The 57671-nt window shown below is 46.9% G+C and carries 48 protein-coding genes and 1 riboswitch (1 of these 49 only partly in view); of the genes, 41 read left to right on the plus strand and 7 right to left on the minus strand.

Annotated features, from left to right (window positions below; all coding sequences use genetic code 11):
- The 26 genes from MKY01_RS02485 to MKY01_RS02610 form a co-directional block, all read left to right on the plus strand.
- Window positions 1-802 carry the 3' portion of a DUF2785 domain-containing protein gene (locus MKY01_RS02485; RefSeq protein ID WP_315372435.1) on the plus strand. It extends 32 nt beyond the left edge of the window, so 802 of the gene's 834 nt are visible here — the last part of the coding sequence; its start codon lies beyond the left edge, outside the window; it ends in the stop codon at window positions 800-802.
- 37 nt (window positions 803-839) lie between these two features.
- The gene (pxpB, locus tag MKY01_RS02490; RefSeq protein ID WP_315372434.1) at window positions 840-1556 is read left to right on the plus strand and encodes a 5-oxoprolinase subunit PxpB; all 717 of its coding nucleotides are present in this window, start codon (window positions 840-842) and stop codon (window positions 1554-1556) included.
- On the plus strand, window positions 1553-2584 hold the full coding sequence (locus MKY01_RS02495; RefSeq protein ID WP_339285237.1) for a biotin-dependent carboxyltransferase family protein: 1032 nt from the start codon (window positions 1553-1555) through the stop codon (window positions 2582-2584). The genes pxpB and MKY01_RS02495 overlap by 4 nt, the downstream gene beginning before the upstream one ends.
- Window positions 2584-3357 carry a 5-oxoprolinase subunit PxpA gene (locus MKY01_RS02500; protein ID WP_315371933.1) on the plus strand — a complete coding sequence of 258 codons (774 nt, stop codon included), beginning with the start codon at window positions 2584-2586 and terminating at the stop codon, window positions 3355-3357. The genes MKY01_RS02495 and MKY01_RS02500 overlap by 1 nt, the downstream gene beginning before the upstream one ends.
- An 86-nt stretch (window positions 3358-3443) precedes the next feature.
- The gene (locus tag MKY01_RS02505; protein ID WP_339285239.1) at window positions 3444-3902 is read left to right on the plus strand and encodes an NUDIX domain-containing protein; all 459 of its coding nucleotides are present in this window, start codon (window positions 3444-3446) and stop codon (window positions 3900-3902) included.
- Between the two features lie 454 nt (window positions 3903-4356).
- Window positions 4357-4773 (plus strand): pyridoxamine 5'-phosphate oxidase family protein, encoded by a 417-nt coding sequence (locus MKY01_RS02510; protein WP_074093246.1) that lies wholly within the window; start codon window positions 4357-4359, stop codon window positions 4771-4773.
- Window positions 4774-5256: 483 nt separating this feature from the next.
- Window positions 5257-7524, plus strand: a complete 2268-nt coding sequence (locus tag MKY01_RS02515) for a bifunctional 2',3'-cyclic-nucleotide 2'-phosphodiesterase/3'-nucleotidase (protein WP_339287071.1) — start codon at window positions 5257-5259, stop codon at window positions 7522-7524.
- Between the two features lie 212 nt (window positions 7525-7736).
- The gene (locus MKY01_RS02520; RefSeq protein WP_076253863.1) at window positions 7737-8795 is read left to right on the plus strand and encodes an EAL domain-containing protein; all 1059 of its coding nucleotides are present in this window, start codon (window positions 7737-7739) and stop codon (window positions 8793-8795) included.
- Between the two features lie 173 nt (window positions 8796-8968).
- A complete protein-coding gene (locus tag MKY01_RS02525; RefSeq protein ID WP_339285241.1) occupies window positions 8969-11056 on the plus strand; it encodes a methyl-accepting chemotaxis protein in 2088 nt (695 codons plus the stop codon).
- Window positions 11057-11208: 152 nt separating this feature from the next.
- Window positions 11209-12501, plus strand: coding sequence for an arsenic transporter (locus tag MKY01_RS02530; protein ID WP_076253862.1), 1293 nt, complete (start codon window positions 11209-11211; stop codon window positions 12499-12501).
- Between the two features lie 308 nt (window positions 12502-12809).
- Entirely contained in the window at window positions 12810-14675 is a 1866-nt protein-coding gene (locus MKY01_RS02535) for a PRD domain-containing protein (protein WP_339285243.1), read from the plus strand.
- 17 nt (window positions 14676-14692) lie between these two features.
- Entirely contained in the window at window positions 14693-15571 is an 879-nt protein-coding gene (locus tag MKY01_RS02540) for a ketose-bisphosphate aldolase (protein WP_036673204.1), read from the plus strand.
- 15 nt (window positions 15572-15586) lie between these two features.
- Window positions 15587-17512 (plus strand): PTS fructose transporter subunit IIABC, encoded by a 1926-nt coding sequence (locus tag MKY01_RS02545; RefSeq protein ID WP_127547830.1) that lies wholly within the window; start codon window positions 15587-15589, stop codon window positions 17510-17512.
- Window positions 17513-17995: 483 nt separating this feature from the next.
- Window positions 17996-18922, plus strand: a complete 927-nt coding sequence (locus MKY01_RS02550; protein ID WP_036673206.1) for a phosphate ABC transporter substrate-binding protein PstS family protein — start codon at window positions 17996-17998, stop codon at window positions 18920-18922.
- A gap of 142 nt (window positions 18923-19064) precedes the next feature.
- Complete coding sequence (gene pstC, locus MKY01_RS02555; RefSeq protein ID WP_100528178.1) at window positions 19065-19973, plus strand: phosphate ABC transporter permease subunit PstC; 909 nt, start codon at window positions 19065-19067, stop codon at window positions 19971-19973.
- A 2-nt stretch (window positions 19974-19975) separates the two neighbouring features.
- Window positions 19976-20863 carry a phosphate ABC transporter permease PstA gene (pstA, locus tag MKY01_RS02560; protein WP_036616846.1) on the plus strand — a complete coding sequence of 296 codons (888 nt, stop codon included), beginning with the start codon at window positions 19976-19978 and terminating at the stop codon, window positions 20861-20863.
- A 12-nt stretch (window positions 20864-20875) separates the two neighbouring features.
- Window positions 20876-21631: a phosphate ABC transporter ATP-binding protein PstB gene (pstB, locus tag MKY01_RS02565; protein ID WP_036616781.1), complete on the plus strand. Its 756-nt coding sequence runs from the start codon at window positions 20876-20878 to the stop codon at window positions 21629-21631.
- A 184-nt stretch (window positions 21632-21815) separates the two neighbouring features.
- The gene (locus MKY01_RS02570) at window positions 21816-22847 is read left to right on the plus strand and encodes a phosphotransferase (RefSeq protein WP_083677593.1); all 1032 of its coding nucleotides are present in this window, start codon (window positions 21816-21818) and stop codon (window positions 22845-22847) included.
- 192 nt (window positions 22848-23039) lie between these two features.
- A complete protein-coding gene (locus tag MKY01_RS02575) occupies window positions 23040-23750 on the plus strand; it encodes a response regulator transcription factor (RefSeq protein WP_047840351.1) in 711 nt (236 codons plus the stop codon).
- Window positions 23747-25237 carry a HAMP domain-containing sensor histidine kinase gene (locus tag MKY01_RS02580; protein ID WP_339285245.1) on the plus strand — a complete coding sequence of 497 codons (1491 nt, stop codon included), beginning with the start codon at window positions 23747-23749 and terminating at the stop codon, window positions 25235-25237. Before MKY01_RS02575 ends, MKY01_RS02580 begins: the two co-directional genes overlap by 4 nt.
- A gap of 1 nt (window position 25238) precedes the next feature.
- Window positions 25239-26333, plus strand: coding sequence for a hypothetical protein (locus MKY01_RS02585; protein ID WP_339285247.1), 1095 nt, complete (start codon window positions 25239-25241; stop codon window positions 26331-26333).
- A 205-nt stretch (window positions 26334-26538) separates the two neighbouring features.
- Entirely contained in the window at window positions 26539-28908 is a 2370-nt protein-coding gene (locus MKY01_RS02590; RefSeq protein ID WP_339285249.1) for a collagen-like triple helix repeat-containing protein, read from the plus strand.
- Window positions 28909-29042: 134 nt separating this feature from the next.
- Window positions 29043-29167, plus strand: a riboswitch (glycine riboswitch).
- 278 nt (window positions 29168-29445) lie between these two features.
- On the plus strand, window positions 29446-30135 hold the full coding sequence (sdaAB, locus tag MKY01_RS02595; protein ID WP_339285250.1) for an L-serine ammonia-lyase, iron-sulfur-dependent subunit beta: 690 nt from the start codon (window positions 29446-29448) through the stop codon (window positions 30133-30135).
- Window positions 30125-31063 (plus strand): L-serine ammonia-lyase, iron-sulfur-dependent, subunit alpha, encoded by a 939-nt coding sequence (sdaAA, locus tag MKY01_RS02600; protein ID WP_339285252.1) that lies wholly within the window; start codon window positions 30125-30127, stop codon window positions 31061-31063. Before sdaAB ends, sdaAA begins: the two co-directional genes overlap by 11 nt.
- Before the next feature lie 185 nt (window positions 31064-31248).
- Window positions 31249-32463 (plus strand): ABC transporter permease, encoded by a 1215-nt coding sequence (locus MKY01_RS02605; RefSeq protein WP_315372319.1) that lies wholly within the window; start codon window positions 31249-31251, stop codon window positions 32461-32463.
- A gap of 54 nt (window positions 32464-32517) precedes the next feature.
- A complete protein-coding gene (locus MKY01_RS02610) occupies window positions 32518-33030 on the plus strand; it encodes a helix-turn-helix transcriptional regulator (protein ID WP_051449824.1) in 513 nt (170 codons plus the stop codon).
- 140 nt (window positions 33031-33170) lie between these two features.
- Here the strand turns inward: MKY01_RS02610 and MKY01_RS02615 are convergent, their stop codons facing one another.
- On the minus strand, window positions 33171-34925 hold the full coding sequence (locus MKY01_RS02615; protein WP_339285254.1) for an alpha-glycosidase: 1755 nt from the start codon (window positions 34923-34925) through the stop codon (window positions 33171-33173).
- A gap of 227 nt (window positions 34926-35152) precedes the next feature.
- Here MKY01_RS02615 and MKY01_RS02620 point away from each other — a divergent pair, with 227 nt between their 5' ends.
- The 5 genes from MKY01_RS02620 (at window position 35153) to MKY01_RS02640 (ending at window position 39841) form a co-directional block, all read left to right on the plus strand.
- Window positions 35153-35836 (plus strand): response regulator transcription factor, encoded by a 684-nt coding sequence (locus MKY01_RS02620; RefSeq protein ID WP_339285256.1) that lies wholly within the window; start codon window positions 35153-35155, stop codon window positions 35834-35836.
- A 26-nt stretch (window positions 35837-35862) separates the two neighbouring features.
- Window positions 35863-37392 (plus strand): HAMP domain-containing sensor histidine kinase, encoded by a 1530-nt coding sequence (locus MKY01_RS02625; RefSeq protein WP_339285258.1) that lies wholly within the window; start codon window positions 35863-35865, stop codon window positions 37390-37392.
- An 85-nt stretch (window positions 37393-37477) separates the two neighbouring features.
- On the plus strand, window positions 37478-38392 hold the full coding sequence (locus MKY01_RS02630; RefSeq protein ID WP_047840345.1) for an ABC transporter ATP-binding protein: 915 nt from the start codon (window positions 37478-37480) through the stop codon (window positions 38390-38392).
- Window positions 38389-39105: an ABC transporter permease gene (locus tag MKY01_RS02635; protein WP_339285259.1), complete on the plus strand. Its 717-nt coding sequence runs from the start codon at window positions 38389-38391 to the stop codon at window positions 39103-39105. The genes MKY01_RS02630 and MKY01_RS02635 overlap by 4 nt, the downstream gene beginning before the upstream one ends.
- Window position 39106: 1 nt before the next feature.
- Window positions 39107-39841 carry an ABC transporter permease gene (locus MKY01_RS02640; protein ID WP_339285260.1) on the plus strand — a complete coding sequence of 245 codons (735 nt, stop codon included), beginning with the start codon at window positions 39107-39109 and terminating at the stop codon, window positions 39839-39841.
- 93 nt (window positions 39842-39934) lie between these two features.
- Here the strand turns inward: MKY01_RS02640 and MKY01_RS02645 are convergent, their stop codons facing one another.
- The gene (locus MKY01_RS02645) at window positions 39935-40495 is read right to left on the minus strand and encodes a DapH/DapD/GlmU-related protein (RefSeq protein WP_253505329.1); all 561 of its coding nucleotides are present in this window, start codon (window positions 40493-40495) and stop codon (window positions 39935-39937) included.
- 678 nt (window positions 40496-41173) lie between these two features.
- Between MKY01_RS02645 and MKY01_RS02650 the strand changes: the two genes are divergently transcribed.
- Window positions 41174-43882, plus strand: coding sequence for a PAS domain S-box protein (locus MKY01_RS02650; protein ID WP_339285264.1), 2709 nt, complete (start codon window positions 41174-41176; stop codon window positions 43880-43882).
- A gap of 163 nt (window positions 43883-44045) precedes the next feature.
- Here MKY01_RS02650 and MKY01_RS02655 read toward each other — a convergent pair whose 3' ends face one another.
- Window positions 44046-44999 carry an L-lactate dehydrogenase gene (locus MKY01_RS02655; protein ID WP_036607494.1) on the minus strand — a complete coding sequence of 318 codons (954 nt, stop codon included), beginning with the start codon at window positions 44997-44999 and terminating at the stop codon, window positions 44046-44048.
- A 545-nt stretch (window positions 45000-45544) separates the two neighbouring features.
- Between MKY01_RS02655 and MKY01_RS02660 the strand changes: the two genes are divergently transcribed.
- The 4 genes from MKY01_RS02660 (at window position 45545) to MKY01_RS02675 (ending at window position 47875) form a co-directional block, all read left to right on the plus strand.
- Window positions 45545-46231: a hypothetical protein gene (locus tag MKY01_RS02660; protein ID WP_339285266.1), complete on the plus strand. Its 687-nt coding sequence runs from the start codon at window positions 45545-45547 to the stop codon at window positions 46229-46231.
- A gap of 135 nt (window positions 46232-46366) precedes the next feature.
- Window positions 46367-47188 carry a protein kinase gene (locus tag MKY01_RS02665; protein ID WP_339285268.1) on the plus strand — a complete coding sequence of 274 codons (822 nt, stop codon included), beginning with the start codon at window positions 46367-46369 and terminating at the stop codon, window positions 47186-47188.
- Between the two features lie 162 nt (window positions 47189-47350).
- Window positions 47351-47599: a hypothetical protein gene (locus MKY01_RS02670; RefSeq protein WP_036672183.1), complete on the plus strand. Its 249-nt coding sequence runs from the start codon at window positions 47351-47353 to the stop codon at window positions 47597-47599.
- Window positions 47600-47875, plus strand: coding sequence for a hypothetical protein (locus tag MKY01_RS02675; protein ID WP_100528613.1), 276 nt, complete (start codon window positions 47600-47602; stop codon window positions 47873-47875).
- Window positions 47876-48019: 144 nt separating this feature from the next.
- On the opposite strand, the gene MKY01_RS02680 is transcribed toward MKY01_RS02675, so the two are convergent.
- On the minus strand, window positions 48020-48229 hold the full coding sequence (locus MKY01_RS02680; protein WP_074093270.1) for a hypothetical protein: 210 nt from the start codon (window positions 48227-48229) through the stop codon (window positions 48020-48022).
- Between the two features lie 207 nt (window positions 48230-48436).
- On the opposite strand from MKY01_RS02680, the gene map reads away from it, so the two are divergent.
- The gene (gene map, locus MKY01_RS02685; RefSeq protein ID WP_036607489.1) at window positions 48437-49183 is read left to right on the plus strand and encodes a type I methionyl aminopeptidase; all 747 of its coding nucleotides are present in this window, start codon (window positions 48437-48439) and stop codon (window positions 49181-49183) included.
- Window positions 49184-49357: 174 nt separating this feature from the next.
- Window positions 49358-50371 carry an NADP-dependent oxidoreductase gene (locus MKY01_RS02690; protein ID WP_036607487.1) on the plus strand — a complete coding sequence of 338 codons (1014 nt, stop codon included), beginning with the start codon at window positions 49358-49360 and terminating at the stop codon, window positions 50369-50371.
- A 120-nt stretch (window positions 50372-50491) separates the two neighbouring features.
- Here MKY01_RS02690 and MKY01_RS02695 read toward each other — a convergent pair whose 3' ends face one another.
- Window positions 50492-50977, minus strand: a complete 486-nt coding sequence (locus MKY01_RS02695; RefSeq protein WP_036607484.1) for a cytochrome c biogenesis protein CcdC — start codon at window positions 50975-50977, stop codon at window positions 50492-50494.
- Between the two features lie 217 nt (window positions 50978-51194).
- Between MKY01_RS02695 and MKY01_RS02700 the strand changes: the two genes are divergently transcribed.
- From MKY01_RS02700 to MKY01_RS02710, 3 genes are read left to right on the plus strand one after another with little or no spacing between them, the layout of a single operon-like run.
- The gene (locus MKY01_RS02700; RefSeq protein ID WP_127547802.1) at window positions 51195-52349 is read left to right on the plus strand and encodes a HEAT repeat domain-containing protein; all 1155 of its coding nucleotides are present in this window, start codon (window positions 51195-51197) and stop codon (window positions 52347-52349) included.
- Window positions 52330-53772 carry a glycosyltransferase family 2 protein gene (locus MKY01_RS02705; RefSeq protein ID WP_127547799.1) on the plus strand — a complete coding sequence of 481 codons (1443 nt, stop codon included), beginning with the start codon at window positions 52330-52332 and terminating at the stop codon, window positions 53770-53772. Before MKY01_RS02700 ends, MKY01_RS02705 begins: the two co-directional genes overlap by 20 nt.
- A gap of 54 nt (window positions 53773-53826) precedes the next feature.
- Window positions 53827-54957 (plus strand): hypothetical protein, encoded by a 1131-nt coding sequence (locus MKY01_RS02710; protein ID WP_339285271.1) that lies wholly within the window; start codon window positions 53827-53829, stop codon window positions 54955-54957.
- A 1066-nt stretch (window positions 54958-56023) separates the two neighbouring features.
- On the opposite strand, the gene MKY01_RS02715 is transcribed toward MKY01_RS02710, so the two are convergent.
- A complete protein-coding gene (locus tag MKY01_RS02715) occupies window positions 56024-56596 on the minus strand; it encodes a TetR-like C-terminal domain-containing protein (RefSeq protein ID WP_036607476.1) in 573 nt (190 codons plus the stop codon).
- Window positions 56593-57324 carry an MBL fold metallo-hydrolase gene (locus MKY01_RS02720; protein ID WP_339285273.1) on the minus strand — a complete coding sequence of 244 codons (732 nt, stop codon included), beginning with the start codon at window positions 57322-57324 and terminating at the stop codon, window positions 56593-56595. The genes MKY01_RS02715 and MKY01_RS02720 overlap by 4 nt, the downstream gene beginning before the upstream one ends.
- Window positions 57325-57671: the final 347 nt, after the last annotated feature.

A 57671-nucleotide genomic window follows, 5' to 3' on the forward strand; every position in this document is an offset into this window, starting at 1 on the left:
GCATATTCAGTCGTCTAATCATTCCATTGATCACGAGGAACAGCCTTACGAATTGGCACTGCATATGATGAAGCATATTGGTAGTACTGACCCTGTCCTGCGGGATGAATTGATCTATGTTACGTTTGCAACCTGGATTGGACAGGGTGTATTTTCGGAAGATCAGCTAAGGCATATGTTGCAGTTGGCGCTGGACGATCAGCACTTGTTCTATGGGATCGGAGAGCAGGGAACGGATAGTGTGTTTACGCGGACGTTCTCCGTATTGTTACTGCCTCCCATTCTGAATGTGGATCGTCAGCAACCCTTCTTGAACAAAGAGGATATCGCAGGGATTCATCATCGGTTGACTACATATCTGGAGCTTGAAAAAGATGTTCGCGGCTACGCCGATAACAAGGGCTGGGCACATGCCCCCGCACATGCGGCGGATGCGGTTGAAGACTTGGCACAATCACCATATCTGGAGCGAACGGATCTGCTGGAACTTCTGCATGCACTCGCTGTAAAAATAACGGAATCAAGTGTGGTTTACATCCATGATGAAGATCAGCGAATAGCGCATGCTGTGATTACCATTCTGCGTCGCAATCTGTTGGAGCCAAAGGATATTACGACGTGGATCGATTCCCTTCATCAAGGAGACCAGGCGGTGAACAGATCACTTCTGGAAACCAGTCATAGGAACCTGAATGTGCGTCTGTTTTTGCAGACACTGTATCTTGCGATACGTACAGAAGAAGATGAGCCGTTTCCGGCAGTTTGTTCACTGGTATTGCAGGCATTGGAGAGAGATAAATAACGATACGCTAAACGTTTGGAAAAAGGGGAGATGGCGCATGACCAAACAGCCGTATTCATGGACGGAAGAGATCTTATCTCCGCTGGGTGAGACAGCGGTTATCATCCAGTGTGGAGATCAATTGTCTGACCCTGTGCAGCGCAGAGTGATGTCTGTATGTGCTTTGCTGGAAAAAAGCACTCTGCCGGCCATGATCGAATGGGTGCCTTCATATACGTCCGTTACAGTATTTTATGATCCGTTCATCTCCTCTTACCCTCAGTTAAGCAAGATTCTGCTTCAGCAGTTGAATCAAATGAAGGAATCCGTACAATACAAACCCAGAACGGTCACGATTCCCGTATGTTATGGTGGTGAGTGGGGCCCTGATCTGGACTATGTTGCCAGTGAACATGGACTGACCGCAGAGGACGTTATTGCGATTCATACATCCGGGGAGTATCTCGTACATATGATTGGATTTGCACCGGGTTTTCCGTATCTCGGCGGGTTGTCTGAACAGATTGCTACGCCCAGACGGGCAACGCCAAGGCTTCGGGTTGAGGCGGGCACAGTAGGTATCGGTGGCAAACAGACGGGAATCTATCCGGTGGACACACCCGGAGGATGGCAATGTATTGGACAAACGCCACTCCGGTTGTTTCGGCCGGAAGAGAACGTGCCGAGTTTGCTGGCAGCAGGTGATCGGGTTCGATTTGAACAGATTACGATGCAGGAGTATCTGGCGTTGAAGCAGAAGGAGGGCGAACGATGAGTATTGAAGTGATTCGCCCTGGCCTGTTATCTACCGTTCAGGATGAAGGCAGAACCGGTTATCGCCGGTATGGTATTCATCCTGGGGGAGTCATGGACACCTTTGCAGCCAGAGCAGCCAATATGCTTGTGGGCAACTCCCGACATGCGGCAGTGCTGGAGATGACGATGACGGGGCCAGAGCTTCGATTTCGGGAGAGCCAGCTAGTCTCATTATGTGGAGCTGATTTGACGGCAACGGTGGATCATCTGCCTGTACCCTTGTGGCGTCCGGTGCTGGTGCGGGCTGGAAGTGTACTGAAGTTTGGCCACTGTCGTCATGGCTTGCGTGGATATCTGGCGATTGCGGGTGGAATAGCTGTGCCTGAAGTGATGGGCAGTCGAAGTACAGACCTCAAGACAGGTCTTGGTGGTGTGGAGGGCCGAGCCTTGCGCGTGGGGGAGCTGTTATCCATAGGTGAACCTTCTGGTGAAGCGCAAGGTTGGATGCAGCGTATGGAGCAGCAGGTAAAGCAGAGTGAGCGGGACCACCGAATATTGGCGCCTGCGTGGCTTTTATCTGAACGTGAAAGACCTGACTATTATGGGCAACCTGTTATTCGTGTGATGGAGAGCAAGGATAGTTCGCTGTTCAGCCAAGAAAGTCTGGGACAATTCTATGCCGAAAAATACGTGATCTCTTCACAATCCGATCGGATGGGCTATCGCTTGCAAGGCTCCAGACTGGAGCTGGATCAGCCCCTGGATCGGCTGTCTGAAGCCGTTACCTATGGCACGGTGCAGGTGCCACCGGATGGACAGCCCATCATCTTGATGGCAGACCATCAGACGATCGGAGGTTATCCTGTCATTGCACAGGTAGCTCGGGTGGATATGCCAATCCTGGCTCAGACTAGGCCAGGAACCCGAATTTCTTTTAAGAAGATTATGGATGATCAAGCCCGTCAGTTGTACATGGAACAGGAACGCAACATGCAGCTCATCGATAAACTGATACGCAGGAGAATGGCAGAAATGGAGGGCGCTTAATGAATACCTCGAAAACTCTGGATATCAATTGTGATCTGGGCGAAAGTTATGGTATATATCGCACGCTATCGGACGAGGCCATTCTACCCTTGATTACATCAGCCAATATTGCCTGTGGATTTCATGCAGGGGACCCGGCTACAATGCGGCTGACGGTGGAGAGGGCATTGGAGCATCAGGTGGCAATTGGAGCCCACCCCGGGTTGCCGGATTTGCAAGGGTTTGGCAGAAGACGTATGGACATTACGCCACGGGAAGCATATGACATGGTGGTGTATCAGATCGGTGCGCTGGATGCATTTGTCCGGGCAAGCGGAGGGCGAATGCATCACGTAAAACCACATGGCGCCTTATACAATATGGCCGCAGAAGATGGAAAGCTTGCTGAAGCCATCGCCGAGGCAATCTATCGAGTACAGCCTGATCTGTATTTGTATGGTCTGGCGGGCAGTGAGCTGATTCACGCTGCGGATCGCATCGGTCTGCGTAGTGTGAGCGAAGTGTTTGCGGATCGAACCTATGGGACGGACGGAAAGTTAACTCCTCGCAGCCAAGCTGGAGCCCTCATTGAAGAATCGGGACAAGCGATTGCTCAAGTGCTTCGGATGGTGAAAGACGAAGTCGTTGTATCCACGGATGGTACGTTGGTTCCCATTAAGGCAGAGACTGTCTGTATCCACGGTGACGGTTCGAACGCTCTCGCATTTGCTCAAGAGATTCGTCGTGTGCTGGAATCGGAAGGCATTAAATTATCTTCACATACCACGGGATGATAACCATGTTCAGCAGAACAACAGTAGTATCAGGTTGTTCGGATTGAGCTTTGAAATTTTGGAATAACAAGGAGTGAATGAACAGAATGAAACCCATACGCAACTCGGCAAAGGCTGTCATTGTGCAGGATGGACGATTGCTGGTCATCCGGCTGGAAGACCAATATGGTACCGCTTATGTGTTCCCAGGTGGAGGACAGGAGAAAGGTGAAGAACTCAAGGATGCGGTCGCACGCGAATGTTTGGAGGAGATTGGTCAGGCTGTGAATGTTGGAGAGCTGTTACATATCCGGGAGTATATCGGAAAAAATCATGAATTCGCCGAGTGGGATGCAGATATCCATCAGGTTGAATTTTATTTTGCGTGCAGCCTGATCGATCCGGAGGCAACCGTTTTTGAAGGCTCCAATCCAGATGACCACCAAGTCGCCGTGGAATGGATTGCACTTGAAGACCTGTCCAACATTCGTTTATATCCAAAAACAATTGGCGAATTGCTTCTTAAATCAGGCTCTTCTTCAATCTATCTTGGAGATCTGAATTAAATTAGCCATGAAGAAATATCGTGCTAACCCCTTTATGTAAACATTTTTATAAAGAACTTTTCCAATTTTGTCACGTTAGCGTATCGGTTCATGGATTCACCATAGGTAAGGTGGGTACACTATAAGTACAGGCTTATTACAAAAGCATTTGCATTAAGCTGTCTATAGTAATACGAGAATAATGAGCTGTCATTAAACACAAAGAGGTAGTAACAACTACACTTCTCTTGTACTTTTTATTATTCACCCTTAATTGGAAGAACGGTAGACGTAGTGGAGGGGACGGAATCGATTCTGAGGAAGCAAAGCGTTCGCCTTTATCACCGGATTTTCCCTTTGAGAAAAGGGAATCAAAAAAATCCGGGGATAACAGCGATCCAAAGAACGATCCGTACCCGCAACGGCCGCCTACAACGTTCTTCAAATACCCCCAAAACCGAAAGGAGCACTTCCCATGAACCAGACTGAATTGGAACAAAACATTGTAAAAGCATTGGAAAACAACCCTTTTTGCAGCTTCTCCACTGTGGAGAATGGTAAACCGAAATCCCGCTATATGGCGCTTTTCAACGATGGACTGAACATTCATCTGGCAACGAACCGCCGTACACACAAAGTAGAGGAACTGGAGAATAATCCGAATGTTAGCCTGCTACTAGGTTATGAGGCTGGTGGTTCCAAGGAAGTAGTTGAGATTGAAGGAACCTGTGAAGTGACGAAGAACGAAGGCTTGCGTGAGCAAGTGTGGAACGACGAACTGAAGGCGTGGTTCGATGGACCTAATGATCCTAACTATGTCATTCTGGACATTACCCCGACTCGTATTGAATACACGGGGAAAGATCATGAACATCATGTGTGGGAACAATAATCCGAATATGAACATAACCTCTGCAAAGTAGCGTCCTTATGCGAAAATACGCGCAGAGTTTAATCCAACCGTGAAAGCCATTAAGGTTTCACGGTTTTTGGTATGGATGAATAACGCTGAATTGGATATACATGTAAGGCACGTGTAATATACGTATTTCAAAGATAATAAGCACTAAATACCTACTAAAATGTTGAAAAAAATGTCGAAATCACGCATGATAATGTAAACTCGCCTAGGTATGTGCGGGTAATGTAAAAAATAATGCTTTTCAATGACTGAACATTGCGTTATGATTTGGAATGTAAACGACAAGCACAGACATAAATAGATGTTCATGTGAGATAAACTTACCTGAAATTCCGATGCATGTCATCAGAGCGTCAGTACGCACAACCCATGAAATCTATCTTTTTTCTGCGCTCTTCGTTTGCCCATTAATGCATGATTCAATGTACATAACCGGGAGGGGTTATTTTGAAAATGAGAAAAAAAGTATTATCAAGCCTGACTGCCGCTTTGGTTGCATTAAACGTGCTTGCGGTATTTCCGGTACCTGTGTCGGCTGCGGATGCTGCCAAAGTTAAACTGCGGATCATGGAGACCACAGACATTCATACCAATCTGGTTAACTATGATTATTATTCCGACAAAGAGACAGACCAATATGGACTCGCTAAAACAGCAACACTGATTAAGAAAGCCCGTGACGAAGCGAAGAACAGCCTGCTGTTTGATAACGGGGATCTAATTCAGGGGAATCCGCTGGGAGACTACACTGCCAAAATTGATCCATTGAAAAAGGGTGAGACTCACCCTGTATATAAAGCGATGAATCTGCTCGATTATGATGCAGGTAACATCGGTAACCATGAGTTCAACTATGGTCTGGACTTCCTGGACATGACGCTGGAGGGAGCAAACTTCCCTTACATTAATGCCAATGTTTATGTAGACGATGGTGATGATGATGAGACAAATGACAAGAACTATTTCACACCGTATGAGATTTTGGATAAAAAAGTAACGGATGAGACTGGCAAAGAACATACGATCAAAGTAGGTGTGATCGGATTTGTACCGCCACAAATCATGCAATGGGACAGCGCTAATCTTGAAGGTAAGGTCATCGCCAAAGACATTATTGCTACTGCGAAAAAATTCATTCCTGAAATGAAAGCCAAAGGTGCCGACATTATTGTAGCTATTCCTCACTCCGGATTTGAGGAAATTCCTCAAACGGATCTGATGGAGAACTCTGTTCTGTATCTGAGCCAAGTTGAAGGCATTAATGCTATTCTGTTTGGACATGCCCACAAAGTGTTCCCAAGTGCTGATTTTTCCGGCAAAAAAGGGGTAGACCTGGAGAAGGGCACCATTAACGGCGTTCCTGCTGTAGAGCCAGGATTCTGGGGGGATCACCTGGGGATTATTGATCTGGATCTAGAACAAGTGGATGGCAAATGGAAAGTGGTCGATTCCAAAACGGAAGCACGCCCAATCTATGACACAGCCAACAAAAAACCACTGGTAGAGGCTGATCAGGATATCATTGATGCGGTTCATGAAGAGCATGAAGGTACATTGGAGTATGTTCGTGGTCCGGTGGGCGAAACGACTGCACCCATCAACAGCTTCTTCGCTCTGGTTCAGGATGATCCATCCATTCAGATCGTAACGAATGCACAGAAATGGTATGTCGAAAAACATATGCAAGGTACGGAATATGAGAAAATCCCTGTATTGTCCGCAGGTGCACCGTTCAAAGCCGGTGGACGTTCAGGCGCTTCGTATTACACGAATATTCCTAAAGGCACCATTGCCATCAAAAACGTTGCTGACCTGTACGTGTATCCAAATACGGTACATGCTGTAATGGTTAACGGCGCAGAACTGAAAGAATGGCTGGAATGGTCTGCAGGCCAGTTCAACCAGATCGACCCGGCTAAAGGTGGACAACAACAACTGATCAACAATGACTTCCCAACGTACAACTTCGATGTTATCGATGGTGTAACGTATCAGATTGATGTGACACAACCAGCCAAGTATGACGGCAAAGCAACCGTTGTAAATGCATCGGCAAGCCGGATCAAGGATCTGAGTTTTAACGGTAAACCGATTGACCCAGCGCAAAAATTCATCGTAGCGACGAATAACTACCGTGCTTCTTCGTCCAAGCTGGCTAACCCGGACGGTAAACGTATCGTTCTGGCTGCACCGGATGAGAACCGTCAAGTGATCATCGACTACATCCGTGAGAATAAAACGATTAATCCGGCAGCGGACGGAAACTGGTCCCTGGCACCAATTAAGCCATCTGCTGGGTTAACCGCAGCAGCGCTGAACGATCTTGAAGTTGTGTTTGCTTCTTCCCCGGATGCAAAAGATCTGGTTGAAGCAAACCCGGCGATGTCTTTCATTGGTACAAATGATGATGGTTTTGCTGAATACGGCATGAAATTGACTGGAGAAGCAACAACAACTCCGAAACCAGGTACGGAGCCTGCTCCTACGCCTACAAAGCCAACTAAACCTACGGAGCCGACTACTCCAACCAAACCAACGACCAAGCCACAGCCTGAGAAACCAGCGAGCGGCAAAGTGGTATATGTGGTGAAAAAAGGCGATAACTTGTACCGCATAGGTTTGAAATATGGTGTAGACTGGCGCAAGCTTGCGACAGCTAACCAAATCTCAAATGTGCATAACCTGAAAGTTGGACAGAAAATCGTGATTCCCGCTTCTTAAAGTTTAATAAGTTGAGGGAGACCGACAGTCATCAGACTGTCGGTCTTTTTTTCTGCAAATTTGAATATATTTGTTCCAAGAACCGTCATACAGGAAGTCATCAAAACAGTAGAGATTAATTTTAAGACCCATGATATAATATTTACAAACTTTGGGTATATACAAGTGAACATTAATGGACATGGAATCTAAATTGGCAAGGGGGGTCCTACATGAATTGCAGTGGCTGCAGTCCAATCTATCCTATAGAGGGCCAAGGTACCTTGTACTTGCGTCCCATTTCCCCCGCTTTGCTGGAAGCGCTACAAACGCCGGGAAGACTTATCGAGACGTCGGATGACATGATGTGGATGGATTTTTCGAATCTTGAGACGGTTCAGAATTTAATAAAAGAGATCGGCGAAATTGATCCGACATTACGTGATTCCCTAACCGTTCAGATTATGCCTATTTACGAACAGGCTAATGAAGAAAGCTGGATTAGTCTAACCATGCAGGAGTCCCGTTTCAAACATGCGGAGCTTGTTTCCATTATTCTGGAGCATCAATTCAGCAGTCATATGCAACCCATCGTTGATGCATCGGAGCAGATTATCGGATATGAGTTTTTGCTTCGTCCTGCTGAGAATGGAAAATCCTTCAGTTCCTATGAATTATTTGAAGTTGCGCGTGAGACCGGACTACATTCTTTTCTGGATCGATTGGCGCGTATTACTGCTATTGAGACCAGTGCCCTTTTTCTGCCGCATGGTGTCAAACGCTTCGTAAATTTCCTGCCTTCCTCCATATACAATCCCGAATATTGTCTGACACATACGTTTGAAGCGATTGAACGCCTTTCGCTGGACCCTAAAGATTTTGTGTTTGAAGTCGTGGAAACAGAGCAGATTCAGCATATGCCCATCTTGCAGCAAATATTTGAGGTATATCGTTCCCGTGGAATGTCGGTTGCACTGGATGATGTGGGTGCCGGATATTCGACAATAGAGTTGATGAATCGGTTAGAACCGGATTTTGTCAAAATAGATCGAAGTCTTATTGACCGTTGTGATCAGGATTCGACCAAACAAGAGAAAATTCTTCATATTGTTGAGATGTCGAGTCGATTTGGAGGGCAAGTCCTTGCCGAGGGGATCGAACGAATGGAAGAGTTTGAATTCTGTCGTTCCATAGGTATTGAGCTTGCACAGGGCTACTATTTTGGTAAACCCTCGGCGCAACCCCCAGGCGGTCCTTACTCTAATACTTCATCTAATTCATGGAATAATTAGTAACCTGTACCTTGTACAAGTCGCTTCTGATCAGAGGTGGCTTGTTTGGCGTGCCTGCACATTTTTCTCTCAAATAAATACCCTCATTTAGCCGATATATAAGATAAGCCTTTTAGATTGATCCATACATACAAAGAAAGAGGGCATTTTTACATTTTGAGGGGGAGAAAGACATGAGTGAAACTCAGGATAATAAACCAATGAAAGCAGCGAAACCTGCCAAACCAAAACATAGTCAAAATAAAAAGAAGAAAAAGAAAGGTTTCGTCTGGAATATAAGGAACAAACTATTGGTCTCCTTCCTGGCCGTTCTACTCCTGCCAAGCTTGGCAGTCGGCTTAATCACACTAACGATGGCTGAAGATGGCGTACAAGGACAATTAGTGGATAGTGCCATGCAAAGTGTGAGCACTGCCAATACCATTGTAGAAAGCCAAGTGAATTACAAGATTCATGACATTAACTATTTCGCGGATGCTCTTGATCCGAGCCTGATCAAAGGGGAGAACGATAGTCCCGAGCTTCAGTTGAAGCTGGAGCAATATCTGGGCTTGCATCCCGATGCCATGAACATTTTTGTAGGAACAACAGACGGAGTTATGGTTCGAGGTAAACCAACAGCGAGCAGCACACGGGGAGATGCTTATGATCCTAGGGAGCGGGAATGGTACAAACTAGCGATGGACAAGCCAGGTACAGCTGTTGTATCAGCGGTGTCTGTTAATACCGATGGTGTTGCAGTTGTGTTTATCTCCAAAACATTAAAGGATCAATCCGGTGTCATCGGGTTATCTCTGGACCTGACAGACCTGCAAGAGCAGGGATCCATTAAGGTGGGCAAAGAAGGCTACGTCATTATTATGGATGCAAACAAAAACTATGTCGTATCCCCTGTAGCAGATGCAGGTACGCCGGAAACGAGTGGCTTGCTGGATGAGATGTATGAAGGTTCAGAAGGTCAATTCGATTACGTGTTCAACGATGAGCCGAAGATGATGATTTTTTCAACAAATGAAGCAACAGGCTGGAAAATTGCCGGCACGATGCTCAAGAGTGAAGTAACTAATGCAAGTAAGGATATTCGCATGGCCACATTTATTGTTATTCTGGCGGCCACGTTCCTTACGCTCCTCTTTATTATCTGGTTTACACGCTCCATGCTGCGTCCAATTAAACGACTGCAGGAATCTGCCAGAGCCGTGAGTAAAGGTGACTTGACCGTGAAAATGGAAACAGGGCGTAAAGATGAAGTCGGAGAACTGGCGAAGTATTTTGAACGTATGGTCGATAACCTGCGGATGATGATTCTGGGCGTACAGGAAACGACAGAGCAGGTATCTGCTTCTTCTCAAGAGTTGTCTGCCAGTGCAGAACAAACTACCAAAGCGATTGAACATTCAACACTGGCCATTCAGGAACTGGCTGAAGGTGCAGAGCAGCAGGTAAACAGCGTGAAAGACGGATCGGGACAGATGAGCCGAATGGCAGAAGATGTTCGAATGATGTCGGAGCGTGTACAATCGATTACGGCAAATATGCGGCATACGTCCGGAGCGGCTTCATCTGGGAATGAGGCAGCAGGACAGGCTGTGGAGCAGATGAACAGTATCCAGGAAACGGTGGAGCAGCTGGGAACGGTGGTTCAATCTCTGAATGCCCGTTCCGTTGAGATTGGTAGCATGGTTGATGTTATTGCATCCATCTCCAAACAAACAAACTTGCTCGCATTAAATGCTTCTATTGAAGCAGCAAGAGCGGGGGATGCGGGGCGTGGGTTTGCAGTTGTAGCTGGTGAGGTACGCAAACTGGCAGAAGAATCCGGAAGTTCGGCAGCGCAGATTGGTGAGGTGGTTCATAATATCCGTCAGGACATGGATGCCGCTCTAATCGCTATGAATGCAGCTCAGACTCGGGTAGGAGAAGGAATTCAGGCCGTGAATACGTCAGGACAATCCTTTGCTCAGATTCGGGAGGCGGTGGAAGATGCTGTTCATACATTGGATGACTTGTCCGCAACAACGAAGCAACTGGAGAGCGGTGCATCGCACGTTGCCAAGGCGATGAGTGATATTTCGAATGTGACCCAGGAATCGGCTGCGAATACAGAATCCGTGTCTGCATCTTCGCAAGAACAACTGGCATCGGTAGAAGAGATTGCATCATCCTCGGCACATCTGAATAGCATGGCAGAACAATTACAAGGACTGCTTGGCATGTTCAAGATGGTGGAGGATACACCGAAGGATAAGGGTATAGAATAAATTCTAAAATTAGGAACACCATAACTTACCACACATTTTATATTAAAAGAAAATAAAGATAGACAATATTCCTGTTGCCCTGTATAAATATATCGTCTGGTCATTCCGCGCATATAAATAATATATTGATACAGGGTACAGCAGGAGGCTCTATGGTATACGTAGCAATACTGATTTTTGTAGTAACGATCACCTTGGTGATCTGGCAACCTCGTGGATTGGGTATCGGTTGGACTGCCTCTGGTGGGGCATTGCTTGCTCTGCTGTGTGGAGTTGTCAGCTTAAACGATGCCTCGGATGTAGCATCCATTGTATGGAATGCAACGCTGGCCTTTGTCGGCATTATTATGATTTCTCTCATTCTCGACGAGACGGGTTTCTTCGAATGGGCTGCCCTTCATATGGCTAGGCTGGCTGGAGGAGACGGTCGCAGACTGTTCTTCTACTCCATTCTTCTGGGAGCCGCGGTGTCTGCCTTGTTCGCGAATGACGGTGCCGCGCTCATTCTGACGCCAATTGTGCTGGCAATGGTGCGTGCATTGAAGTTTGATGAGCGCATGGTGTTGGCTTTTGTGATGGCGAGTGGGTTTATTGCCGATACCACGTCGTTACCGCTGGTCGTCAGCAATCTGGTTAACATTGTTTCGGCCGATTTCTTTGGCATTACATTTGTGGAGTATGCGGTACGCATGGTTGTGCCCAATCTGTTCTCAATCGTAGCGAGTACGGGGATGTTGTTTTTGTTTTATCGCAAAAGCATACCCCTTCGCTACGACATCTCCGCGGCACGTGACCCGAAGGAAGCAATACGTGATCCACGGATGTTCCGAATCGCCTGGTTCATGCTTGGGCTGTTACTCGTGGCTTATGCATCCAGTGAGTTTCTGCCGATTCCCGTGTCGGTTATCGTTGGCTCCGTTGCGTTGCTGTTCGCTTTGTTGGCACGCAAGAGCGAGGCTGTTGATCTGAAACGGGTAATTAAGGAAGCGCCATGGTCGATTGTGGTGTTCTCGGTGGGCATGTATATCGTCGTATATGGACTGCGGAATGCAGGGTTAACGGATCATCTGAGCCGCTGGCTGGATGCCATAGCAGAGCATGGTCTGCTGGCTGCTTCACTCGGGATGGGCATTATCGCTGCTGTATTATCATCGGTGATGAACAACCTGCCGACCGTGTTGATTAACCTGCTAGCCATCCAGGGTGCACATACTGAAGGTATCATTCAAGAAGCATTGATCTATGCCAATGTCATTGGTTCCGACCTGGGTCCCAAAATGACCCCAATTGGATCACTTGCCACATTGCTGTGGCTGCACGTGTTGTCACGCAAGGGTGTAAAGATTACATGGGGTTATTATTTCAAAGCAGGTATCATCCTGACGATCCCGACACTGTTGATCACGTTGGCCGGATTGGCGCTATGGCTATGGATTATAGGTTAGTACAATCGTAATTACATTTGGAACCAGAACAAACCGTTAAGGGCCTAGTGTAGGTAGTGTTTGTAGGGATCGCGTTTATTGTCATGGATGTAGTGGTACTATACAAAAAAACCAACCTTTTTAGAAGGTTGGTTTTTTTGTGTTCTGTTTTCCTTCCCAAACGATTCTTAAATAGAATACTAACTTAGAATTTAAAAAAAGTGGGTATCATAAACGAATACACGATCACTTCCTAACTATTAGGAAAGAGTATAGGCTTGGTGGATATAAAGCGCTTGCATTAGTATGTGTGTAAGGAGGAAAGCCAAATGAGAAAACGTTACATTAAGCTATTAGAGCATTTAAAACAATCTGAGCATGATTTTGTGAGTGGAAGCGAATTAGCTAATCTATTTGATGTAACGACTAGAACGATTCGCAATGACATCAAAGAAATGAATGAAAGTTATTTAGATAAAGCAATGATTATTGGAAATACTCGCAAAGGATACAAATTAGTCGGGGATTTATCCAGCCTGTATAAAAATGAAGATGATGACGAAGAAAGAGCATTTCATATTATCAAAGCACTGTTATCGCAGACTGATTTTATTACGTATGAGGATCTGGCTAGAACGCTTTATTTTTCGACTCAAACGATCCGTAAGGACGTGCAAAAATTAGTGCAAACGATTCAAGCAGAAAAGCAGAACATCGAAATTGAAGCGATTATTTTCCAAGGTATCCGGCTTAAAGGAAGCGAAGTTGAGAAACGGATTTTGCTCAAAAAACTAGTCACTACCGATTGTCTCAAACACATGCCGATAGACGAAGCACTGCAATACTATTTTGGCGATTGGTTCAACGAATCTTCTATTCATTTTATCTACGCTTGTATTGAAGAAGAGGTTGCCAAGTATAATTTATTGCTAAGTTTTCAAGAATTATTCTCGATCTGTGTGAATGTTTTGATCAGTCTTAAACGAGTAAGTCTTGCACAAAAAATAACTGAACAGGATATGAGGTTGGATCATACAAGCTTTGAAGAATTAAAAATAGCCCAATCTATTCTGATCCGTCTGGCTCAAGAAATGGATATCCCTTTTGATGAATATGAGTATCAGTATTTAGGTTACCTGCTGATCGCATTGCAGATCTTACCTAAAAAGAATGAAGAAATCGGGCATGAACACGTGAATGAAATGGAACAAAAAATCAAATCAGTGATCCAAAAAGTTGGAGAGCAATATGGATTCATCAGCTACAAAAACCAAGAGTTACTTGATCGATTATTAGCTCATATTACCAAATCATTATACCCATTAAAGTATTATTTCCCTGTCGAAAATCCTTTTATTGCTCAAATAAAATCAGAATATACCAATGCTTATAATGTCGCAGTTGTGTTGGCAAAAGAATTGCAATTTTGCTTAAATATCAAAATACCCGAAAATGAAATCGGTTACTTGACGTTACACATTATGGGCATTATTGAGAACTCTCAAGATAACAGAAAACGGATTGCAATTATTTATGGCAAAAATCTATTAGTCGGCAAGCTATTGGAGCGTAAGATTAATCTCTATTTTCCGAATATTAGAATCGATAGTCTATTAGCTAATCATGAAATACATCTTCTTCCCGAAGGAATTGAAACGATTATCACAACGAGCGAGATTGCGGAACAAAAGCAGTTAAATGTACAAAATATCATTCTGGTAAGTGAAATGATTACAAGTGATGATATGAAGAATATTTCGATTCAGTTAAATCGTGGACTACTCAAATATTATTTATCACCAGATGATGTTTTTTTCCTAAATGAAGACAATCCAATTGATTTGTTAAAAAAACTTACAGAACTAGGCGATATTCAGCATTTATATACCAGTATTGTGGAAAGAGAAAAAATGTCGAGTACCAATATTGGGAATTTGGTCGCGATGCCCCATCCATTTGATTGTGGAGATAACAAAAAACTACGTGTACTGGTAGCGATTAATAAGCAGAAAATGCTATGGGGTGATCAGATGGCGCAGATCATTTTTCTGTTTATTCCGCCGAAAAATCAGAAGGTGAATAACACCAAATTTTTCGAAGAAATTTACGATGTGTTTAAACAGACCAATATGACAGAAAAACTACTCCATATCACCAATTACGATGAATTTTTGGAAGTCTGGTCTTCCAAATAAATCTAGGAGGAATTCAAATGTTAATTAATATGAAAGATTTACTTAAAGTAGCGTATGAAAATAAATTTGCAGTCGGATCATTTAATGTAGCCAATAGCGAGTTCGTCAAAGTGGTCATTACAGCCGCAGAGGAGCAGAATTCGCCTGCAATTATGCAGATTCACCCGAATGAAATTGATTTAGTCACTGATGGGTTTATAGCTTATGTGCGAGAAGCGGCATCCAAGTCCAAAGTACCGTTTGTTATTCATCTGGATCATGGAGCCACGATCAAAGATATTACGCGTTCGATTCGCAATGGGTATACATCAGTCATGATGGATGCATCTCATTTACCTTTTGAGGAAAATATTGCGGCAACCAAGGAAGCGGTTGAACTGGCTCATCTGGTCGATGTATCTGTAGAAGGTGAACTAGGTACGATTGGGAGTAATGAAGGCAGCTCGGAAGGTGGGGCTGACGAGATTTTGTATACGAATCCAGAAGAAGCGGCGATTTTTGTAGAACAAACAGGTATCGATACACTTGCTGTCGCTGTAGGTACTTCACATGGTATTTATCCTCAATCCAAAGATCATTCGATCAAAATCGATCGTTTGAAACAAATTCATGAAAAAGTGAAAATTCCGTTAGTGCTGCATGGTGGATCAGATAATCCTGATGAAGAGATTAGAGAAGCAGTGAAGCATGGGATAGCGAAGATCAATTTATCAACCGATATGAAGCGAGCATTCTACAACCAATTAAGAGCGACACTCGATGCGAATCCGAATGCATATGAACCGGATCAACTGATGCCTGAGGCGACCAAAGCGGCAACAGAACTGGTGAAGAAAAAAATGGATCTGTTCGGTTCTACAGGTAAAGCATCCCTTTATAAACTGGGAGAAATTTAAGAGGAGAGATCCATCATGAAGATTTCTAATGTCTTAAAACCAGAAAATATCATATTAGATGTCACCGCTACGACCAAAGCCGAATTAATAGATGAATTGTCGCAAAAGTTAAACGATAACGGCTATTTAAGCGATATTGAGCAATTTAAAAAAGATATCTGGGCACGTGAAGAACAGGTTCCTACAGAAGTGGGATTTGGAATAGCCATTCCACATGCCAAGTCTACTGGAGTACAGTCCCCTGCCATTATTATGGGCAGATCATTAAGCGGTATTGAATATAGTACCGAATCATGTAATTTATTTTTTATGATCGCAGTCGATCAAAGCTCTTCATCAGAGCATTTGCAAACATTATCCAAAATTTCGACCTTTTTGATGGATGAACTATTTAGAGCGAAACTTATCCTTGCTCGAGATCAAGAAGAGATTGTCCGTTTATTTGAACAGGCAGAAGAGCAAGATGCGCAGGCCCTTCATAGTCCTAAAAAGTATGCTGGCAAAAAAGTGGTTGGAGTTACAGGCTGTCCTACAGGAATTGCCCATACGTTTATGGCCGCGGAAGCATTGAAAAATGCGGCCAAGGAACTCGGTGTACACATTAAAGTGCAAACCAATGGATCAACAGGTGTTGGAAATCAATTGACTCCTGAAGATATTGCTGAAGCTGATGGTATTATTGTGGCGGCAGATGTCAAAGTCGATATGGATGTTTTTGGCGATCGTCCAGTGATCAAAACCTCTGTCAAAAATGGAGTCCATCATGCACAAGAGTTAATTGAAGATGCGATTGCTGGAAAAGGTGTCGTTTTGAATCAAGGCAACAGTAATCTTAAAGAAGCAAAAGAAAAAACACGTTTAAAGCAGCCTAAAATATACAGCCATATTATGAATGGTGTATCCTTTATGATTCCTTTTGTAGTGGCAGGCGGTATATTGATTGCGCTTTCGTTTATGTTTGGTATTCATGCGGCTGACCCAAATAGCCCGGACTATAATGCTTTCGCCGCTTTTTTAAGTACAGCAGGGGGTAGTGCTGCTTTTGCATTGATGGTTCCTGTATTAGCAGGGTATATTGCGTATAGTATTGCTGACCGTCCAGGATTGGCACCTGGTATGATTGGAGGTATGCTGGCGACTATTGGAGGTTCCGGCTTTTTGGGAGGTATGCTGGCTGGATTTATCGCCGGTTATACGATCATAGCTCTGAAAAAATTAGTCAAAGGCATTCCTGACTCACTGCAAAGCCTGTCACCTGTGCTGATCTTGCCATTAGTAGGTTCATTTATAACCGCCTTGATTATGTATTTTGTCATCAACAGTCCGATGGCTTGGATCAATGAGTCGTTACAAGGTTGGCTAAATGGTTTAACAGGTTCTAATGCTATTTTATTAGGAGCACTTCTGGCAGGAATGATGGCATCTGATATGGGAGGGCCGATTAACAAAACAGCATCTGCATTTGGACTGGCGATGTTCGCCAATCAAATCTTTGAACCTTCTGCTGCTCTGATGGTTGGAGGTATGGTTCCGCCACTGGGTATTGCATTAGCTACAACATTATTTAAGAATAAATTTTCAATCGAAGAACGTAATGCAGGCAAAGCCGCTTATATTATGGGTGCATCGTTTATTACAGAAGCCGCGATTCCGTTTGCCGCAAATGATCCCTTGCGAGTTATTCCATCCAATATTGTAGGTGCAGCGATTGGTGGAGGAATGTGCATGGCTCTAGGCATTTCGTTACAAGCTCCTCACGGTGGAATCTTTGTTATTCCCATTGCGGCAAGTAATCCATTATTGTATATTGTCTGTATTTTAGTTGGTTCCATCATTACAGCTTGTATGATTGGATTGTTAAAGAAACCTGTATATCAACCAAAAAGTAATTCAAGCGACCCGTCAGATAAAAAAGCCTTAACAACTATGAAATCTGCATAAATTCTCTAACCACCTGGTGCCATGCACTGGCTGTGAGGCAGTTGATTGTTCTATATAACGGATTAATTCAATATCTACATTAAGTATTTACAGAAGGCCAGCCTTTTATAGGGCTGGCCTTTTTGCCTACTTCCCAGGCAGGAGATTGAAATGCCTGAGATCCAACGAGCGCTGACAGAGCGCAGGGAACGGAACGATTGTGGAAAAGCGAAGCGTTCGCCTTTATCCCCGGATGTATTCCATAGAAAAAGTAAATCATATAAATCCGGGGATAACAGCGATTGTAACAACGTCCGTTCCCGAAGTGGCACTTCAGCGCAATTTGTCTCGGATGATTTTCAATATACAGCCGATATTTTTAACATTGCGTTTACAAAACACTGATTTTAAGATGACATACCGAAACTACAATGAGTAAAGAGTTGATGGTGAACAAACAAATTCACAAAACGCCATCACTACATTGGGGGAGGAAAACAAAACATGTTTAAAAAGTTGCCGTTTATTTTGATGACCTTAACGTTCGTACTGGTTCTCGCAGCATGCGGATCGAAAAATGACGCTGGTACAGAGGGTGCCGCAAGCAATGGATCAGGAGAAGCTGCTACTGAGCTTAGCGGTAACATTCTGGCAGTCGGATCGACAGCATTGCTACCTCTGGTAGAACAAGCTGGACAGAAATTTATGGCAGTTGATGAATATAAGAACGTAACGGTTCAAGTTCAAGGTGGCGGTAGTGGTACTGGTTTGACACAAGTATCTGACGGACAAGCTACAATCGGTAACTCTGATGTATTTGCAGAAGAGAAACTGGAGGACGAAGCCAAAGTAAAAGAACTGGTTGATCATCAAGTAGCAGTAGTAGCTATGGCACCAGTTAGCAACAAAGATGCAGGTGTAGAAGATTTGACGAAGCAACAACTGATCGACATCTTCTCCGGTAAAGTAACAAACTGGAAAGACGTTGGCGGCGCGGATAAAGCAATTGTTATTGTAAACCGTCCGAGCAGTTCCGGTACTCGTGCAACTTTTGAGAAGTATGCATTGGGTGCAAAAATGGGTGATATCCAAGGTTCGATTCAAGAAGATTCTTCTGGTAACGTAAAAAAATTGGTATCTGAAACGCCAGGTGCTATTGGTTACCTCGCCTTGTCTTACTTGGATGACAGCTTGCAAGTGTTGAAATACGAAGGTGTAGAAGCAACAGTTGAGAACGTAGAAGCAGGAACTTATCCAGTATGGGCTTACGAGCACATGTACACAAAAGGTAAGCCAGATGCAGCAACACAAGCATTCCTGGACTACATCTTGAGTGACGAAATTCAACAAAACGACGTGACAGAACTGGGATACATTCCAATGTCAGGTATGAAAGTAAAACGCGATGCAGCAGGTAATGTGGTTGAGTAATCTTTGAACTTGCGCATACAGCGAAAGAGGCGGACTTAGGTCCCGCCTCTTTACGCGGTTTGCTCTAAAATAATCCCATATTTTGCATTAATTCTACTATAGAAGGATGGTTGTTATGGAACAGACCGAAGGGGGAACGGTAATGAATAACAAGTTGAAACCGCGCCGGCCCTTAAAAGAGAAACATTATTGGGAAGAGTGGACGGGACGGATCTATACGTCGATTTGTGTCGTTTTCCTGATCGTTGTCATGTTTTCCATTGTTTATTTTGTAGCGTCCAAGGGACTGTCCACATTTTTCCAGAATGGAATAAGCATCAGCGAATTCCTTGGTGGAAAAACGTGGAATCCGACCGGAGAACCTGCGTTCTACGGGGCATTACCGTTCATCACAGGTTCTTTCATTACAACCTTGCTTGCAGCATTGATCGCAAGTCCGCTTGGCCTGTGTGCAGCGCTCTTCATGACAGAGATTGTTCCGGGTAAAGGCAAAAAGATCTTGCAGCCTGCGATTGAACTCTTGTCCGGAATTCCATCCGTTGTATACGGATTTATCGGTCTGAGCGTCATCGTACCTTTGTTGCGCAGTATCTTTGGTGGAACAGGCGTCGGGATTGCAGCCGGATGTCTTGTTCTCGCGGTAATGATTCTTCCTACGGTGACAAGTATTATGGCAGATGCATTGTCCGCGTTGCCAAAAGGATTGCGTGAATCCTCCTATGCACTGGGTGCCACTCGCTGGCAAACCATCTACCGTGTCATTATTCCAACAACTTTGCCAGCTTTGTTGACAGGTGTCGTTTTGGGTATGGCCCGTGCCTTTGGTGAGGCTCTTGCTGTACAGATGGTTATCGGTAATGCACCGCATGTTCCAACATCCTTGCTCGAATCAGCTTCAACATTAACAAGTGTAATTACACTCAGCATGGGTAACACCACGATGGGTTCTGTTCATAACAATGCACTGTGGAGTATGGCGCTTGTCCTGTTGGTGATGACATTTGTCTTCGTCATTCTGGTTCGCCTGCTTGAAAGGAGAAACCGGGTATGAAAATGAAGGCAAAGACGGTAGATAAAATTGCAACATCCGTTATCGTTGTACTAGCCCTGTTCATTGTTATTCTATTGCTCGGTCTGCTTGGCTTCATCATGTATAGAGGCATTGGACATATTAGCTGGAACTTCCTTACAAGTGCACCACAGTTGCTTAAGGGTGGCGGCGGGATTGGTCCACAGCTCTTCAACTCCGTATTCTTGCTTGTTCTGACCTTGCTTGTTACCATTCCACTCGGATGGGGCGGCGGGATTTACATGGCGGAATACGCCAAACCAGGCAAGATTACCAGCTTCATTCGTCTGGTTGTTGAAGTATTGTCATCATTCCCATCCATCGTTATCGGTTTGTTTGGTCTCTTGCTGCTAGTAAATCAATTTGGTCTTGGTTTCTCCCTGATCTCGGGTGCCTTGGCTCTGGCGATCTTTAACTTGCCACTGATGGTGCGGACTACGGAGCAGGCCTTCCGTGCCGTTCCGAAGGAGCAGAAGGAAGCAGGTCTGGCGCTTGGGCTGTCCAAGTGGAAAATCATTACTTCCATTCTGTTGCCTGTAGCATTACCGAGCTTGATTACGGGTACGATCCTGGCATCGGGCCGGATCTTCGGTGAAGCAGCCGCGCTGATGTTCACCGCAGGTATGAGTAGTCCACCATTGGACTTTACAGATTGGAATCCGACGAGTCCAAGATCACCGCTTAATCCTTTCCGTCCGGCAGAGACACTTGCTGTCCATATCTGGAAAGTAAATAGTGAAGGTATTGGGCCAGATTCCAAAGAAGTGGCAGCAGGGGCATCCGCCGTGCTTGTCATTCTCGTGCTGGCGTTCAATCTAAGTGCACGCTGGATCGGTCGGGTTGTATTCCGCCGCATGACAGCTTCGAAATAAGGAGGAACCAACATGGCCATACCTTTTGGTACGGAACAGTTAAGCATATATTATGGACATTTCCAGGCGGTCAAGCAGATTAGCCTGACGTTTCCTGAAGCAAGCGTAACGGCTCTTATTGGACCGTCTGGTTGCGGTAAATCCACGTTCCTCCGGTCGCTGAACCGAATGAACGACGAGATTGCCGGTTCCCGTACAGAGGGACATATCTGGATGGACGGTAACGACCTGAATGAGCCTGGAACCGATGTAATCAAGCTTCGCCAGAAGATTGGCATGGTGTGGCAGAAGCCAAATCCTTTTCATAAGTCCATCTACAACAATATCGCGTTTGGCCCCCGCTACCGCGGTACGAAGAGTAAGAAGGCACTGGATGAAATTGTGGAAAAAAGCTTGCGCCGTGCTGCGCTCTGGGACGAAGTAAAAGACAGACTGCATGAGTCAGCTCTGTCTCTCTCTGGGGGACAACAGCAGCGCCTGTGTATCGCTCGCGCTTTGTCTGTTGAACCACAGATTCTGCTGCTCGATGAGCCGGCATCTGCACTTGACCCGGTATCTACGGGTAAAGTTGAAGAGTTGATTACCGAGCTCAAGAAGGAGCTACGGATTGTTATTGTTACCCATAACATGCAGCAGGCGGCACGAATCTCGGATTACACAGCTTATTTCTATCTGGGAAGCATGATTGAGCACGGGGATACAGAGCATATTTTCACGAACCCGGACAATCGTCTGACGCAAGAATACATTATGGGTCGTTTTGGTTAATTGGATCATGGAGTGTAACATAGAGCAATAGACAGAGAGATAGAGAAATAATAGAGACAAAAGAAAGCACAGTGCCTGGACGGTTGTTCGGGGGTTGTGCTTTTTTAATTTATAATTTTAGTGGGATTTTCTGTATGCGGGATAAACATTATGCTACGATATTTAGTGTGAAGAGAACGTTTACATGACTTCGAAGGAGATGTTGATAATCACTACGGATCAGATGTCTTACGACCATATGGCAGCTCAGATTATACAGAACTACACTATTGAGAAACCTGTCGTTTCATATATTCGTCATAATGAGAATCTGACATATCATGTCGTTGATGAAGCAAGCGGGCAGAAGTATCTGCTACGGATACACCAAGCCGCATATGCAAGTATGACAGGCATTCAGCATACGCTTTCTGCGCTGGAGGCAGAGATGAATCTGCTTCATGAGTTAAATGCAACGACAGCATTGCGCGTGCAACATCCGGTACGCAATGCATCGGGTGAATGGGTCACGCTATGGACAAGTGAGGCAGGGAAAGAGATTTGTTGTACGGTACTGGAGTGGATTGAGGGAAGGGACATCCAGCAGGGAGAACGCCTGACAACAGAGCAGATCTATGATCTTGGGGCACAACTGCAGATGCTTCATCAATATGGGCGTGAGCAGAATCAGACAGATCGAACAAAGGTGCGTCCGGCATATGGCAATAGCCATGAGAACTTGGTCATGCTCGGGCAGCTAGAAGAAGGCGTCCGACTGGGGATTTTTACAACGGAAGACTTCGATCTGCTTCGTGAGACGTTTGAGAACATTAATGAGCAGTTAGAAACATACCCGCAGCACGCAGGGACATGGGGGATCATTCATGGGGATATTACTCGCAACAATCTGCTGATAACGGAGCAGGGGATTTCCATGATTGATTTTTGTCTACACGGTTATGGTTATTATCTTTTTGATGCCGGAGGGGCAGCACTTATGTTCAATCGGGAGGAACGTGACATATTTTTATCCGGTTATACCCAACAGATCGCACCACTGACGGATCGTGATATCCGGTTAATGGAAGGGTTTATGTTGATCTTTACACTGGGTTATTATGCCTTTCAGATGGCGAATGAGTCGAGGCACGAATGGATGAAAGATCGCATGCCGAAGCTATGCAGCAAGTATTGTAGACCCTATGTACAGAACGAGAGCATCTTCTATGAGTTATGAGGTGTTTCCTTTTCTAGGAGCTATAACTTAGGATTAAGATTGTGAATATTACCTGGGCGTCCTGAACAATCGGGGTGCTCTTTTTGCATGCATTAGATAACGATCGTAATGGACATTTATGAAGAAAGTATAAACTCTGAGGAGAGTCAACTTTTCTTAGCTACAATATAGTCATGGGAGGATGAAGCAGCGATGAGAGACAGCGAGAATATATTGCTGGTGGAGGATGATCCGGAGATTGCCCGTATTTTGAGAGACCATCTACGTCATGAGGGTTATGGTGTAACTTGGGCATCAAGCGGTTTGGAGAGCTGGGAAGACTTTAGGGAGGGAACCTATCAATTAGTCTTGTTGGATCTGATGCTACCGGAAATGGATGGGTTCACGGTATGCAAAAACATTAGACTGATCAGCGATGTTCCGCTGCTCATGATGAGTGCTCGAATCGAGGAAGAGAGCAAAGTCAGGGGGCTTGGGCTGGGAGCTGACGATTATATTACGAAGCCCTTCAGTCTAACGGAACTTACAGCTCGCATTAAATCTCATCTGAATAGGTACCGCAGATATCAGGGCGTAGAGCCGGATTCGACAGATAGACAGTATAACGATGGGTTATCGATTGATTATTTGAATCAGCGCGCACAGGTTCATGGAGAACATGTGGCACTAACCAACAAGGAATGGGCTTTGCTCATACTGCTTGCTTCTCATCCGGGCCGGGTGTTTACCAAGGCGGAACTGTATGAACATGTCTGGAGTCAGCCAGAGGCGGGGAACTCGAGTACCGTCACAGTTCATGTGAAGAGCCTTCGGGCCAAGCTTGGTGACGAGCCTCATCATCCACGCTGGATTCAGACGGTGTGGGGCAGTGGTTACCGGTTCGTGGGGGAGCCTGAGGAATGAAGTTGAAGTACTGGTTAATGCTTGCCTTCCTCATTGTAATGCTGCTGCCTGTCGCTGCTGGGTGGGCGCTGTACTCCCTGTATAACTATTACAATGATCAGCGTGCCGTAACGGAATATGTAGAGTTGTCCGGACAATTGGCTCCTATTGAACTGGCTTTATCTGACCCGGGACTGTACCAGCTGCAATCGCCTGATGCTTTCGCTGCACTCTCTGAATTGGAGAATGGTCGGGTGAACTTTGCTCTGTATTTACCAACAGGGATTCGGGTGTACACATCAGAGGGGAGTACATGGTCTGCTGGAGCTTACACCGTTGGGGGGGCGGAGCTGTATCGTAATTTGTACAACTTACAGATTCGTCATCGTACATTCTCGTTGAAGAAACCCGTATGGGAAAAAGGTGAGTTGGTAGGCATTTACGAAATCGTCATGCTGCGTGGAGATTGGCTGGAAGGCATATCCTTGCGGACTACCTGGGTCATGGGTCTCGCTGCTACTTTCTTTATCCTGTTATACGGAACAGTGCTGTGGTTGCTATCCCGAAAGCTCTTTCGGCCGATGAAATATCTCATAGAACGAATGGATGCTTTTGCACGGGGAGAGGCTGCTACGGATGTGGTACCTGTTCGTCATGATGAAATGGGCATTTTGCTCCAACAGTTTGATGCAATGCAAGACAAGATCAGACATACTCAGGCCGATGTGGAGAGGGAGCAAAAAGAAAAAGAGCTCATGATCGCCTCGTTATCCCATGATCTGAAAACACCGTTGATGTCCATTAGTGCCTATACGGAAGTACTTAACGGTGATCGTCAACTGAACCGCCTTGAAAGGCAGGAATATCAGGATGTGCTGCTCGGAAATGTGGAGCGGATGAAACAGATGATTAGTGAACTTGAGATGTATACGGCGCTGGGTTCCAATGAATCGGAGATGGCCATGGTTAAGGTGGAAGGTGGAGAGTTTTTTGATATGCTGCTTGGGAGCTATGAGGGACTTGCCGAGCGTGGCCAGATTGACGTGAAGATGGATGTCCGCACAGATCAACTGTACCGAGTTCATCCGGAACAACTGATGCGCCTGACAGATAATCTGATAAATAATGCACTACGCCACACAAGGACGAACGGTGTAATGGGACTAGGGGTTATTGCTTCAGATTGGGAGCTTCCTGAATGGATTATTCCTTCGCTTAGAGCTGAATTGGATAACTACAGGGCGGGAGCAACATTGATCATAGTACAAAACGAAGGTCCTGCTATTCCTGAAGAACAGCTCATTCGTATCTTCGAACCCTATGTTCAACACCAGAATCAGGAGGAGAAGACATATGCAGGTGGTTCGGGATTGGGATTGAGTATAGCCAAACGGGTTGCAATAAAGCACGGAGGGGATATGCGCATGTGGTCATACGAAGGATATGGAACGCTGGCAGTATGCCGATTGCCTGAACATGGAGAATGTAAACGCAGAGAGGGTGGATAAGATGATGAAAAAAGGATGGATGATGCTGGGTACTGCTGTGTTGGCAGGCGCCCTGCTTGGAGGTTGCGCGGAGAAGGATATGCTGTCTATGTCAGGAGATGAGATGATTGAGAAGGTTGTCTCAGCAGAAACAGAACCCGCCTCGTATTATGCGGAAGGTGTGATGAAGATATGGGCGGATGACAAGCTGACTAACACGATGCAAATTAAGGAATGGGTAGATGGTGAAACCGGACGAAAGCGCACGGAAACATCAGAGAATGGCAATGTCAGTTACGCAGTTAATGATGGAAAGAAGATCATCATATATGAAAAAGAAACAGGGGTAGCATATTCCATGGATGCATCATCCGTGTCACAACAACCTAATCAAACCCAGAAGCAAATATTGCTCGATCAACTAGAGCGGTTACGTACTACGCATGATGTGAATATGATGGGACAGGAGAAACTTCATGGACAGGACGTCATTCATATTGAATTGACACCAAAAGAAGAAGGCGCATTCTCCATATCTTCAGAGTATTGGGTAGATCCCAAAACGTGGATGATTGTCAAAGTAAACAGCGCGTATGGGGATGGAAAATCAGAAATGGTCTATGATCCGATTCAGTATGACCCTGAATTCACAAAGGATACTTTCGTAATTGACATCCCTAAGGAGGTCGATGTGAAGGACTTGACCGATATGATGCAGAATTCCGAAGTGACCCTAGAGGAAGCGGAAAAAGCGTTGGAACAGCCGTTCCTACAGGACATGAGTGGAGAATTCGAACTATCACGGATCGAAATGTCTACATCGCGCGGTGAGCTGAGCAGAGATGAAGTAACCTTGTATTATGTAAGTAACGACAAGGTAGAAGTCAGCCTGACGGTATTCAAGATGCCGGAAGAAAATGTGGACGATACACTAATACCGGATGAAGCCGAGATTAAGGTTCGTAACACCGAGGGTTCATATATGAAGAGCATTCGGAACATATCATGGAGTGAGAATGGCTTACGGTACTCCATCATGGGTGAAAACGAAGGATGGACAAAGGCAAAGTTGCAAGCTTGGGCGGAAGCACTGACCCTTCCCAATCCGTCTAGATGAGCTAAAGAATAATAAGGTTGCCGCAGAAACGAAGCGGCAGCTTTTTTTGTATATTCTCCTTTTGGTGTGGTGGATATCTATTCAATCTCCTTTCAGTCCACTCCAAAAAGGCAAGAGGGCAACTTCACGTTTACAGTTCAATATGCATATTTATAGAAGACAATCTTGATTTGGTGATGCAGGCAGGAGAAGGGGGCATCGCAGGATGGCTGTTTTATCAACAGGGCCAATAGAAAATAATATAGTGGTGGGAAGCGGCGAGCGTCCTACACAGAGAATTACAGTGAAATTAGACAATTGGAGTCTCACTAGTTTCTCTACCGTTCTGGTTCAAGGCTATTATTTGAATGGTGTTCGCACACTATACGTTCAGGAATTGTTTAATGTTTTGCCTAACCAGGTTATAACAAAAGACTATTATGCAGATTTGGATGCATTTGAGTTTATATTTATCACAGGTGATGATACGGAGGATGAAGTACAGATTTCCGTATGGGGGAAAAACCAGAACGGTCAACTGGTAACGGCACATCGTTTGGTGTCTGAGGAATTGTTAGGAGCGAACCCCGGTCTAGTCGGGGTAACGGGTGCGACTGGAGCTACAGGGACAGCAGGGGTTGCGGGAACAACTGGTCCTACAGGGGCTACAGGTGTTACAGGACTGACAGGAGTTACTGGTCCTCCTGGAGGAACTACGGGATCGACGGGAGAGACCGGTGTCACTGGGACCACAGGGGAGACAGGATCTACCGGAGTGACAGGAGTCACGGGCGCTACTGGAAGTACGGGGACCACAGGAGAGACAGGGCTTACGGGAGTGACGGGTATTACTGGGAGTACAGGAATAACAGGAACGACTGGAGTCACCGGGAGCACAGGGGAGACAGGGTCTACTGGAGCCACAGGTGTCACCGGTAGTACGGGAATAACAGGAACGACTGGGGTCACTGGGGCTACAGGTGCGACAGGCGTAACGGGGGCGACCGGAGTTACTGGAGATACGGGAGCGACAGGACTGACGGGGACGACCGGAGTCACTGGTGTTACAGGCGCAACAGGCGTAACGGGGACGACCGGAGTTACTGGAGATACGGGAGCGACAGGCGTAACAGGGGCGACTGGAGATACTGGAGATACTGGTGTTACAGGTGCAACCGGATTGACGGGAGCAACAGGAGTCACTGGAGATACAGGCGCAACGGGAGCAACGGGAACGACCGGAGCCACAGGGGTTACAGGTGCGACCGGAGTTACTGGAGATACGGGATTGACAGGACTGACGGGAATAACCGGAGTCACTGGTGTTACAGGCGCAACAGGCGTAACGGGGACGACCGGAGTTACTGGAGATACGGGAGCGACAGGCGTAACAGGGGCGACTGGAGATACTGGAGATACTGGTGTTACAGGTGCAACCGGATTGACGGGAGCAACAGGAGTCACTGGAGATACAGGCGCAACGGGAGCAACGGGAATGACCGGAGCCACAGGGGTTACAGGTGCGACAGGCGTAACCGGAACAACCGGGACGTCCGGAGTAACGGGAGCAACGGGAGCGACCGGAGTCACAGGGGCTACAGGTGCGACAGGCGTAACCGGAACAACCGGGACGTCCGGAGTAACGGGAGCAACGGGAGCGACCGGAGTCACAGGGATTACAGGTGCGACAGGTGCGACGGGAACAAACGGGACGGCTGGTGTAACGGGAGCAACAGGAGCGACCGGAGTCACAGGGGTTACAGGTGCTACAGGTGCGACGGGAACAACCGGGACAGCCGGAGTAACGGGAGCAACGGGAACGACCGGAGCCACAGGGGTTACAGGTGCGACAGGCGTAACCGGAACAACCGGGACGTCCGGAGTAACGGGAGCAACGGGAACGACCGGAGCCACAGGGGTTACAGGTGCAACAGGCGTAACCGGAACAACCGGGACGTCCGGAGTAACGGGAGCAACGGGAGCGACCGGAGTCACAGGGGTTACAGGTGCAACAGGCGTAACCGGAACAACCGGGACGTCCGGAGTAACGGGAGCAACGGGAACGACCGGAGTCACTGGGGCTACAGGTGCGACAGGTGCGACGGGAACAACCGGGACGTCCGGAGTAACGGGAGCAACGGGAGCGACCGGAGCCACTGGCGCAACAGGAGCTACTGGATCGACAGCAGCTTCTGCCCCTGCGGATTCTTCCTTGTTTGCTGATAGCCAGACCACGGCGTTGGGTCTTTCATTAGTAGCTGAAACGACGATTCAGACACTTAATGTACCTGTAGTGGCAGGTCAACGCGTGAAAATCGATAATAGTACACAAATAGCAATAGTTGTAGGGGCTAACTGGAGTATTGCGTATAACATTAATCTGAGACGTAATGGAGTTTTAATTAATCAATTGCAGCTCTCACGAAGCGGTAATGCTTCGGGAACGTTGAGGTTTCTTTCTTCCAACACTTACGTGGATACATCCCCGGCTACAACGACTAATGCATACACGATAAGTATCCAATTTACGACAACTAGCAACGTCACGAGTGCCTCAGCGGAAGTGAGAAATATTAATGCTATTCGTTTCAGTTAAAATAGACATCGAACTTATGATAATTACACGTTACTTTTGTTGACATATATGATGTTGTACATTACTCTATGGGTATACTTGATCAAAAACTTAGAAATGTACCAATTCGAATCGAATTAAAAGAATACAGCGGATGATAACGAGCGGGAGAGACCTGGGTTAGCCGAGCAATATGGCTAGTGTTCAGGCACCGAAGGAGCAAGCTGCTGCGCACCCGGCGCAGTGGTTAATCTCTCAGGTAAATGTACCATCGTTGGACGCAACTCTGGAGAGTGCGCGAACTGCGCCACCCAAGGGGTATATGATCAGTCAGCCCGGTGAACTTGTCTGTAATCGCAGGCAGTGCACCCTTGTCGTGAGACACTGCTGATCGTGAAACTCTCAGGTATCGAGGACAGAGAGAGGGCCTAAGGCCTTCTTCTGTCCTTTTTGATGTCATCATATCTAAATAAGGGACATTGTGGATGAAACTCCTGGATCGAAATGACGAATACATTTTACAAATATGAATCATGATTAATAATGGAGGGTTACAAGGTGCGATTTAAAGATGTTTTCTCAATTATTGGTCCGTCGATGACGGGGCCTTCAAGTTCACATACAGCTGGAGCGGCAAGGTTAGGGAGAATTGCTCGACAGTGGCTAGGATGTACGCCAGATCGTGCCCGGCTGACGCTGTACGGTTCATTTGCAGATACGTATCAGGGGCACGGAACAGATCTGGCACTGATCGGCGGTCTGCTGGATTATGTCACAGACGATCCGCGTATCCCGGATGCAGAGCAATACGCAGAGGAAGCGGGCATGGAGGTTGAGTTTTATACAAGTGGCCTACCTGCTCCTCATCCTAATACGGTCAAAATTGAGTTGTGGCAGGGAGAACGTGCCTGCTCCTTAATCGGTGCATCCATTGGTGGTGGAAGCGTATCGGTGCATTCGATGAATGATTTTCGTGTTCAGATTAGTGGTGAGTTTCCAACACTCGTTCTGCGGCATGCGGATAAAGCGGGCGTACTCGCGTCAGTGACGTCCACGATCAGTTCATCCGGGGTTAACATCGGGTATATGCAGGTGGACCGGAAAGCCCGTGATGGCGAAGCACTTACCGCGATGGAAATGGATGGTGTGCCTAATCCTGATATGCTCAAGCGTCTAAGGGAGCTGGACCATGTGCTAGACATTCGTGTTATTGATTTGAAGAGAGGAGTTGATTCGGATGCGATTTAAACATTTGCACGAACTGAATACGATCTGTACAGCGGAATCCAAAACCATTGCTCAGCTAATGATTGAGGAGCAAGTTCAGGAGACCAATACACCGGAAGCGGATGTTGTGAAGCAGATGTCTGAATATTATCAGGTGATGAAGGAAGCGGTACGCAAAGGGTTAACGGAAGATACGACATCACGCAGTGGATTAACAGGTGGAGACGGCAAAAAAATGGCTGAGTACATTCGCAAGGGTGAGACTTGCTCGGGAGATGCTTCCGCACTTGCCATGGCGTATGCCCTGTGTGTATCTGAAGTGAATGCCTCCATGGGCCGGATCGTGGCAACACCAACAGCCGGTTCCTGCGGCATTATCCCGGGTGTGTTTATTAGCTCACAGGAGCGGTTTGGCTGGACGGACGAACATTTGGTGAACGGGTTGTTCTGTGCGGGGGCGATTGGTTATGTTATTGCCAACAATTCATTTATCTCCGGTGCCGAAGGTGGCTGTCAGGCGGAAGTGGGTTCCGCTATTGGCATGGCTGCGGGTGCCATGGTTGAACTGCGTGGAGGTACACCAGAACAGGTTGTTCATGCCGTTGGTTTGGCGTTAAAGAATACACTGGGCCTTATCTGCGATCCGGTCGCAGGCCTTGTTGAAATCCCGTGCATCGTCCGTAATGGACTGGGTGCAGTTACGGCGCTGGCTGCGGCTGACATGGCCCTGGCCGGAGTGCGTAGTGCCATTCCGTCAGACGAAGTCATCGATGTCATGCTGGAAGTAGGCAGTGCAATGCCGAGCCGCCATCGGGAGACAGCCCAAGGTGGACTGGCCCAGACGCCAACCGGCCGCAAAATGATGCAAAAGCTGGCTAAACCGAAGGCAAAGCGTGCAGAGCCTGAGATGGAGTCGTCTACTGAAAATGATGCAGAACCTAAGGCGTAATAGGATTGATATGAAAAGCCGGTACAAATCTTCCTGGTGAAGAGATGTATCGGCTTTTTTTTGTCTTTTACCAACAAGAAAAATAAAAACATTGACGATTTATATATCGTATTGATATATTAACAATTGTCATATATCAATACGATATATAAAAGAGCGAAACAAAACTAAAGGAGATGGATAGAATGAAAGGTATTTTCCAGACGAGTCTACTGTTTTTGAAAAACGGAGCCACCATTGTAGGTTTAATTACGGCTGTGCTGTTTCAGGTTTTTTTTAACATCATCTGGCTTAGCGGATACGACCAGGTTAACGAAAGAATGACTCAATTGGCTGTCACCATCGTGAATGAAGATGGGGTAGCGGCTGAACCAGTGGCTAAGTCTTTGGCGGCAGGTCTGAATTTCGAGATCAAACCATCTGAATCGATGCAAGAAGCACGACAGATGTTAACGGATCGGAATGTGTACATGATTATTGAGATTCCATCAGGTTTCATGCAACAGGCAGAAGACTTGTCAAAACCGATGACAGTGAAGTATGTGATGAACGAATCAAACGTGGCTACCGTGAAAAGTGTGATGCAGAACGTAGCCGCACAAGTTACAGCGACGTTGAACCGTGAAGTACAAGAGAATGGCATTCGCGGAGTGCTGAATCAGTCCGGTATGACTGCTGATCAATCCGATGCGCTTGCGGTAGGGTTATCTTCACGCGTGGAGGCAGAGGTGGAGCGACTGAATCCTGTTGATAATTTTGCTTTCTCCATGGTACCGATGTTGATTGTAACCGCTACGTTTACCGGAGCAATGTTGCTTGGCATGAATCTGCAAAAAGTGTCTGGAGAACTGAGTGGCAGGGCAGGGAAATGGGAGCGCTTCTGGGCCCGCAACATCGTTAATGTTGGTGCGGCATTTATCGTCTCGCTCGTTGGATCAGGGATGATGCACATTATGGGGGTATCGTCAGCAGCCGGTTGGTTCATGTTATGGCTGTTCCAGTTGCTGGTCACCATATCTTTTATACTCATGGCTCAGTTGAGCTTGTTGTTGCTTGGCAATGCTGGGGCTTGGTTAAACAGTGCGCTGTTGCCTTTGCTGATGCTGTCCTCGGGATCAACGATTCCGCGAGATGTAATGCCTGACTTCTACCAAGTGATCGGTCATTATCTGCCAGCGACTTATGCCGTAGAAGGGATGATGAACCTTGTGCTCGGAGGAAACGGAATTGGCCGGGATGCGATGTTGCTCGCCGTAATCGGTGGTGTAACACTGACTCTGGGTGCGCTTTGCATCTGGATCAGACGCTCCGGCCCGGTACGTTCTGAAGCTCGTAGGGAGGACCAGCCTGCTGCTGTGCCTGTTGCTCTGAAAGCAACCGTTTCGTCATCTGATCATTGAACAAGGGGTACTGATTGTGATACGTTAAGGGGAATGGAAAGGAGCGGTACACCGATGAACACGCAGCATGTCATCCTCGGAATACTGCACAATCAGCCAAGTTCCGGATACGAGATCAAGCAGTACTTTGAACAATATTTTTCATTTTTCTTTGATGCCAGTTTCGGAACCATATATCCTACACTTGCGAAGATGGAAAAGTCAGGATTGCTGACTAAGGAATCGGTGAAGCAGGAAGGGAAACCTGATAAGAACGTGTATTCATTGACCCCTGAAGGAGCAGCGCAATTTCACGCCTATTTAATGAGTCCTTTGGAAGCTGAGGTATTTCGTTCTGATTTTCTGATGCGGTTGTATTTCGGAGAGTTGGCGGATGAAGATACCGTAACGGGTTGGATATCCAGCCAGTTGAAGCGAAAGGAAATGTTATACGCTGAACTTCAGCGCCAGATGGAGGAATTCGGCGAACGTATTTCGCCTGCACAGCGTCTGTGTCTGCAAGTGGGGCTTGTACAATATGAGGCCACCATCCAGTTGCTCAAGGAACAGCTGGTTCGGCCAGAGTAATCCATGGCCATAATGAATAACGTCAAAATCAAATAGGTGCTCCACAGATCAGGAACAGATCTGTGAGCGCCTATTTCGTTTGATATGCCGATGAATTGAACAGACTCCAGTCTTGCATATGAGCAAGTATAGCTTGGTGTTTATATGAGACTAGTACTCAGTACGGCATATCCATACGCGGGCAATTCAATGGCGAGTACGCCATCTTCCTTGGCGGTACGATGGTTTCCGCCGAATAACTCGGTCCATTCCTCATCACCGGCCTCCAGCTCCACAATAGCCGTCTCTTCTGATCGATTGAACAGAACCAGAATGCGTTCCTCCTCATTTTGCCGTTCAAATACCAGTTGGCTGCCATCGGGACGAGCCTGCAAGAAACGAACGGTGCCTTCTGCACGCAGGGCAGGATGAGCATGACGCAGGGAGATCAGTTTCTGATAAAAGTTAAACAGCTCTCGGTCCTGCTTTGCTTCATCCCATTCCATGCATTTACGGCAGCCCGGATCATGTTCGCCGTCCATGCCAATCTCGTCTCCGTAATAGATGCACGGAGCACCCATATAACTGAACTGGAATAACGCAGCCAGCTTCATCTTGCGCTGGTCACCTTCACACAGCGTGAGCAGCCGCGGGGTATCGTGGCTGTCCAGCAAGTTAAACGCCACTTCGCTGGCCTGAAGCGGATAACGGGATAACTGTCGCCCGATGGAGTTTGCGAACTGTTCGGCGTGCATCGTATTTTTCACAAAGAAAGCATTCACGGCATCGGTAAACGGATAGTTCATGGACGCATCGAACTGGTCGCCTTGCAGCCAGGAGGAAGACTCGTTCCATACTTCGCCCAGAATATAGGCATCCGGATTAGCCGCTTTGACTACACGGCGGAAATCACGCCAGAATGCATCGTCCACTTCGTCTGCCACATCCAGCCGCCATCCGTCTGCACCCACTTCCTTGATCCAGTACTCGGCAACCTCCAGCAGATAGGCCTTAACCTCGGCATTCTCCGTATTCAGCTTTGGCATATGCGCTTCGAACCCGAAGGTCTCATACGTAGGAATGCCGTCCTTCACGTCCAGCGGGTATTCATGTACATGGAACCAGTCCTTATATTTGGATTGTTCTCCGTTCTTCTGTACATCTACAAACGGCGCAAATGTCTTCCCGGAATGGTTGAACACAGCATCCAGAAGTACGCGAATTCCGCGTGCATGGCACAGCTCGACCAGTCGTTTCACGGTATCTGCGTCACCAAAGTGCCGGTCTACCCGCAGGTAGTCTTCGGTATCGTATTTGTGATTGGTGGTGGCTTCAAAGATGGGGGTGAAGTAGATCGCATTAATGCCAAGATCGCTGATGTAATCCAGATGGTCGATTACGCCCTGAAGGTCACCGCCGAAGAAATTGAAAGGTGTCGGCTCACCACCCCACGGCTCTACCTTTTCCGGACTAATATCCGGGTTGCCGTTGGCGAATCGTTCAGGGAAAATCTGATAGAACACTGCATCCTTAACCCATGCAGGGGGTGTGAATACAGCTCCAGCATGAATATAAGGGAACTGGAACATACGACCCGGATCGTCCGGTTCTTTTTCCTGGAAGTCCGTCTCGGTCATCCAGATCTGTTCGTCTCCGTTTTTGAGCAGAAAAGAGTATTTCAGTCGGTGGTAGGGAGGTTTCACCTCACCCTCGAAGTAATCGAACATGGAGTCAGAGGTGAACTTTGTTAAGGGAACCAGCGCTTTGGTTGCATCCCACGCATATTTATCCCCGGTCAGGGCATGTACCTCGGTCAGATCATTCTTTTTGGCACGCAGGCGCAGATGGATTGTATCTTGGTCATAGGCATAGGCCCAGTTTCGTTTCGGTTGATGATAAATAGCTTCCAGCAACATAATGATTTCCTCCCGTCAGGTGTAGCACTGATATGTACTTGGTAGACTTGATTAATATGACATTCCCCACGTTAATGGATAAGCTATAATTAGCATGTATGGTAACGTAAAGGACTTCAACATTGTTTCAACAAGACATGAATCCATATGATATAGACAGCTTTTATCATGATGATGCTCAGATATATCATTAACCCAATGGGTGCAGAAAGGAAACGAATATTCGGATGAAAACCAAACTGTTATATATTGAAGATGATACGGAAATTGCGACTTGGGTCAGAGCCGATCTGGAGGAACGCGGTTATGAGGTGGTGTGGCTCGGCAGTGGTGAAGGTGCAGCGGAGGCTGCTGTCGGTTGTGCACTCATTATTCTGGATGTCATGCTGCCCGGGCTGGATGGATTTACGGTGGGCCAGCGACTGAAAAAAGAACATCCCGCGTTGCCCATTGTCATGCTCTCGGCCAGAACGTCCATTGACGACAAGTTGCACGGTCTTGATTTTGCCGATGACTATGTGACCAAACCATTTCACCCCGATGAACTGGCTGCCCGGATTGAAGTGCAACTGCGGAAGGCGGGAACTGCGGTCTCATCGGATACAGCCCTGAAGCTGGATCATCTCTCGATCTATGAGAAGGACAACCGGATCGTCAATGAGGAGACGGGGGATGAGATTATTTTATCGGGAAAACAGTTCCACATCTTCGCCTACCTGCTACGACATATGGGCATGATTCGAACCAAAGAGCAGATCTATGAAGCCGTTTGGAACGAGCCCTATCTGGATGGAGATAAGACTTTGATGGTACATATTCGACATCTACGCGAAAAGCTGGAGCTTGATCCGGCCAATCCTGCAATTATTCAGACAGTCCGTGGTGTAGGATATCGTGTGAAGAAGCCATGATCCGGTGGTTCAGAGAACGGAAGATCATGAAGGGAGAACGAAGCAAGGAGCAAAAGCAATCCGGGCGGCGCAAGCTTCGCTTTGGGCGGTCCTTGATGTCCAGATACATCCTCCTGATCTTGGCGGCTGTATTATTTGTGCCCGTTGTACTTCCGATCATATCCGTTATATATATTGTTGTAGTGAATAACACGGACACGAATATGAACCGCGCCGCGCCTTACGGTGATGTTACTAAGATCAGTAACCTCTGGTCACATGAAGCGAAGAACCTGGATGGTGCTTCGGATGAAGAGATTAAGGCCCGGTTGGAGCAATTACATGGCTCGTATCCCAAATCTTCCATGTATCGTGTGAGTGTGAGCGGTGAGACCCTCTTTATTCTTGGGGGTGAAGATGTAACGCTTCTGAAATCCACGTCGCCGGATGGGAGGACAGACACGACATTGAGATGGTCACTGGATTCCGGGCAAACGACAGAGACTCATATTCCAGCCTTATGGAATGTAAACAATACGGTGCAATTCATGAAAGAAGCTTCTTTTCGCGATCCACTGACCGTAGTTGCATATATTGGCGGAGCTGAGCAGGACAAAGGACAGGGATTCATGATCATTGAAGTGCCACGGTCACTTCTGCAAATGAATCAGAGTAACTGGCCGATGGAACTCTTGTATCTTGGTATCGTAATGACCCTCATCTTTCTGATCTTTATCATTATGTCGATTCTCTTCTTCGCACGCATTCGCAAACGACTTATTCGGTTGCAGACGGCCATGATGACCACAGGCAAGGAAGGTCTCCCGCTTCCGGTAGATATCCGCCGGACAGACGAGATTGGTCAACTGGAAGAATCCTTCAATCAGATGGTGCATCAACTGTCCGACAGCCGCCACCGTGAACGCGAAGAAGAACAATTGCGCAAACGTCTCATTGCAGGGCTTTCCCATGATCTGCGCACCCCGCTAACGGTGATTCGTGGACATATGCATGCTTTGCACAAGGAAGAGCTGAGCGAGCAAGGTGACCGTTCATTACATCGCATGGAAGCAAAGATGGAGGACCTCGGCGGGCTCATTGACAACATGTTATCCTACAATTTGCTCACAAGTGGGAAATATACACTGAAGCTGGAAGAGAAAGATATACTGCGGATCGTCAGGGAAACGGCGGCCGCCTGGTACCCGGTCTGGGAGAAAGAGCAATTCGATATTGATATTGACCTGCCAGAGGAACCGTTGATTTGGCATATGGATGAACAGGGCATGCGCCGTATTCTTGATAATTTGTTCCAAAACGTGATCCGTCATGCCGCCAACGGGAAATATATTGGTATATCTACTCAGGAGATTCAGGGTGAGACGGCCATCGTTATTCAGGATCGGGGTCCGGGAATGCAACCGAATTCCGACACAAAAGGCACAGGTCTAGGCTTATCCATTGTAGACCTGTTGATTCGTGAGATGGGTCTGCGCAAGCGGGTAGACAGTTCCGATACGGGTGTCCAGACATATATCTACAGTGGTAAGGGAAACAGGGAAACAACAAACCGCTGAATTAGCTTTTTTAAACTAAACTTAAACTAGAGACTACTTTGGCTTTAACCTTGGAAGGTTACGATAGTTCCGAGGTGATCATACAGTGAGTGAAAATATTATTCAAACGGCGAATTTATGGAAAACATACCGGGACCGTGCAGCGGTCCGTGAACTTGATCTGCATATTAAAAAGGGAGATATCTACGGCTTCCTCGGTCCCAACGGTGCCGGCAAAACAACAACGATTCGCATGCTTCTCGGCTTGATTAAACCAACCAAAGGCGTGATCCGTGTCTTCGACAAGGACATCCGCAAGGATCGCATGGATATTTTGCGCCGTGTGGGTTCCTTGGTCGAATATCCGTCCTATTACGGACATCTGAACGCAGTAGAGAATCTGGAAACTTTGCGCCGCATCATCAATGTACCCAAATCAAGAATTGCTGAAGTGCTGTCCATTGTAGATCTGACCAAGGATGCCAAACGTTCAGTGAAGGGGTATTCCCTTGGGATGAAGCAACGTCTGGGTATTGCTAGTGCTTTGCTGGGTGAACCAGAGCTGCTGATTCTGGACGAACCAACGAATGGGCTTGATCCTGCCGGTATTCAGGAGATTCGGGAACTGATCAAACGCATGCCGCTGGAACATGGCATTACCGTTCTGGTTTCCAGCCACTTGCTGAGTGAAGTCGAACAGATGGCAAGTCGTGTTGGTATTATCCGTGAAGGCAAGATGGTGCTTCAGGATACCATCGCAAGTCTGCATAGTCAGACGGGTAGCTCTATCCGGTTAACGGTTTCCGAGCCGGAAGAGGCTATGAAGCTGGCGAGAGAACAGGGACAATTTGGTCAGCAACAAGGTGCTGCATTAACGTTCCCTTATATGGATAACAGTTCAGTGGCACTGCTTGTACGCCGATTAATTGAGCAGGATCATGATGTGTATCGTGTAGAGGAACAGCGTCAGTCGCTGGAAGATCTGTTCATGCGGGTCATTGGCGAGGGGGCTTCCATATGACCGGGCGAGCATTATCGTCAGACTGGCTCAAGATTCGGGGGAAAGGGATCTGGTTTCTTGTCTTTCTGGCCCCTCTTGGATTGACAGCAATGCAGGCGCTTAATTTTGGCTTACGGCTAGACTATCTGAAAGAGCAATATGCAGATAACCTGTGGGGCGGATTGCTCGGCAATGTGGTTGTCTTTGTGCCCTTGTCTCTGATGCTGGGAGCAACCATTCTCAGCTCCATGATCGCTAATGTTGAGCATGAACAGGGATCTTGGAAACAGTTGCTCGCGATGCCCATTCCCAGATCAGCCGTGTATTTAGCCAAGTTCCTGCTTGCTTGTGTGCTACTGGTGATCTCCTGCCTGCTCTTAACCGCAGGCATTGTAGGTCTGGGTCTGATCCTCGGATTCCATGCCAGCGAAATACCTTGGACACATGCAATCAAGCTGGGGCTATTGCCTTTGGCTGGTGCACTTCCGGTGTTGTCACTGGAGTTGTGGCTCACGATGGTTAACAAAAATCAGGCGCTTCCCGTCACCCTGGGCATCGTTCTCGCGATAACGGGTATGTTCTCACTCAGTATCTCACCGAGCTTTCCGCTCGCATGGGCACAGATGGCCTGGAATGGGCCTAATCCATACCTGTATGCAGGCATGGGGGCAGGTCTAGGGTTATTGATCCTGTTGCTGGGTATGATGCATTTTAGCCGGAAGGATGTGGCCTGATATGAGCTTTGCGACAACGTACTTCCGAATTTTGTCCGCTGAACGATTGAAAATGGGTAAATCGCCCATATGGCTCCTGATTCTGCTGAGTCCACTCATTGCGCTGCTCATCGGACTGTTGTCCACGCCATCGGGAAATTGGCAGGTATTGATGACCACGATGGTTTTCCTGCACGGATTGTTATTGTTACCGATGCTGACTGGCGTGTTTACGTCCTTTGTCTGCCGTTTTGAACATGCAGGTGGAGGGTGGAAGCAGATGCTGGTTTTGCCGCTCACACGTTCAGGTGTATATGCAGGTAAACTGACGATTGTACTCATGCTTCTGGCGGGTACGCAAGCATTGTTGCTGATGTCCATTCTGCTGGCAGGCATGATTCATGGCATTACGATGCCAGTACCTTGGGGATTCTTGGTAGGCAAACTGCTGCTTGGGTTGCTGGCCTGTGTACCCTTGGCTGCCCTGCAGATGTTCGTTTCATTGGTGTGGAGCAGCTTTGCCGCACCGCTCGCACTGAATTTTGCACTGACCATACCGAATATTCTCATTGTAAACTCGGCGACATATGGGCCGTATTATCCATGGGCACAACCGATGATTCTGATGACACCCGTGGACGGCACAGGTTTCGGAGCCTACAATGTTCCACTGATCACAATGCTGGCGGTTGTTGGAGGCAGTGCTGTTATTTTCATTGAAATCGGCATGATGTATTTTGCGAAAAAAGAAATCTGAATAATTCGTTACACCCTTGGTTATCGTAGATCAAAATCCTCTTTAAGCAAAACATGCAAACTCCATTGTATGTAGGCTTCAGGAGGATTTTTTCTAATGTCTGACCCACCCATCATGAATGGTCAGCTCCCGAATGATTTTGGCTGGTGCCCCGGCTACAAGTGTATTGTCGGGTACATCTTTGGTTACCGTGCTTCCTGCTGCCACGACTGCATTTCTGCCAATAGTCACTCCGGGCAAAATAAGCGCGCCTGTACCAATCCAGGCATTATCCTGAATCACAATCCGCTTGGCAGTCTGGCTCCCGTCATCCAGCGAGTCAATTCGGTGGTAGGCACTGTCGAATATGCTTGTTCGAGGACCAATCATGACGTTATTGCCGATGGTCACTTCAACGTTAGCGGCAATCCCCACACCTGCATTAATCATGACGTCATCGCCAATCGTTAATCGTGCACCTTTGACCACGGTTAACTGGGTTCCCCAAGGTTTGCCTATAATGTTAAGACGTTTTCCCACCTGCAAGTCACCCAATTTATTCAGATAAACCTTACCCCTGATTCGTGGCAGCAGGCCCATAGAGGGCTGGATTTTACCAAAGATGGCCAAACCTCTTAGTTTACCGTAAACAATTTTAACTCTGTTGGGCAGCATGATTCATCCGTCCTCTCCGTAATCAAAAAAACTTTTTTAAAGATTATAGCCTTTTTGATACAAAATGTATCGTTAATTTTACATCGAGGCATCATAAGAGCAGATGATCTCTCTTTCTTTGAGAAAATTTGCTTCAGGCGGGGGTCGGGTTCATCCTCTCAACTCCCTAACGAATCTGAGGAGTCTTAATCATGGATTTGAAGTGATCTCAGCAATCTAAGGAACCTGAGACATGTTATATCCAATGAAACAACCGTTTGCAGTGTTTATGACAGGAGATTATGGGGATTAACGTGTCTGATGTTCCTTAAAATATAAAAAGGGCATATGTACGCCAAATAAGATGTCCTGGGTTCTTTAGAAAATTGCTTAGCCATTCGTCAGAATCAGCTGACTTGGAATTGAACTTCAAACTTGTTAGAGGCTTACATTGATCCTTGTATAAATTGTCTGCCTTTGAAGGCGCCTCCTAAGTAAATCAAAATTCCAAGTATTACCTCACACATCATGTGAATTGAATCATAGATTGTAAGCAAAATGAGACGAGAATCTGGTAAAATAAAAAAAGCTGTTTCTAGGCAGGCTTACATGGTTATTCGAGGGTAGGCCCATTTTAGTAAGGGATAATTAATCCCTGCTGTTAGATGAAGATATTGGCTGAGAAAAGAGGGGTAAGCCTTGGATATTAATAAAACGGAAACCCTGAAGCGCATTATTTCTGAGGGAAGTTCTTACCAATCACTGTTTTTTAACCATCCGGATGCCATTTATGTAATGGACATCCATGGAAACTATATTGATGCTAATCCCTCGGTAGAGCGGATATCTGGGTATACACTGGATGACTTGATTCGTATGAATCAGAGTGAGATCTGTCCTCCGGACAGTGAAAATTCACGCAAACAATACATTAAAGAGGTACTGGCTGGACGTTCAGTCAGTAATCCCATTACTTTTTATCATAAAGATGGTTCCCTGAAACAGGCAGAGATAACGTATGTGCCTATAACGGAGGGAAAAGAAGTTGTAGGAATCTATGGCATTGCCAAAGATGTTACCGATATCCTGGAAGTGCAACGTGAGCTTAAGGAGGCACAGGAGAAATATCAGGTGCTGGCTGACCATGCACAAGATCTGATTACAACTTGTGCTACGGATGGCGAGTTGTTATACGTTTCCCCTTCCGTGTACACCTTGCTGGGTTATAAGCCGGAGGAAGTCATAGGTAAGTCCTTCAAGGATTATTGTTATTCGGGAGATTATCCGGACCCTATGGATCTTTCCAAGATCGGCAATGGCTGCAAGATGCGTGTGTTGCACAAGAAGGGACATTATATCTGGATGGAGACATTGGCGAAACCTGTTGCTGGAGAGCGTGGCAAGAGTGTCCAGATTGTAAGCATCAGCAGGGATATCACCCAGCATAAGGATGCGGAAAGACGTCTTCGGGAAAGCCGTCAGCGATACAGATCGTTGTTCGAACATAACCCGGCAGCTGTGTATTCATTGAATCTGGAAGGTAAATACAGCGCAGTGAACAGCAAACTGGTGCAAATGTTGGATATTCCGCGCAATAAGCTTATTGGCCAATCTTTTTTATCCAATCTGGATAAATGCGAAGTGCAACATGGCAAACATTATTTTGACATGGTGAAGCAAGGCGAACCGCAATATTATGAGACCCGAGTCGTCAATTCAAGTGGTCGGAAGATTGAAGTATCTGTTACGAATGTGCCCATTATTGTGGATAAGGAAATGGTGGGCGTCTATGGGATCGTGTCCGATATTACCGAGCGCAAGGAATACACGGAACGGATTCAGGAGCTCAGCAAGCAACATGAGCTGATTCTCAACACGGTTACGGAAGGGATATTTGGTTTGGATGCGGATGGAATCACCATGTTTATGAATCCAGCAGCAGCTTCGATGTTCGGTTATGAGGCGAAAGAATTCATTGGCAAAAACTCACATCCCATCATCCATCACACCCGTGCAGACGGAAGTCATTTGCCACAAGAAGAATGCCCGATCCACATGACCGTGTTGGATGGACAGATACGTTCAATCAAGGAAGATGTGTTCTGGCGTAAAGATGGCAGCAGCTTTCTGGTGCAGTATCAGGTGACGCCGATTATTGAACAGGGACAGATTCAGGGCGCGGTGGTTGTATTTAATGATGTGACTGGCGAACGTGAAATTGTACGTGCCAAAGAGACAGCTGAGCTGGCAGCTCAGGCCAAGTCGGAATTTCTGTCGATGGTTAGCCATGAGATCCGGACACCGATGAACGGGATCGTGGGGATGACAGAATTGTTGATCGGTACCGATCTATCGGAAGAACAGCGTGAGTATGCCGAGATTATTCGAGACAGCGGTGATGCTCTGCTGAACATCCTTAATGATATTTTGGACTTCAGTAAGCTGGAATCCGGGAAAATGGCACTGGCTTATGAACCATTTGCATTACGCAAGATGTTGGAACAGGTTGCCGAACTGTTTAAACCGCGTGCAGATGAGAAACATCTGGAGATCAGATATCGTCTCAATCCGAGCATCCCTGAGTTCATGGTCGGTGACGCCATACGTATCCGGCAGATTCTGGTGAACTTGGTTGGCAATGCGCTCAAGTTCACAGATCAGGGAAGCATTGAGGTTGCCGTGGATATTATCAAGGGCAGAAAGCCTGAAGACAGTGTTCTTGATTTTGCGGTGCAAGATACGGGAATTGGCATCCCCGCTGACAAGCTGGATCAGTTGTTTCAGTCCTTCTCTCAACTACACCCGGTGATTAACCGGAAGTATGGTGGTACCGGACTGGGACTGGTCATCTCCAAGCGACTCGTGGAGATCATGGGAGGCAGTATCAGTGTCGAGAGTATAGAAGGGGAAGGCTCAACCTTCCGGTTTGCTGTTCCTGCGGCGAGTGTAGATGCTTCAGCAGAACAGACAGCAAGTCAGTTCCATCATGATCGCACACGTCAAAGTGACAAGGTCGCCATGCGTATTCTGGTGGCGGAGGATCATCCGGTAAACCGGAAGATTTTGCGAGAATATCTGGAGAAGCTCGGATACCACGCAGATGTATGTACCAATGGTGTGGAGGCAATTGATGCCATCTCTCAGAATGCTTATGATATTGTCCTGATGGATATTCATATGCCTGTGATGGATGGACTGAAGGCGACAGACCTGTTACGCCGCCTAATTCCACAGGATCGCATACCTCCAATCATCGCAGTTACAGGCAATGCCAAACGTGAAGACAAGGAAGCTTGCCTGGAGATGGGTATGCGTGACTTCATTAGCAAACCGGTTATGCTGAGTGAGTTGAAGCGAGTGTTACAGCAATGGGGACCAAGGGACGAACCTCAGCTTGCACCGAATTGAACAACTACTCAAATCAATTATGAAATTGATTCATCTGGCTGTGAAAAATAATAAGCGCAAACATGCCAATAAAACTCCTCGGATGGAGTGTTATTGGCATGTTTGTGTAGGCAGGCTTTTGAAGTTGAGCCGAAGCATCAGTGTGGAGTTGTACACGAATGGCTTATACCAGTGTCAGACGATTGATGTTACCTGATAGGATTTCACAGGAATTGTTGAATTTCTCACGTTCCGTTGCATCCAGATTCAATTCGATAATCTCTTGAATACCATTGCCACCGATGATTGCAGGAACACCGACGCAGACGTTATGTTGCTCGTACTCTCCGTCCAGAATAGCCGATACGGCGATGATCTTGTGTTCGTCATTGAGGATGGAACGAGTGATATGCGCGAGGGCGTTGCCGATCCCGAATTGGGTAGAGCCTTTACGGGTAAAGATCTCCCAGCCGGCATCCTTTGTTTTGCGTGCGATATCCTCCAGATCCAGATGTTTGAAGCGCTCCTTGTGCTGATCCATAATGTGCATAATCGGTTTGCCACCGATGGTCACATGGGACCAGGCTACGAACTGGGATTCTCCATGCTCCCCGAGAGCATAACCATGCACACTGCGTGGATCGATGGAGAAGACTTCAGACAGCAGTGTTTTGAGTCGTGAAGAATCAATGGACGTGCCTGTACCGATGACGTGTTCGCGCGGGAGGCCGGATAATTTCCATACCATATAAGTTACTATGTCAACCGGATTGGCAGCGACGACAAAAATCCCGTTAAATCCACTGTTCATGATCGGGACCACGATGTCTTTGGCAATCGACTCCGCTTCCTCCAGAATATCCAGCCGTGTTTGTCCTGGCTTGGGATTCGCCCCGGCAGTTAAGATAATCACATCCATATTGCCACAATCGGCATACGTTCCTGCATATACTTTGGTGCGGTTATGTGTGAAGTCCATACAATGGGAAAAATCCAGTGCCTGTGCTACAGCACGGTCATACGTCCGGTCCACCATCATAATTTCCCTGCATATCGATTGATTAATCATGGAATACGCACAACTCGAACCGACAAGACCCGCCCCGATCACCGCTACTTTGCCTGATTTGCCTAACACTGCCGTTCAGCCCCCATTTAGATTGATATTTATTCGTTACTAATGCGTCCTATGTTAAGTATAGTCCTTTATTTTATGCTGGAATCCACTTCTACGTTACATAAGATAACACATGAAAAAGCTGTGCAGCAATGATATCCGCTATCGCGGGAGCGTATTGGAGTAACGGAGTTAACAAAATTGACATGGATAATCCATAATCATAAGATTTGACGGCGTTTGCACCTGTGTCATTCGACATGACAGCATTCATGTTTGTTGTCGGATGGGGGGTTATTTGTGCGGATCATATACCTGACAAAACTTCTTAGGAATCCGCAGAAACAGAACAAAACCGCCAAAGGGATCTGCCGAGAAGCTGACGAATACATACGGACAAGCAAAAGATAAGCATACTTGATCCATGAGACAGGTTGCCCCGATCCGATGACGGTTCCATAAAGGAACGCTGAAGCCATAATGTTTTTATCCAAGAATCAATTTCATAACTCACTAAGGGTATTATGAAATTGATTCCCAAAAGACTTCATTCCGGGAGGGAATTAATGATGATTGAAGAAGCAGGAGCAACGACGGAAACGGCCAAGAGCCTGGGCATAGGTGCCAGTACTCTTCGTAAATATGCGGCGGCACTGGAAGAACAGGGATACCGGTTCGAACGGTCAGCCAACAAATCCAGACTATTCAAGTCCGACGACATCGAGTGCATTGAACGCCTGATGACTGAACTCAGAGAGCATAATCTACCCCTGGCTGATGCTGTGGTGACTGTATTGGCTCCAGAAGTACCTGTAGCTGTAGTAGAAGTAGATGTCCCGGTGGTGGGAATTGAAGGTCTGTCAGAGACGGAATGTACAGCGACAGTCATGTCATCTCTACTCCCTCAAGAACCTGAAATAATGGGTAATCTGAGATCCTATGAAGGTCTGGGGCAACTGGTAAGTGAGGTGACTTATGGTGCTGTAGAACAACAGCAGGATGATCGGGTACAGCTGCTGCAACAGCGGGTCGATGAACTGGAGCTGACCCTTCAGCATCTGGCTGATACACATATGGCTCTTCAGGAACAGATGGAAAAACAGCGTCTATGGATGAACGAGAAGCTGGAAGAGGAGCGGGATCGTGAACTCGTAACCAATCTGCGCAGTTTTCAGGGAAGAAAACGCAAACCCAAAGGAGTATCTCTGCGTATGTTGTTCGGGTTCCTGCCCAAGAAGCATAAGGAAGCTTGAGCAACAGGCATTTACCCATCGTGATTTTGCATTATGGGCCTGATATAATAAGCTCCATACAACATGAAGACTGGCAATGAACTGCTCAGTATAGATAAAGACTGAGTGGATTAGGAAGCTGGCGTGGGAGGAGCTGTGGAGCTGCGACGAAGTTGGCAAAGATTGCTCGGACTATGGACGGATCGTCCTCGGCGGAAAGGCACGACCATTGCTGAGCGTTATACAATACAGGAATTGCTGGGTATGGGGAGCTATGGGCTGACATACCTGTGTACAGATGACCAGAACGGCAGGGAAGTGGCATTGAAGGAGTCCAAACCTAGCAAGGGCAGACTCTCTGCGCACCTGTTGGAGCGGGAGGCGGACGTGATGAGACGTCTGCATCATCCGGCGATCCCTGATCTATTGGATGTGTTCACATCTGGGAGACGAAGTTATATCGTTACCGAGTATATTCGTGGACAGACGCTGGAAGATTGCATATTTGAGCAAGGTCTTCGATATACGGAGCGGGAATGTGTGGAATTGGCAGGTCAACTGCTGGTTCCAGTGGCTCATGTGCATGAGCAGGGATATATTCATGGAGATGTGCGGATTCCCAATGTTATTTTACGTGGAGGGACGGTGCATCTGATTGACTTTGGCCTGGCGAGACGCTTGGGGGAGCCGTTGTTGCCGGAGCTAAAGCGACGTATGCGTGAAGTCCCTGAGCCTGAAGATGAGCCGGCTACACCGGATCATGATTTGCAGGATATCGGCCACTTTCTTCTCTTTATGCTGTATTCGGCTTATGAGCCAGAGAAGGGCCGTGAACCCGCCAGCTGGCAGGAGGAACTGAAGCTTACGCCGGAATTGCACCAGATGCTGGAGCGACTCCTTGGACTCCGTCCAGGTTATGAGGGTGGAGCGACGGAGTTACAGGCAGAAATTGAGAATGTGTTGCTGAAATTACAATGAATAAGCTCTATAGGCGGACCTATATTTGTTATCCGTGACCTCTTCGTATTATATCTGCAGGGGTCTTTTTCCTTTTTTTTCTGAAAATGCAAAACGTATCAAAACAGTGGGTTAAATGATATAATGGATAACAATTACACGTTGAAGGAGGCGATTCATCTTATGCTTAAAAAACTGGAAGGCGATCATGCCGAATTATTCAAAACATGGTTTCATAGCAAAAAAGACACCATTGTGGATATTGAAGGTAAGCATTATTTAATCAAGCCGCTGGAAAACGTGGTTCAGGAAGAAATAGAAAGTGATCTGGAGCTCAAAGCTTTAATTATGCAAGCCAAAAAAGATATTTCTTCGGGTAGGGTCTACTCTACAGATGATATAATTGACGCAATTGAAAAAGGGAATTTATAGATGTTGATCCAGTGGACACCTTCAGCAAGACAGGCTCTCGCTCAAATCAGAAGTGTTCGTTTCACTCAGGAAGAGACAAAGCTCTATAAGATTGAACTAGTTCGAAGAATTGAGATGAAAGTGGCTGTCATGGCGGAATCCATGCCAGCTCAGGAACCATCCTGGCAAGGGACGTACCGGATATTAGTTGATAAATTTAAAGTGTATTATTCGTTCTCCCTGGATAAGCGAATTTGCTATATTGAAGCATTAAGACATCAAAATCAGCAAAATTGATACATACTTATATAGAAACAATAAAGGGGTGTTCTGTTAGCCGTGTGTATGGCTGGCGAACACCCCTTTATTACATATTCATTTATTGTAGGGTCCAATAAGCTGGTGTGATCATTACTCTTTAAAAGCAGTCGTGAAAGCCGCTTAGCTGGAGCTATATTTTCTGCTTTTGTAATACCCGGAGCCACTGCGGCTATCCCGGTATTTCACATCCGAAGAAGAATAACGCTTGTAGGAACGCTTGCCTGAGGAACTGCTGTGACGTTTATATGAGCGCCTGTCTGAGGAGCTATGACGTTTGCGGTGAGATGAAGATTTGGAATCGATAAGTTTGCCGATAATCTTTTTGAACATGAGCTTTCACCCTTTCGACTTCAACTGTTTTAAGCATATACGTGGCCAGATATGGAGGGGTTTCGATTTTTTCATGGATAATTGTATTCAATGGACAGGAGCTTGGCGTATAATAGGATGTTGCTGATTGCGCGGAATTTTTTATTTTGAGTGTTTAGCGTTACAATAGAGGACAGGATAAGATTTTAACGGACAGGAGTAGTTGTTATGATTACAATAAAGACCAAAGAACAGATTGAATATATGAAAAAAGCCGGAGAAATTCTCGCCGCATGCCATAGAGAAATTGCAAAGATGATTCGTCCAGGCATTACGACACAGGAGATCGACCAGTTTGCAGAAGCTTTTATGAAGAAAAATGGCGCTACGCCGGAACAAAAGGGATATAACGGATACCAATATGCGACATGTGCGTCGGTTAATGATGTGATCTGTCACGGGTTTCCGGGAAAATATGCATTGAAAGACGGCGATATCGTTACAATCGACATGGTCGTTAATCTGAATGGCTGGCTGGCGGATTCGGCTTGGTCATATGCCGTAGGTGAAGTGACTCCGGAAGCACAACATCTGCTGGATGTAACCAAAAACTCTCTGTACAAAGGCATTGAACTTGCCGTGGTGGGCAACCGGATCGGAGATATCTCCAATGCGATTCAAGTGTATGCAGAAGGTGAAGGCCTATCGGTTGTGCGTGAGTTTATCGGACACGGCATTGGTGAGAAGATGCATGAGGAACCACAAGTCCCTCACTACGGTCCGCCTCATCGGGGTCCGCGTCTCAAGGAAGGCATGGTTATTACGATCGAACCGATGCTGAATATTGGTACGTTCCGAAGTAAGCTGGATTCAGATGGATGGACTGCTCGTACTTTGGATGGAAGTCTGTCTGCCCAGTATGAACATACGATTGCGATTACGGCGGATGGTCCAGTGATTTTGACAGCACAATAATAGCCAAAAGCAGCTACAATGTGACGATATTTGCATATTTCAAGGCGGCCCACGTTTGTGAACCGCCTGTTTCGGTTTAAACTATTAAGAAGTGATAACACAGAGCCAGTGGTAAGTGATCTCAGCTGACAAGGGTTAACCTTGCGTCCACTTGGCAACAAGGAGGTAATTTTGGTGTCTTTAAATAAACAGATCGTACTTGCTTCTCGTCCCGAAGGTGCCCCATCCAGAGAGAATTTCAAATTCATTGATGCACCTCTTCCTGAACCGGAAGCTGGGCAAGTCCTGGTACGTACATTATATTTGTCGGTTGATCCATACATGCGGGGCCGCATGAAAGATACAAAATCCTATGCTGCACCGTACGCGTTAAATGAAGTGATTAAGGGTGGAGCCATTGGACAGGTTGTGGAATCTTCGGAACCGAATCTGCGCAAAGGTGACCTCGTATCCGGTATGTGGGGCTGGCAGCAATATGCCGCAGTGAATACGGCTGATCTTTCGCTAATTGATACCGAAGAAGCACCAATCACGGCTTACCTGGGTGCGCTGGGCCTGACGGGTCTGACAGCTTATTTTGGTATGGAGGACATCGGCAAACCGAAGGACGGCGAAACGGTTGTTGTATCGGGAGCAGCCGGAGCGGTAGGCATGATTGCAGGTCAGATTGGTAAAATTGTGGGAGCACGCGTGGTTGGTATTGCAGGCTCTGATGAGAAATGCGCTTATTTGAAAGAAAAGCTGGGCTTCGACGTGGTGTTGAACTACAAGAAGGAGCAGGATATGTCAGCGGCCATTGAACGGGCTTGCCCGGACGGCGTAGATGTCTACTTTGACAATGTTGGCGGTGACATCTCGGATGCAGTCTTGCGCCACATCAATCGGAATGCACGTATTCCGTTATGCGGTCAGATTTCGTCTTATAATCTGGAGAAGCCGGATATCGGGATGCGACCACAGACGTTGCTGTTAACAAATACAGCATTAATGAAAGGTTTCCTGCTGGGTGACTATACGAAATCCTTCAAGGAAGGCCGCGCCAAGTTGGCGAAATGGATCAAGGAAGGTCATATCCAGTATGAAGAAAACATTGTGGACGGGTTCGAACAGACGCCGGAAGCATTCATGGGTCTCTTCTCGGGAGATAATCTGGGCAAGCAACTGGTTAAGGTTGCAGATCCTGAATAGATATTGAATGGTTTACATGTACAATTAGGTTGAAAACGAAAAGACACGTTCTGCACACCGAGGGTGTAGCAGAACGTGTCTTTTTTATCTGTAAATCTGTGCGTGGTCTATGTAGGGTGACTAGTGTTCGGCGACCAGCACTTCTTTGTAGTGTTTGTACATATATACACGCCAGCGTACAATCATGCCAAAAGCCAGCAGGAAGAACAATCCGCCTGTTTGCGGAATACTTACATATCGCTGAATGACTTCATGCAGGATCAGGCGTACGGCCAGCAATCCAAGCAAGATAAAAGCAAAGCTGCGAGAACGTGTGGCAAAAATTTCTTCACCTACTCGTTCAAACCGTGTACTGCGAATGAGGGGATAGGAGAAGAGGAACCAGCCCACCAGAAACGCAAAGAATGCCCAGAGTAGAGGAACATGTGTTGCTGGTACAACAAACATGAGAAATCCTGTGCTCATGCCGAGCGGAGGAATAAGGATTTTACGAATGGTCACCGGTCTGTGACTGGCTTTCATGCGGATGAAGATGGCAAGCAGTGCCATGACAAGCATGCCCACGGTTGCTCCGATTTGCAGGTAGTACGGACTGATTTGAGCCACGTAGAACTCCCTCTTTCTGGAATAATATGTTATCCGGAGATCCGGAACCCAATACGAATTGCCGGAATTTTCAGTTCCTATTATATCACAAACGCAGAAAGCCGATAGAAAGCTTAGTGTATCATATACCCGATATGTATTCACAGGGTGTATTTGAAAATTTTGTATTATTGTGCCCGTTGTAAGGCTGTTTATTCGATTAAGGGGAAATCATGCAATGATTGGACAACAATGGATGTATATCAAGCTTATCGGCTCACATCATAGAGGGTGGCTTGCAGGTAATACAGATTGGTTAGTACATGTGGTCAGCCTCATATGTGCAAGTGTACTAGCTTTTTTGCTGGTTATCTACAGTTACATCTTATGGATGAAATATAGCAGTAGGCACAGGGAAAAGGTTAAGACGGTACTGATGCAGGAATTACTTTCCGAAGATTCAGTGTTACAGCAGTATCTGGGCCAAGGAGAAGTGAAAGCTGACTTACTGAATATGAGTGGAGATCAACAGAGTGTTTTGCAGCAGCTGTTATTGCAACGGCTTGCTCAAGGTCCGGTAGAGCACGAGACTCTGCGAATTCGTCTGTTATCCTGGCAAGTCTTTGGAAGTTCATACCGGTCGGTTCTGAAGTCGGGAAAGTGGAGTGAACGGGTCAACACGTTGTTATATATTGAACAGTTTCATATGATAGAGCTTCTGCCCAGGTTAGAGGATATGCTGCGGGTTACTTCCTGTACGCCGCTTGAACGCTTCATCATATTGCGCATATATGCCAGAACCGGTTATTTCAGAATCGTGAAGGAATTGATGCGTGAGCAATATGTATGGTCCGATTCGCAGTATCTGCAGATTCTGCTGTTGCTTACCGATTCATCCTGGACTCGTCTGAAGGATCATTTCAAGGAGGTACCTTACCAGATCCAGTCTAATATCGTCCATGCCATTCGTATTCGGGATGACCAGACGGAGGGTGCCGTTATCCTACTGGAGAAGCTCATTCTTGGAGAGGATGCGTTGCTGCGTACCCTCGCTTATCAGGCATTGGCTCAAGTGAGCAGAGGTCGCGAAGAGTTGCTGAAGGGGCTATTGCTGGTATGGAACGAATCTGGTGAGGAGAGGCAACGCTCTGAAAGACTAACAGTGACCCAGCTTATGGGTACTGTTCATGCGGATGCTTTTATTCCTAGACTGAAGGTAATGATGGGTGATCCTTCTTTTCAGATCCGACAGGAAGCGGCGAACTCTCTTGCCCGGTACGAGCAGGGACTTGAAGAGCTCCGGGATACGGCTGTAAACCATCCGGATAAATATGCAAGGCAGATAGCGGAGGAAACGCTGGAAAGGATGCAGTATGGACGAAAGATGGATTGAGATGCTGCGGAGTTTTGTTTTGGCATGTTACGAGGGGATATTTATCTATCTGGTGTTAGCGATTGTGATGTGTAGTGTTCTGGTCGTTGCTGCCGCTCGCACATTGATCCGCCAGAGGGATCTGGACCCGCTGCAATATCATGAGATGTTGGATGAAGAACTGGCTCCTGCGGTATCCCTGCTTGTTCCGGTGCGGAATAGCGAGGATACGATCGTACAGCGAATCAGCTGTCTGTTGGATATTCAGTATGCACGTTATGAGGTTATTATCATTAATGATGGATCAGAGGATGAGACCATGCGGCGTCTAAAAGAAACCTATGATCTGATGCCCATTCGGAGTAAAGTTCATTATTCGGGACTCGGTCAGGAGACGGCTCAGATTAAATGTGTCTACCAATCCAGATTACATCATCGTCTGGTTGTGATCGACAAGGCGTATGGGGGACGAATGGACTCCCTGAATGCCGGTCTGAATATCTCGCAATATCCTTATATCGCCTCTGTTGGACCCAGGACAGTTCTGGAACGGGATGCATTGGTGAAGATTATGAAGCCCGTTATGGATGCTCTCCCAGGAGAAGAGGTCGTTGCTTGTAGTGGACGAGTAGATCTCATGGCCTCCAGAAATACGAATCAAACGGATTTAACCGACAACGGCGCAAGAAGGACGGGCAGTACGTTGTTTGTAATGCAGACCATTGAATACGTGCGTGCTTTTCTGATTAGCGGTGTGGGCCTTGTTCGTTATAATATTAATGTGCTTTTATTTACGTCTGAAGTATTCGGTATATTCAAAAAGAACCGGGTGTTGGAAGTTGGAGGTTACAAGCGCGATGACCAGGTCGCTCACATGGAACTGGTGATGCGGTTACAGAAACATATGAAGCAGATTCGGGAACGTGGCCGTATTATATATATTCCCGATCCGATCTGCAGGGTAGAAGTACCCGGTACATGGCATCAGCTGTGCAGACAGCGTATCGGTTGGCACATGCAGCTTGCAAGCAGTCTATGGACTCAGCGGAGCATGATCTTCAATCCGGCCTATGGCTGGATGGGGATGGTATCCATCCCGTATTTTATTTTGATCGAATTGTTGGGGCCTGTGTTGGAACTGGGAGCGATCGTGCTGTTCATTGCAGGCATAGGGCTACAGTGGGTGGATATTAACCTATGCATCATTCTCGTTCTGCTACTGACCCTCTATGGTTCCTTGTTGTCCGCAAGTGTGGTGATGTTCGAAATATGGTGTTCACGCAAGGTATATACGTCCCGAGAGGTGACACGTCTGCTGTTGTATGCATGTACGGAGACGTTCTGGTTCAGACCGCTGAATAACATATCCCGTATATATGGCATGTTGCAGGCTATGGGATTGCGGAAGGCAGAGGAAAAGGACAGCAGACATGGATTAGGGTAATCTAACGATCGATCCTGACAATACCTTGGAACAGAGCAAGGAGGAATACGCTTCATGAAAAAAAGTTACAGGCCAGCCACGATGTGGACGTTGGCTTGTTTTACAGTGGTATCGGTGGTGCTGGTTGTCCCATGGATTATGTGGCAATCCCAGGCCCCGGTTTCACTGAACATCATGATTATTGACAAGAGCAGACCGGACTTGTCCTATCAGGGGCACAAGGGGTTGGTTTGGCTTCTGAATCAACAGAAGATTGTACAGCACACAGGGGAATACTACTCGTATGAAGAGGATTATTACGGTTATGATCTTCAGAACGGGCTTCCACGGATGAAGCAACTGCTGCCTGATGAGGTGACAGATACGGATCTGATCTATCTGACGGCGAATCGGAGTAGTCTGTCTGCACAGAAGAGTGAAGGGAAACAAGGCGGAATCTATGAAGGATTAACGATATACGATGTGCAGAAAATCCGCGAGGCTGCGTATAAAGGGGTAACGATTGTTGCCGAATACAGTGCATTGGCAAATACGGCTTCCAAGATGACAAGAGAGCAACTATACCCCATCTTGGGTGTGGACAGCAGTGGATGGCAAGGGAAATCGGTATCTAATCTGCAAAGTATAGAAGAAGTACCTCGTTGGATTCGGACGAACTATGAGCAGCAAGAGAAGAAGAAATGGTCTTATCACGGAGCGGGTATGTTGCTGATCCATATGGATGGACAGGTCATGGTACTGGCGAAAGGTCCGGATGTGAAGACAGGCAATCTACAGATTGCATTTACACCGGAAGGCAGTGATTGGAGCGGCATAACCCAGGATATACATTATAGTGGCTGGTTCGATATCATTGTGCCGCAACAGAAGAACTCCATACTGGCCTGGTATAAGACGGATCTGACGGAGACAGGTGAGCAGAAGCTGGTGGATGCAGGAATTCCTGCGGAATTTGCTGCACTGGTCCGGTACGACGACTATAATCGGTCGTATTACATGGCAGGGTCCTTTGGAGAGATGAAGCATTATTCCTTCTGGCGCCGAATCCGGGGATGGGAGGTCGTCCGGTCCAAACTTACGCCAGATCAGAAAGATATTCCGGACATGTTCTACTGGAAAGTGTACGTGCCCGTGATGAAGCATATTTTGAATGAAGTGCAGGATGGACGGCAACAATGGCCATAGATAGATTATCGAGAACCGTTTCGATGGAAAAAGGGAAGCCAAAGTCCATTCCACCTTTCGAGAGGAACGGGAGATGTACATAATAGAGAAGTGCGTGTTGTGAGTGGCAAAAGTGTGGTTGAGAGACAGGGCGGATCAAGTAAGGATCAGATTGCCAGGTGAAATGGGACTGGGACTGGGAGATTGAATACGTTTCAGACCCTTTCCACCATGAACAATGGGAGTTGTAGCTAGATCCGAAACAAGAATTATCCCGCTGCGGCGTACATGTAGTGAGATCTATTAAATGATTCGTATTAGGACACGTATTAAAACAAGTACTAAAGTGTGCATCACGACCAGGGTAAGCTCCGTATCTAGAATCGCAACAATGTGTGCACTGAACTGTAGCGTGATGTATACATGAATACTAATAAAACATGTACCACTATGTGCATTACGAGCAAGGTAAGCTCCGTATCGAGTATCGCCCCAATGTGTGCACAAACTATAGCGTGATCTATACATGAATAGTAATAAAACATGTACTACCATGTGCATTACGAGCAAGGTAAGATCCTTATCTAGTCATGTACCCGCATCCGCTTGATCAATACAATTTGGAGCATGATCGCTCCGTATTTAGCTCCATAACACAATGTGTGTCTGGACTTATGCGCCAATATGATGAGTGGACGAGTGTCTATGGCATCGTGATCTGAAGCACCGTACGTAGCACATTCTAACGAACTGAGCACATCTTATTTGTCCTAATTTGGTACGTTGGTAAATGTAACGAATCACAGACAGGTTAAATGACGGAATATACTCATTATTCCTGTCCCGCAGCCAGTTTTCTGCGAAATAGGACGTGTGGAGTTCGTTGAAATTGTAAAGAAAGAAATTATAAAGAACACAAGCCGATGAAAGATGAATTCAAAGTGGATGTTAATGTGTTAAAAGTCATTGGCGCAACTATAACATTATTACTGTCAAAATCTATCTATGGGATGTACCCAGTACACGGCAATGAAAAAGGACTGCAGATCCTCTGCAGTCCTTTTTCATGATGCAATGCGTGGCTTAACTAGTCCTGGTGAAGATGCCGGAGTCCGTGCAGGAAGGCGGATACGGTCAGACGCAGACTTTCGTCCGGATCAAAGTCCATGCCGAAGCCGCCCTGTGCCTCAATGGAGGCAAATCCATGGCAGAGGCTGCGCAAACCACGAACGGCGTGCAATGCTTCCGCTTCGGTGAGCGGGTAGGGCTGCAAGCTGTGCAGCAGCAACTCCAGCGTGGCTGTGCTGGCCGCGGCGAGCTGTGGCTCCTCGCGGTCCGGGGCATGAAATGAGGCTTCGTACAGCCCGGGGTGCTCGCGGACGAAGCCAATGTATGCCGCAGCGATGGCCTGAATGGCATCATCGCCAGTGCGGTCAGCGATAGCCGCGGTTAATGCGCGGCTAAGCTGTTGCACGGACATCAGCGCCATTTCCTGGCGAAGCCCGGGAAGTCCGCTGATGTGGTTGTAGAGCGACGGCGAGCGCACATCCAGCCGCTGTGCCAACGCGGCCAGTGTCAGCGCCTGAAAGCCGTCGCTGTCAGCAAGCTGGGTGGCGGCGCTGAGAAGAGCGCCGCGATCCAGCCCTTGCCGGGGGCTCATCGTTGCCCCCCGGCAAGATCAAACCGCTGCTGTGCATCAGCGGTTGCCGCGTGCATGGCGGCCGCGGGCTGGCGCAGCATCCGTCCGTGGCCTACAGCCAGCACGGACGGTTCCAGCTCCGCCAGGCGCTTCGCGCTGGCCAGAGCCGCTTCGCGGTTCCACGTCGCCAGCGCGGGGAACGGGAAGAGCGGGCGCACGCGGCCGGATACGGCAAGGCCGCCTTGCAGCTGGTACGCGTCGCCAGCGATGAGAACGCGGCTGCGCGTATCCATGAAGGACATATGCCCCGGCGTATGTCCTGATGAGGCAATGGCGACCAGTGAACCAATCTGGTCACTGTCATTCAGCAAGTGGTTTGGCTGGGTGCGCACCGCTTTGGGCTTAGGCACGCCGCCGCGTACCGGGGTTTGTGGCTCACCGGGAAGAAGGGAAGTATCACCCGCCAGTAACCGGGCATCTCGTCTGGAGATGAAGACCTCGGCTTGAGGCAGTGCCTCTTTGAGACGATCCAACGCACCAATATGGTCGCTATGAGCGTGAGTCAGAATGATCTTGGTAATGGGTTTTCCAAGGGACTGGGCAGTTGCCAAAATCCCCTTAAGACTGACCGGTATTCCGGCATCAATCAGGGTTAAACCATCTTCCTCTTCAACCAGGTATACGTTCACAGGGAAGAGTCTTGGGAAAAACGTAACTTGAACGACATCAAATTCTCGGGTAATACGCATCGTTAAACCCTCCTTAAAACTAATGGTATTAGTATAATAACTAATGGGATTAGTTTTAGCAATACCTGTTGTTCATTTTATTTAAATAAAAAAAATTTAAAATAATGATGCACTTTACAAAAAAAGCGTTTTCAAATTGGAGATTACCGATTATAATAATCACGTAAGCCCTTTCATATGTCTATCTTATTGGAGCCCTTCGCGTAGCGGAAGGCTCACTTTTTTGTTCTTTTTGGATTAAAATGAAGACGGGATGTTAATCCTAGCTTAATTGTGTTGATGAGCTGTAAGTATTGGTATAACAGGAAAAATCACGTTTGATCTCCATGCTGGGTGAAAGTTGACAA

The sequence above is a fragment of the Paenibacillus sp. FSL R5-0486 genome, from assembly GCF_037975155.1.
GTDB lineage: Bacteria > Bacillota > Bacilli > Paenibacillales > Paenibacillaceae > Paenibacillus > Paenibacillus amylolyticus.

Coding starts and splice junctions, on each gene's coding strand:
- pxpB (WP_315372434.1), top strand. CDS start 840: ATGACCAAACAGCCGTATTCATGGACGGAAGAGATCTTATCTCCGCTG.
- MKY01_RS02495 (WP_339285237.1), top strand. CDS start 1,553: ATGAGTATTGAAGTGATTCGCCCTGGCCTGTTATCTACCGTTCAGGAT.
- MKY01_RS02500 (WP_315371933.1), top strand. CDS start 2,584: ATGAATACCTCGAAAACTCTGGATATCAATTGTGATCTGGGCGAAAGT.
- MKY01_RS02505 (WP_339285239.1), top strand. CDS start 3,444: ATGAAACCCATACGCAACTCGGCAAAGGCTGTCATTGTGCAGGATGGA.
- MKY01_RS02510 (WP_074093246.1), top strand. CDS start 4,357: ATGAACCAGACTGAATTGGAACAAAACATTGTAAAAGCATTGGAAAAC.
- MKY01_RS02515 (WP_339287071.1), top strand. CDS start 5,257: ATGAGAAAAAAAGTATTATCAAGCCTGACTGCCGCTTTGGTTGCATTA.
- MKY01_RS02520 (WP_076253863.1), top strand. CDS start 7,737: ATGAATTGCAGTGGCTGCAGTCCAATCTATCCTATAGAGGGCCAAGGT.
- MKY01_RS02525 (WP_339285241.1), top strand. CDS start 8,969: ATGAGTGAAACTCAGGATAATAAACCAATGAAAGCAGCGAAACCTGCC.
- MKY01_RS02530 (WP_076253862.1), top strand. CDS start 11,209: ATGGTATACGTAGCAATACTGATTTTTGTAGTAACGATCACCTTGGTG.
- MKY01_RS02535 (WP_339285243.1), top strand. CDS start 12,810: ATGAGAAAACGTTACATTAAGCTATTAGAGCATTTAAAACAATCTGAG.
- MKY01_RS02540 (WP_036673204.1), top strand. CDS start 14,693: ATGTTAATTAATATGAAAGATTTACTTAAAGTAGCGTATGAAAATAAA.
- MKY01_RS02545 (WP_127547830.1), top strand. CDS start 15,587: ATGAAGATTTCTAATGTCTTAAAACCAGAAAATATCATATTAGATGTC.
- MKY01_RS02550 (WP_036673206.1), top strand. CDS start 17,996: ATGTTTAAAAAGTTGCCGTTTATTTTGATGACCTTAACGTTCGTACTG.
- pstC (WP_100528178.1), top strand. CDS start 19,065: ATGAATAACAAGTTGAAACCGCGCCGGCCCTTAAAAGAGAAACATTAT.
- pstA (WP_036616846.1), top strand. CDS start 19,976: ATGAAGGCAAAGACGGTAGATAAAATTGCAACATCCGTTATCGTTGTA.
- pstB (WP_036616781.1), top strand. CDS start 20,876: ATGGCCATACCTTTTGGTACGGAACAGTTAAGCATATATTATGGACAT.
- MKY01_RS02570 (WP_083677593.1), top strand. CDS start 21,816: ATGACTTCGAAGGAGATGTTGATAATCACTACGGATCAGATGTCTTAC.
- MKY01_RS02575 (WP_047840351.1), top strand. CDS start 23,040: ATGAGAGACAGCGAGAATATATTGCTGGTGGAGGATGATCCGGAGATT.
- MKY01_RS02580 (WP_339285245.1), top strand. CDS start 23,747: ATGAAGTTGAAGTACTGGTTAATGCTTGCCTTCCTCATTGTAATGCTG.
- MKY01_RS02585 (WP_339285247.1), top strand. CDS start 25,239: ATGATGAAAAAAGGATGGATGATGCTGGGTACTGCTGTGTTGGCAGGC.
- MKY01_RS02590 (WP_339285249.1), top strand. CDS start 26,539: ATGGCTGTTTTATCAACAGGGCCAATAGAAAATAATATAGTGGTGGGA.
- sdaAA (WP_339285252.1), top strand. CDS start 30,125: ATGCGATTTAAACATTTGCACGAACTGAATACGATCTGTACAGCGGAA.
- MKY01_RS02605 (WP_315372319.1), top strand. CDS start 31,249: ATGAAAGGTATTTTCCAGACGAGTCTACTGTTTTTGAAAAACGGAGCC.
- MKY01_RS02610 (WP_051449824.1), top strand. CDS start 32,518: ATGAACACGCAGCATGTCATCCTCGGAATACTGCACAATCAGCCAAGT.
- MKY01_RS02615 (WP_339285254.1), bottom strand. CDS start 34,925: ATGTTGCTGGAAGCTATTTATCATCAACCGAAACGAAACTGGGCCTAT.
- MKY01_RS02620 (WP_339285256.1), top strand. CDS start 35,153: ATGAAAACCAAACTGTTATATATTGAAGATGATACGGAAATTGCGACT.
- MKY01_RS02625 (WP_339285258.1), top strand. CDS start 35,863: ATGAAGGGAGAACGAAGCAAGGAGCAAAAGCAATCCGGGCGGCGCAAG.
- MKY01_RS02635 (WP_339285259.1), top strand. CDS start 38,389: ATGACCGGGCGAGCATTATCGTCAGACTGGCTCAAGATTCGGGGGAAA.
- MKY01_RS02640 (WP_339285260.1), top strand. CDS start 39,107: ATGAGCTTTGCGACAACGTACTTCCGAATTTTGTCCGCTGAACGATTG.
- MKY01_RS02645 (WP_253505329.1), bottom strand. CDS start 40,495: ATGCTGCCCAACAGAGTTAAAATTGTTTACGGTAAACTAAGAGGTTTG.
- MKY01_RS02660 (WP_339285266.1), top strand. CDS start 45,545: ATGATGATTGAAGAAGCAGGAGCAACGACGGAAACGGCCAAGAGCCTG.
- MKY01_RS02670 (WP_036672183.1), top strand. CDS start 47,351: ATGCTTAAAAAACTGGAAGGCGATCATGCCGAATTATTCAAAACATGG.
- MKY01_RS02675 (WP_100528613.1), top strand. CDS start 47,600: ATGTTGATCCAGTGGACACCTTCAGCAAGACAGGCTCTCGCTCAAATC.
- MKY01_RS02680 (WP_074093270.1), bottom strand. CDS start 48,229: ATGTTCAAAAAGATTATCGGCAAACTTATCGATTCCAAATCTTCATCT.
- map (WP_036607489.1), top strand. CDS start 48,437: ATGATTACAATAAAGACCAAAGAACAGATTGAATATATGAAAAAAGCC.
- MKY01_RS02700 (WP_127547802.1), top strand. CDS start 51,195: ATGATTGGACAACAATGGATGTATATCAAGCTTATCGGCTCACATCAT.
- MKY01_RS02705 (WP_127547799.1), top strand. CDS start 52,330: ATGGACGAAAGATGGATTGAGATGCTGCGGAGTTTTGTTTTGGCATGT.
- MKY01_RS02710 (WP_339285271.1), top strand. CDS start 53,827: ATGAAAAAAAGTTACAGGCCAGCCACGATGTGGACGTTGGCTTGTTTT.
- MKY01_RS02715 (WP_036607476.1), bottom strand. CDS start 56,596: ATGAGCCCCCGGCAAGGGCTGGATCGCGGCGCTCTTCTCAGCGCCGCC.
- MKY01_RS02720 (WP_339285273.1), bottom strand. CDS start 57,324: ATGCGTATTACCCGAGAATTTGATGTCGTTCAAGTTACGTTTTTCCCA.